General features: G+C 34.4%; 61 protein-coding genes (2 of these 61 running past the window's edge). 15 read left to right on the top strand and 46 right to left on the bottom strand.

The features are described 5' to 3' along the window. The 9 genes from O1A01_RS14270 to O1A01_RS14230 all read right to left on the bottom strand — a co-directional run. Positions 1-982: the 5' portion of a carbon starvation CstA family protein gene (locus O1A01_RS14270; protein WP_270064371.1), read on the bottom strand. Its footprint begins 767 nt before the window's first position; 982 of the gene's 1,749 nt are visible here — the first part of the coding sequence; it begins with the start codon at positions 980-982; its stop codon lies beyond the left edge, outside the window. A 166-nt stretch (positions 983-1,148) separates the two neighbouring features. Next, complete coding sequence (locus tag O1A01_RS14265; RefSeq protein ID WP_066410979.1) at positions 1,149-1,709, bottom strand: PepSY domain-containing protein; 561 nt, start codon at positions 1,707-1,709, stop codon at positions 1,149-1,151. Between the two features lie 106 nt (positions 1,710-1,815). Beyond that, positions 1,816-2,565 (bottom strand): PepSY domain-containing protein, encoded by a 750-nt coding sequence (locus tag O1A01_RS14260; protein ID WP_066410977.1) that lies wholly within the window; start codon positions 2,563-2,565, stop codon positions 1,816-1,818. Then, positions 2,562-3,935: a HAMP domain-containing sensor histidine kinase gene (locus O1A01_RS14255; RefSeq protein WP_066410975.1), complete on the bottom strand. Its 1,374-nt coding sequence runs from the start codon at positions 3,933-3,935 to the stop codon at positions 2,562-2,564. The genes O1A01_RS14260 and O1A01_RS14255 overlap by 4 nt, the downstream gene beginning before the upstream one ends. Beyond that, positions 3,932-4,627, bottom strand: a complete 696-nt coding sequence (locus O1A01_RS14250) for a response regulator transcription factor (RefSeq protein WP_066410972.1) — start codon at positions 4,625-4,627, stop codon at positions 3,932-3,934. The genes O1A01_RS14255 and O1A01_RS14250 overlap by 4 nt, the downstream gene beginning before the upstream one ends. Before the next feature lie 155 nt (positions 4,628-4,782). Then, the gene (locus O1A01_RS14245) at positions 4,783-5,028 is read right to left on the bottom strand and encodes a hypothetical protein (protein ID WP_066410971.1); all 246 of its coding nucleotides are present in this window, start codon (positions 5,026-5,028) and stop codon (positions 4,783-4,785) included. Positions 5,029-5,111: 83 nt separating this feature from the next. Next, entirely contained in the window at positions 5,112-5,390 is a 279-nt protein-coding gene (locus O1A01_RS14240; protein WP_066410969.1) for a late competence development ComFB family protein, read from the bottom strand. 97 nt (positions 5,391-5,487) lie between these two features. Then, a complete protein-coding gene (locus tag O1A01_RS14235) occupies positions 5,488-6,402 on the bottom strand; it encodes a CBASS cGAMP-activated phospholipase (RefSeq protein WP_066410968.1) in 915 nt (304 codons plus the stop codon). A 100-nt stretch (positions 6,403-6,502) separates the two neighbouring features. Continuing rightward, entirely contained in the window at positions 6,503-7,399 is an 897-nt protein-coding gene (locus O1A01_RS14230) for a diacylglycerol/lipid kinase family protein (protein ID WP_066410966.1), read from the bottom strand. 217 nt (positions 7,400-7,616) lie between these two features. Here O1A01_RS14230 and O1A01_RS14225 point away from each other — a divergent pair, with 217 nt between their 5' ends. Continuing rightward, positions 7,617-8,150, top strand: coding sequence for a YceI family protein (locus O1A01_RS14225; RefSeq protein ID WP_270064370.1), 534 nt, complete (start codon positions 7,617-7,619; stop codon positions 8,148-8,150). Positions 8,151-8,221: 71 nt separating this feature from the next. On the opposite strand, the gene O1A01_RS14220 is transcribed toward O1A01_RS14225, so the two are convergent. From O1A01_RS14220 to O1A01_RS14170, 11 genes are all read right to left on the bottom strand, one after another. Then, the gene (locus O1A01_RS14220; RefSeq protein ID WP_270064369.1) at positions 8,222-9,220 is read right to left on the bottom strand and encodes an LLM class flavin-dependent oxidoreductase; all 999 of its coding nucleotides are present in this window, start codon (positions 9,218-9,220) and stop codon (positions 8,222-8,224) included. Positions 9,221-9,313: 93 nt separating this feature from the next. Continuing rightward, the gene (locus tag O1A01_RS14215; RefSeq protein ID WP_270064368.1) at positions 9,314-9,982 is read right to left on the bottom strand and encodes a GNAT family N-acetyltransferase; all 669 of its coding nucleotides are present in this window, start codon (positions 9,980-9,982) and stop codon (positions 9,314-9,316) included. Between the two features lie 13 nt (positions 9,983-9,995). Then, positions 9,996-10,664: a GNAT family N-acetyltransferase gene (locus O1A01_RS14210; protein WP_270064367.1), complete on the bottom strand. Its 669-nt coding sequence runs from the start codon at positions 10,662-10,664 to the stop codon at positions 9,996-9,998. A 14-nt stretch (positions 10,665-10,678) separates the two neighbouring features. Further along, positions 10,679-11,560 carry a carbon-nitrogen hydrolase family protein gene (locus O1A01_RS14205; protein ID WP_270064366.1) on the bottom strand — a complete coding sequence of 294 codons (882 nt, stop codon included), beginning with the start codon at positions 11,558-11,560 and terminating at the stop codon, positions 10,679-10,681. Positions 11,561-11,745: 185 nt separating this feature from the next. Then, on the bottom strand, positions 11,746-12,117 hold the full coding sequence (locus O1A01_RS14200) for a winged helix-turn-helix transcriptional regulator (RefSeq protein WP_270064365.1): 372 nt from the start codon (positions 12,115-12,117) through the stop codon (positions 11,746-11,748). Between the two features lie 158 nt (positions 12,118-12,275). Then, positions 12,276-13,091, bottom strand: coding sequence for an adenosylmethionine decarboxylase (gene speD, locus O1A01_RS14195; protein ID WP_066410949.1), 816 nt, complete (start codon positions 13,089-13,091; stop codon positions 12,276-12,278). Between the two features lie 133 nt (positions 13,092-13,224). Further along, the gene (locus O1A01_RS14190; protein WP_066410947.1) at positions 13,225-14,085 is read right to left on the bottom strand and encodes a polysaccharide deacetylase family protein; all 861 of its coding nucleotides are present in this window, start codon (positions 14,083-14,085) and stop codon (positions 13,225-13,227) included. A 28-nt stretch (positions 14,086-14,113) separates the two neighbouring features. Continuing rightward, positions 14,114-14,356: a hypothetical protein gene (locus O1A01_RS14185; protein ID WP_066410945.1), complete on the bottom strand. Its 243-nt coding sequence runs from the start codon at positions 14,354-14,356 to the stop codon at positions 14,114-14,116. A 20-nt stretch (positions 14,357-14,376) separates the two neighbouring features. Beyond that, entirely contained in the window at positions 14,377-15,231 is an 855-nt protein-coding gene (locus O1A01_RS14180; RefSeq protein ID WP_270064364.1) for a DUF421 domain-containing protein, read from the bottom strand. Positions 15,232-15,245: 14 nt separating this feature from the next. Continuing rightward, positions 15,246-15,452, bottom strand: coding sequence for a DUF1657 domain-containing protein (locus tag O1A01_RS14175; RefSeq protein ID WP_066410941.1), 207 nt, complete (start codon positions 15,450-15,452; stop codon positions 15,246-15,248). Between the two features lie 64 nt (positions 15,453-15,516). Beyond that, positions 15,517-15,720, bottom strand: coding sequence for a DUF1657 domain-containing protein (locus O1A01_RS14170; RefSeq protein ID WP_066410940.1), 204 nt, complete (start codon positions 15,718-15,720; stop codon positions 15,517-15,519). Between the two features lie 210 nt (positions 15,721-15,930). On the opposite strand from O1A01_RS14170, the gene O1A01_RS14165 reads away from it, so the two are divergent. Both O1A01_RS14165 and O1A01_RS14160 read left to right on the top strand, forming a co-directional pair. Continuing rightward, the gene (locus tag O1A01_RS14165) at positions 15,931-18,069 is read left to right on the top strand and encodes an ATP-dependent Clp protease ATP-binding subunit (RefSeq protein ID WP_270064363.1); all 2,139 of its coding nucleotides are present in this window, start codon (positions 15,931-15,933) and stop codon (positions 18,067-18,069) included. A gap of 128 nt (positions 18,070-18,197) precedes the next feature. Further along, positions 18,198-18,680, top strand: a complete 483-nt coding sequence (locus O1A01_RS14160; RefSeq protein WP_066410937.1) for a YqeG family HAD IIIA-type phosphatase — start codon at positions 18,198-18,200, stop codon at positions 18,678-18,680. Between the two features lie 117 nt (positions 18,681-18,797). Here O1A01_RS14160 and O1A01_RS14155 read toward each other — a convergent pair whose 3' ends face one another. The 11 genes from O1A01_RS14155 to O1A01_RS14105 form a co-directional block, all read right to left on the bottom strand. Next, entirely contained in the window at positions 18,798-19,223 is a 426-nt protein-coding gene (locus O1A01_RS14155) for a hypothetical protein (RefSeq protein ID WP_270064362.1), read from the bottom strand. 120 nt (positions 19,224-19,343) lie between these two features. After that, entirely contained in the window at positions 19,344-21,344 is a 2,001-nt protein-coding gene (locus tag O1A01_RS14150) for a penicillin-binding transpeptidase domain-containing protein (RefSeq protein ID WP_066410934.1), read from the bottom strand. A gap of 49 nt (positions 21,345-21,393) precedes the next feature. Further along, positions 21,394-22,449 carry a DmpA family aminopeptidase gene (locus O1A01_RS14145; RefSeq protein ID WP_066410932.1) on the bottom strand — a complete coding sequence of 352 codons (1,056 nt, stop codon included), beginning with the start codon at positions 22,447-22,449 and terminating at the stop codon, positions 21,394-21,396. 2 nt (positions 22,450-22,451) lie between these two features. After that, on the bottom strand, positions 22,452-23,297 hold the full coding sequence (gene dat / locus O1A01_RS14140) for a D-amino-acid transaminase (protein ID WP_066410931.1): 846 nt from the start codon (positions 23,295-23,297) through the stop codon (positions 22,452-22,454). A gap of 243 nt (positions 23,298-23,540) precedes the next feature. Then, positions 23,541-24,308, bottom strand: a complete 768-nt coding sequence (locus O1A01_RS14135) for a threonine/serine exporter family protein (RefSeq protein WP_066410930.1) — start codon at positions 24,306-24,308, stop codon at positions 23,541-23,543. A gap of 35 nt (positions 24,309-24,343) precedes the next feature. After that, positions 24,344-24,802, bottom strand: coding sequence for a threonine/serine exporter family protein (locus O1A01_RS14130; RefSeq protein ID WP_066410928.1), 459 nt, complete (start codon positions 24,800-24,802; stop codon positions 24,344-24,346). A gap of 126 nt (positions 24,803-24,928) precedes the next feature. After that, the gene (locus O1A01_RS14125) at positions 24,929-27,499 is read right to left on the bottom strand and encodes a helicase-related protein (RefSeq protein WP_066410927.1); all 2,571 of its coding nucleotides are present in this window, start codon (positions 27,497-27,499) and stop codon (positions 24,929-24,931) included. Positions 27,500-27,552: 53 nt separating this feature from the next. Then, positions 27,553-28,329: a VOC family protein gene (locus O1A01_RS14120; RefSeq protein WP_066410925.1), complete on the bottom strand. Its 777-nt coding sequence runs from the start codon at positions 28,327-28,329 to the stop codon at positions 27,553-27,555. A gap of 71 nt (positions 28,330-28,400) precedes the next feature. Further along, positions 28,401-29,609: an alanyl-tRNA editing protein gene (locus tag O1A01_RS14115; protein WP_270064361.1), complete on the bottom strand. Its 1,209-nt coding sequence runs from the start codon at positions 29,607-29,609 to the stop codon at positions 28,401-28,403. 111 nt (positions 29,610-29,720) lie between these two features. Then, positions 29,721-30,182 carry an SRPBCC family protein gene (locus O1A01_RS14110; protein WP_066410922.1) on the bottom strand — a complete coding sequence of 154 codons (462 nt, stop codon included), beginning with the start codon at positions 30,180-30,182 and terminating at the stop codon, positions 29,721-29,723. Positions 30,183-30,282: 100 nt separating this feature from the next. Then, the gene (locus O1A01_RS14105) at positions 30,283-31,197 is read right to left on the bottom strand and encodes a phosphatidate cytidylyltransferase (RefSeq protein WP_270064360.1); all 915 of its coding nucleotides are present in this window, start codon (positions 31,195-31,197) and stop codon (positions 30,283-30,285) included. Positions 31,198-31,280: 83 nt separating this feature from the next. Here O1A01_RS14105 and O1A01_RS14100 point away from each other — a divergent pair, with 83 nt between their 5' ends. Beyond that, the gene (locus O1A01_RS14100) at positions 31,281-31,826 is read left to right on the top strand and encodes a hypothetical protein (protein WP_270064359.1); all 546 of its coding nucleotides are present in this window, start codon (positions 31,281-31,283) and stop codon (positions 31,824-31,826) included. Positions 31,827-31,923: 97 nt separating this feature from the next. Here O1A01_RS14100 and O1A01_RS14095 read toward each other — a convergent pair whose 3' ends face one another. The 4 genes from O1A01_RS14095 to O1A01_RS14080 all read right to left on the bottom strand — a co-directional run bounded on the left by O1A01_RS14095 (position 31,924) and on the right by O1A01_RS14080 (position 37,324). Further along, positions 31,924-34,167, bottom strand: coding sequence for an AAA domain-containing protein (locus tag O1A01_RS14095; RefSeq protein WP_270064358.1), 2,244 nt, complete (start codon positions 34,165-34,167; stop codon positions 31,924-31,926). Positions 34,168-34,303: 136 nt separating this feature from the next. Further along, positions 34,304-35,278, bottom strand: a complete 975-nt coding sequence (locus tag O1A01_RS14090) for a CAP domain-containing protein (RefSeq protein ID WP_270064357.1) — start codon at positions 35,276-35,278, stop codon at positions 34,304-34,306. Positions 35,279-35,379: 101 nt separating this feature from the next. Next, complete coding sequence (locus tag O1A01_RS14085; RefSeq protein ID WP_084380083.1) at positions 35,380-36,333, bottom strand: Gfo/Idh/MocA family protein; 954 nt, start codon at positions 36,331-36,333, stop codon at positions 35,380-35,382. A gap of 163 nt (positions 36,334-36,496) precedes the next feature. Then, positions 36,497-37,324: a manganese catalase gene (locus tag O1A01_RS14080; RefSeq protein ID WP_066410916.1), complete on the bottom strand. Its 828-nt coding sequence runs from the start codon at positions 37,322-37,324 to the stop codon at positions 36,497-36,499. Between the two features lie 218 nt (positions 37,325-37,542). On the opposite strand from O1A01_RS14080, the gene O1A01_RS14075 reads away from it, so the two are divergent. The 3 genes from O1A01_RS14075 (at position 37,543) to O1A01_RS14065 (ending at position 39,614) form a co-directional block, all read left to right on the top strand. Further along, positions 37,543-37,758, top strand: a complete 216-nt coding sequence (locus O1A01_RS14075; RefSeq protein ID WP_066410914.1) for a hypothetical protein — start codon at positions 37,543-37,545, stop codon at positions 37,756-37,758. Positions 37,759-37,769: 11 nt separating this feature from the next. Next, on the top strand, positions 37,770-38,276 hold the full coding sequence (locus O1A01_RS14070) for a spore coat protein (RefSeq protein WP_084380081.1): 507 nt from the start codon (positions 37,770-37,772) through the stop codon (positions 38,274-38,276). 309 nt (positions 38,277-38,585) lie between these two features. Further along, positions 38,586-39,614, top strand: coding sequence for a reverse transcriptase domain-containing protein (locus O1A01_RS14065; protein WP_270064356.1), 1,029 nt, complete (start codon positions 38,586-38,588; stop codon positions 39,612-39,614). 130 nt (positions 39,615-39,744) lie between these two features. Here the strand turns inward: O1A01_RS14065 and O1A01_RS14060 are convergent, their stop codons facing one another. Next, positions 39,745-39,909, bottom strand: a complete 165-nt coding sequence (locus tag O1A01_RS14060; RefSeq protein ID WP_084380079.1) for a YozQ family protein — start codon at positions 39,907-39,909, stop codon at positions 39,745-39,747. Positions 39,910-40,205: 296 nt separating this feature from the next. Between O1A01_RS14060 and O1A01_RS14055 the strand changes: the two genes are divergently transcribed. After that, positions 40,206-40,997, top strand: a complete 792-nt coding sequence (locus O1A01_RS14055) for a hypothetical protein (RefSeq protein WP_066410912.1) — start codon at positions 40,206-40,208, stop codon at positions 40,995-40,997. On the opposite strand, the gene O1A01_RS14050 is transcribed toward O1A01_RS14055, so the two are convergent. Together O1A01_RS14050 and ltaE are read right to left on the bottom strand one after the other, a co-directional pair. Then, a complete protein-coding gene (locus tag O1A01_RS14050; RefSeq protein ID WP_270064355.1) occupies positions 40,994-41,824 on the bottom strand; it encodes a deoxyribonuclease IV in 831 nt (276 codons plus the stop codon). The genes O1A01_RS14055 and O1A01_RS14050 overlap by 4 nt on opposite strands. Before the next feature lie 100 nt (positions 41,825-41,924). Next, positions 41,925-42,950, bottom strand: coding sequence for a low-specificity L-threonine aldolase (gene ltaE / locus O1A01_RS14045; RefSeq protein WP_270064354.1), 1,026 nt, complete (start codon positions 42,948-42,950; stop codon positions 41,925-41,927). 149 nt (positions 42,951-43,099) lie between these two features. Here ltaE and O1A01_RS14040 point away from each other — a divergent pair, with 149 nt between their 5' ends. Together O1A01_RS14040 and O1A01_RS14035 are read left to right on the top strand one after the other, a co-directional pair. Continuing rightward, positions 43,100-44,341 (top strand): MFS transporter, encoded by a 1,242-nt coding sequence (locus tag O1A01_RS14040; protein WP_066410909.1) that lies wholly within the window; start codon positions 43,100-43,102, stop codon positions 44,339-44,341. Positions 44,342-44,406: 65 nt separating this feature from the next. Further along, complete coding sequence (locus O1A01_RS14035) at positions 44,407-44,547, top strand: hypothetical protein (protein WP_169714883.1); 141 nt, start codon at positions 44,407-44,409, stop codon at positions 44,545-44,547. A 51-nt stretch (positions 44,548-44,598) separates the two neighbouring features. Here the strand turns inward: O1A01_RS14035 and O1A01_RS14030 are convergent, their stop codons facing one another. The 3 genes from O1A01_RS14030 to msrA all read right to left on the bottom strand — a co-directional run bounded on the left by O1A01_RS14030 (position 44,599) and on the right by msrA (position 47,517). Continuing rightward, entirely contained in the window at positions 44,599-45,405 is an 807-nt protein-coding gene (locus O1A01_RS14030) for an Fpg/Nei family DNA glycosylase (RefSeq protein ID WP_066410908.1), read from the bottom strand. 16 nt (positions 45,406-45,421) lie between these two features. Beyond that, a complete protein-coding gene (locus O1A01_RS14025) occupies positions 45,422-46,603 on the bottom strand; it encodes a DHH family phosphoesterase (RefSeq protein WP_270064353.1) in 1,182 nt (393 codons plus the stop codon). A gap of 368 nt (positions 46,604-46,971) precedes the next feature. Further along, positions 46,972-47,517 (bottom strand): peptide-methionine (S)-S-oxide reductase MsrA, encoded by a 546-nt coding sequence (gene msrA, locus O1A01_RS14020; protein WP_066410900.1) that lies wholly within the window; start codon positions 47,515-47,517, stop codon positions 46,972-46,974. 190 nt (positions 47,518-47,707) lie between these two features. On the opposite strand from msrA, the gene O1A01_RS14015 reads away from it, so the two are divergent. Beyond that, positions 47,708-49,219, top strand: coding sequence for a hypothetical protein (locus O1A01_RS14015; RefSeq protein ID WP_066410897.1), 1,512 nt, complete (start codon positions 47,708-47,710; stop codon positions 49,217-49,219). Positions 49,220-49,312: 93 nt separating this feature from the next. Here O1A01_RS14015 and recQ read toward each other — a convergent pair whose 3' ends face one another. The 3 genes from recQ to O1A01_RS14000 form a co-directional block, all read right to left on the bottom strand. Continuing rightward, positions 49,313-51,439: a DNA helicase RecQ gene (recQ, locus tag O1A01_RS14010; RefSeq protein WP_270064352.1), complete on the bottom strand. Its 2,127-nt coding sequence runs from the start codon at positions 51,437-51,439 to the stop codon at positions 49,313-49,315. Between the two features lie 81 nt (positions 51,440-51,520). Next, positions 51,521-52,060, bottom strand: coding sequence for an HD domain-containing protein (locus O1A01_RS14005; RefSeq protein ID WP_066410893.1), 540 nt, complete (start codon positions 52,058-52,060; stop codon positions 51,521-51,523). Between the two features lie 11 nt (positions 52,061-52,071). After that, on the bottom strand, positions 52,072-52,233 hold the full coding sequence (locus O1A01_RS14000) for a hypothetical protein (RefSeq protein ID WP_169714882.1): 162 nt from the start codon (positions 52,231-52,233) through the stop codon (positions 52,072-52,074). A gap of 156 nt (positions 52,234-52,389) precedes the next feature. Between O1A01_RS14000 and adh the strand changes: the two genes are divergently transcribed. Together adh and O1A01_RS13990 are read left to right on the top strand one after the other, a co-directional pair. Then, positions 52,390-53,910 carry an aldehyde dehydrogenase gene (gene adh, locus O1A01_RS13995; protein ID WP_066410891.1) on the top strand — a complete coding sequence of 507 codons (1,521 nt, stop codon included), beginning with the start codon at positions 52,390-52,392 and terminating at the stop codon, positions 53,908-53,910. A gap of 1 nt (position 53,911) precedes the next feature. After that, positions 53,912-54,241 carry a DUF779 domain-containing protein gene (locus O1A01_RS13990; RefSeq protein WP_066410890.1) on the top strand — a complete coding sequence of 110 codons (330 nt, stop codon included), beginning with the start codon at positions 53,912-53,914 and terminating at the stop codon, positions 54,239-54,241. 63 nt (positions 54,242-54,304) lie between these two features. Here O1A01_RS13990 and O1A01_RS13985 read toward each other — a convergent pair whose 3' ends face one another. Together O1A01_RS13985 and O1A01_RS13980 are read right to left on the bottom strand one after the other, a co-directional pair. Beyond that, the gene (locus O1A01_RS13985; RefSeq protein WP_066410889.1) at positions 54,305-55,699 is read right to left on the bottom strand and encodes an L-cystine transporter; all 1,395 of its coding nucleotides are present in this window, start codon (positions 55,697-55,699) and stop codon (positions 54,305-54,307) included. A gap of 118 nt (positions 55,700-55,817) precedes the next feature. Then, positions 55,818-56,576, bottom strand: a complete 759-nt coding sequence (locus tag O1A01_RS13980; RefSeq protein WP_066410888.1) for a DUF2935 domain-containing protein — start codon at positions 56,574-56,576, stop codon at positions 55,818-55,820. Positions 56,577-56,802: 226 nt separating this feature from the next. Between O1A01_RS13980 and O1A01_RS13975 the strand changes: the two genes are divergently transcribed. Continuing rightward, positions 56,803-57,243: a cupredoxin domain-containing protein gene (locus O1A01_RS13975; protein ID WP_066410887.1), complete on the top strand. Its 441-nt coding sequence runs from the start codon at positions 56,803-56,805 to the stop codon at positions 57,241-57,243. A 330-nt stretch (positions 57,244-57,573) separates the two neighbouring features. After that, a protein-coding gene (locus O1A01_RS13970) for an ABC-F family ATP-binding cassette domain-containing protein (RefSeq protein ID WP_066420681.1) crosses the window boundary here: on the top strand, positions 57,574-57,671 show its 5' portion. The gene runs 1,522 nt beyond the window's last position; the window shows 98 of its 1,620 coding nt (coding positions 1-98); it begins with the start codon at positions 57,574-57,576; its stop codon lies beyond the right edge, outside the window.

Below are 57,671 nucleotides of genomic sequence, written 5' to 3'. Positions count from 1 at the left end.
AAGTCGTACCAGATGAAACGAGTCCATGGAATCCAGAAATTGCTCCACATGCGATGGTTATGAACATTAGTGGTAGCCATGATTTATCTGCAGCGTCAGGGTTTGTCATAGGTGCAGTAATTTCTGGATTTAAGAATAATAGTCCAGCGTACATAATGACTAGGCCTACAACTAATTGATGCGAGTTAATATAGTCACGTGGTTGAAGTAATTTCCATACTGGTAGTGTAGAAGCGATATAACAGTAAACCATTAATATAATAATCCATACAAAGAAGGCCATGGAGACCCCGTCTAAGCCGAATAGAACAGTAGATCCTTCCCCACCGAAATATCGAACTAAATCAATTTGTAAAAATGGTACTTTACTAGTAACAACTGCAGTACCGTACATTACTAGTAGTGCAATAATGGATGGAATAAGCATGCTTTTCTTTCTTTTGAAAACGGCATAACCTATCCAAATTGCTAATGGAATTTCAATTAAAACTGGTAGTACGCTTGCTGGGAATCTAATAAATAGATTTGAAATAACCCAAGCGAAAACAGCGTTAACCATTAGTACTAAAATTAAAATAATAAATAAAAATAATAACTTAGCATTTCGTCCAATTAACTTATTAGCTAACGTTCCGACAGATTGCCCTTTATTTCTAACGGATAGAACAAGTGTTCCGAAGTCGTGAACACCAGCAGCAAAGACGGTTCCTAACACTACCCAAAGAAGGGCTGGTAACCATCCCCAATAAACTGCAATTGCTGGTCCTAAGATCGGAGCTGCCCCGGCAACAGAAGTAAAGTGATGCCCCCAAAGAACAGACCTTTTTGTAGGGACAAAGTCAACATCGTCTCTAAATTCATGTGCTGGAGTTACAAAATTAGGGTCTAGACGATAAATCTTTTCGGCAACAAATTTTGAATAATAGCGATACCCAAGGACAAATACTATCGTCCCAACTACAGCTAACCATATTGCACTCATCTTTTATCCTCCTCTACCTATTTAATAGTAGGTATTAATTACAACTACTATTATAATTTCTATGTAAGCGCTTTACAATATATATTTAGATTCTTCTGAATATTTTATATTTAAGAAGAAACAAATATAAAAAGCCTATGAATCTCTCATAGGCTCCTTCACTATATTAGTCCCAATCGATAGTTAGTATCTCTCCTGTATGAGCAGAAATATCTAGTTCTACCTCTTTACCTGATTGTTTCAGCTCAATTTCATAAACATATATACCATCATCTTCATCTAGCTCAACTTCTTCAACCTTACTATCTTTAATTTCATTTAATGCAATGGTAATTGCTTCTTCCTTCGTAATTAGTTTATTTTTACTTTTCTCAGTTGAACTGCTATTTGACTCATTACTGTTGATCCATTTTGAAATATCATCTTCTACGAAAATTACTTCCCCAGTATATGCGTCGATATAAATTTCTGCGTCATCATCCATCCATTCTACTTCTACTTCATATACGTATGAACCATTTTTTCTTTCTAGTTCAACTTCTTCTACTTCGCCTTTTCCAACATAGTTTAATGCAATGTTTTTAGCTTCCTCAACGGTTATTATTTCAACATTACTGTTGTTAACCTCTTTTGTATTACTTGAAGTATCGTTGTTGTTTGCCGAAACGACAGCTCCAATACCTCCAACACTTAACACTGCAACTAAAATTATTACCCATTTTTTCATCTCATTTTCCTCCTTTTTGTTCTTCAAATACATCTTAACCAATGAATCTTATAAATTCAGAAGAGAAAAATGAGAATTTGATGAGAGAATAAAATAAATTTCTCCATTAATCTTCCCAAATAATATTCAGTAACTCCCCGCTATACGCATCGATATAAACGTATGCTTCCATATCTTCATCTTCAACCTCTATTTCCACTTCAAATACGCTTCGACCGTTTTGTTGTATAAGTTCAACGTCATCAATTTCACCTTCCACGTTAGAAAGTGCTATTGCTATCGCTTCTTCTTCCGTTAGTAAAGTCTGTTCTGTTTCCGGTTCTTTGATGTCTGCTTCCAATTCTTCGGCAACCCGGTAAAGTAACAGTGCTCCATTAAAAGCATCCACTTCCATAAGAAAGGATCCGTCCCTTTGGCGGCCTTCCACACGGTATTTATTACTTTCATCGTTTAGTAATACAGAAACAATGACAGTTACCCCTTCTACGGTTTGATGAATTATTTCATTTAACTCTGTTAAACTTATGACATTCTTTAAAGGAGAGGTTTCCTGTACATGATCTTCCTTTTTATCATTTTGTAAAATGGTAATGATATCTCCAGAGTATGCATCAATTTCAATTGTATATTTACGGTCATTATCATCTAACTGTGCGACATAGATAGTATCTCCACCAGTGTCTAATTTTTCGATATTAATAATAGTTCCAGTATACTGTTCGTGAATAATTGTTTTAATTTCCTCTTCTTCGAGTGCAGCTTCTGTTGGTTTTAAGTACATTGGAAATAAAATTGCTATAGTAAGCGTTAAAATAAACAATAAAATGACTACCTTTTTTCTGTGAAGTAACTTCATTTTATTTCCTCCCGTATATCTTTACATTCTTTTAAAAATAGAGTGAAAGTAGTTCCTTCATTTACTGTACTAGCAACTTCAATTTTACCGTTATGTGCATCTATAATAGATTTTGCGATGGAAAGTCCTAATCCGCTTCCGCCTGTTTGTCGACTTCTTGTTTTATCCACTCTAAAAAAACGATTAAAAATATGGGGTAAATCTTCTGCAGGAATACCGATACCCTTATCAATGAAAAGTAATTTAATATAGTCCTTATCTTTTTCTATATTTATTTGTATGGGTGCTTTACTATATTTTAAGCCATTTTCTATAAGAATAAATAAAACTTGCTTTAGTTGTAAATCGTTTCCTAGCACAAAATATTCGGTATGTGTAGTTACTGAAACATCTCGGTCAAATGCTACGGATAGTTTTTTAGCCGTTTCTGTCGTTATTGCAGTAATATTAATTTTTTCCGAGAGCGTAGTAGCTTTTTCTTGTTCATTTGTTGCTAACAATAATAGTTGTTTCGTTAAGTTTTTCATTCTTATCGATTCATCATGAATTGCATTTATAGCTTCTTCCAGTCGATTTGGATCATGTTTTCCCCATCTTTTTAAAAGTTTAGAATAACTTTCAATAACGGTTAGCGGAGTACGTAATTCGTGTGAAGCGTCAGAAATAAATCGACGTTGTTTTTCGTAGTTGCTTTCTAATATTTCTATCATTTTATTAAATGTTTCCCCCATCTGCTCTAATTCATCTTTCGGTTTTTCCGAAACATTTAGGCGTTGGAAGGTTCCTTCTTTCCGAATTCGTTCCATTGTATTTTGTAATGTTTGAATTGGTTTAATAATAATCGTGCTCAATGACCGACCTGCTAGAAATGCAGGTACTAGTACAATAATAGAAGCAACAACTAATACAACTTTTAACGTATTCATTGTAGATTCATAAGCTACCATTTTCTCACTATACTCTAAAGCAACAACAGTTCCATCTTCCCAAATAACAGGTATGCTAGCTACAGCATAAGGATTATTGTTATGGTGGATAATTTCACTATGTTGAGATAATGAAAATGTAGAGGGAAGTGCTCTTAGGTCTGGATCTTTCGTAATAATGACAGCTTCCTTTCCTGTATCCCGAATTACTCTTATGATGCCATTAGTTGGTACATACCCTGATAAAAGCTCGGATGCCCTTGCGGTTACTGTTCGGTCATGTTTAATAGAGGAAGCAATCGATTTTGCTTGATTGCTTACACGCTCTAACTCAGAGTTTGCTGTTAAATGATTAAAGGATAAATAAATACTACCGTTTACAACTAATAGTAATAAAAAAAGTAAGCCGGTCGAATATAATGTTATTCTTCTAGATATACTCATTTTTTACTTTCCCTCATACTATAACCAACTCCGCGAATTGTGTTTATTAAAGGATTTGGAAATGGTTTGTCTATTTTTTGTCTCAAATATCGAATATATACGTCTACTACATTCGTATCCCCGTAATAATCAAACCCCCAAACATTTTCTAAAATTTGATCTCTATTTAACACTTGTTTCGGATGTTGCATCAAATAAATTAATAAATCAAACTCTCGCGGTGTTAAATCAATTAATGTATTGTCCCGTACAACTTCCCTCGTTTGTAAGTTAACACTTAAATTGTCCATGGAAAGAATTGTGTCTTGTTGAGGGATAATATTTCCCTGCACTCTTAAACATGCACGAATTCTTGCAAGCAATTCTTCAATTTCAAATGGCTTTGTCACGTAATCATTTGCTCCTTGATCTAAGCCCATAACTTTGTCAACAATCGTATCACGTGCCGTCAATAAAATAACTGGAGTTTGATTACCTCCCGTCCTCATTCTTCTTAATACTTCTATTCCACTAAGAATTGGAATCATAACGTCTAGCAATAGTAAAGACCATGTTTCTCTTTCTACACTTTGTAGTGCAGATTCCCCGTCAGACACTATTGAAGTTTCATATCCTTCATGTTCCAGTTCTAACTGCAATACTCTTGCAATGTTGGCTTCGTCCTCAACAATTAAAATTTTCTCTTTGCTCATTTTTTGTACCTCTTTTTTTATATATAGTTATAGTTTAACAATTTTTATAAAGTTAAACTATATATCAACGTGTATGTGATTATTAAAGGAATGATAACACAAATAATCTTCGCCTTTAAAACAAAGCAAAATAAAAAGGCCTAACGTAAGTTGGCCTACCCGATTTGCTGTTCTTCGTCTGTTTCATTTAGTAATGAGCGCTTAGAAGGGATAATCGAAATTTCATTTTTCTTTAATAAATGCTGTATATGCTCTATTGGCATGGCACCGCGACCTTTACCATTTTCAAGTGTGAATTGAACAATATCTCCACTTTTACGAACAATTGTAAATTTTTCAGCACTATTAAAATAACCGTTAATATTAGCTGAGATTTGATATTCAGTACCCTTCTCATACATGTTGGGAAAACTCCCTTTCTACTTCGTTTTTATTTAGTATGAGAATATTTAACATGAATTATTCATTAATGAGTAATATTACTCTATTTATGTCTAGGATATTTTGCCACAACATGTATAGCGCTAGTAATACGTTTATTTATCCATCTTAAGTTTTCTTTATTATTTAACTTATTGTAGGCGTTTTGACGCCCTTCTTCTGTAGTAACATAATGACTAGGTAGAGTATTTAAACTCAATGCGACAATGTCTGTTCTACATTGTTCACACTTGCAAAATGCCTGATAATCGGTACCTAGCATTTGAACTGTTACAAGTGTTTCTACTAGTTCCTCCATTACATTAACTAATTTTTTTGACATGAAAAAATTCCTGCTTCCAATTAATTTATGGTTCTTTCAATGTGACTGACTTAGTTTAATATGAATCTTTTTTATTTTCAAGTACCTTGTCAAATAATTAGTTGCTTTCGATAAAATTTTGGATAATTTGTACCTCTTTACTATACACTTCTTTCCCTAAAGCAATTAGCTGCTCGATAAATTCGATATCGTCAAAAGGCATTTCTTCTCCAAGCTCGGCGTTTAAACGTAAATACTGTGAGCCTAATAATAATTGACAATGGTAAGAAACAGACTCTGAAGATAAATGCAGTGCTAAATCAAGCAGTTTAGGGGTTATTTTTAATGAGGGCAACTGAAAAGGCAACCATTGTTTAATCCCCCAATCAATATTTTCCGATATCGAAAAATCAATCTTTTGTTGCCCTGTCCCTAAAGATAGTATATTGATCTCGTTAATATTTTGTTGGAAATGATGTAGAGCTTCCGTCATACATACTAGTGATGGATTGTTTGCCCATAGACCTCCATCAATCGATAAATATCGATTGTTAATGTTGTTAGGTGGAAAATAAACGGGTGCAGAACATGATGATAAAACAGCATCCCATAATTGCACACTGTTGTCAGTCTCTTCCTGAAAGCCAAAATTTGAACGATGGACAAAAGGTTTACCATGAGTAATATCTACAGCTGGGATGAGAAGTGGTTTTTGAATGTCGGATAAGGAAAGGTCACCGAACGCTTTTTGAAAAAATCTCCTCAAATATCGATCGCTATATATACTTTTAAAAAATCCTACCTTTGCTTGTTTGACAAAAATTTTTTTGCCGTACTTTTTGTAACTTGCCATCAGTTTATCCATACTTATTTTACATGTAATGGAAGCGGCAATGATTGAACCAGTACTTGTGCCGGCAAAGCAATCGAATAGCTCGTAAATTGGCTTTTTATATTTGTTTTCAATTTCTTGTAAAATGGCAATGGCAAAGACTCCTCTTATTCCACCACCGTCGATACTTAACATCTTCATATTTTTTCACCTTTTATACAATTTCCCTTGCTTCAATACAAAGAAAATCACACTCTTTGAATGTCCTCTTAATAGCTTCTCACCTACACGGCGTAATATTCTATATTATGAATAATGCATTCTTCTTTACCGAAATGGTAATGGGTGTTTCCCCTAAAACTTCTCCGTCTCCTTGAATATGTAAACGAACATCACTTGATATGGAAATATTTATTCCTTGAAGTAACATTACTTCCTTTTCAAATATGTGACTGCCCATAAACACTTTATAGAACAGTTTAAGTAATTTTAATTTTGTTTTACTCGAAATGATGCAAATGTCTAATTTCCCATCACTATTTCTGGCACTTGGACAAATTTTTAAACCTCCACCATAAAATTGGCTGTTTGCTACGGCAATTAACCAAACGTCATCAATTATTTTTACGCTTCCATCTATATTTATTTTTACAGTGGAAGGTTTATAGGTTAAAAATAATCGTAATGCGTTAATAATATAGGAGTGTTTTCCAAGCTTCCATTTATTCATGTAATGTTTCAGCCTTGATCTGTTCGTTAATTCAGCTACTTGTGCATCAAATCCAACACCGATAACATTTCCAAAATGTCCAAAATTACTATGTAAAAGGTCGATTGTACCAGTATTCACTTGTAAAATTCTATCAAGTGCTAGTGCGCAATCATTCGGAATATTGTTTGCTCTAGCAAAATCATTACCAGTACCAGCGGGAATAACGCCAATTGGGATGGATGTAGCTTGTAATATATTAATAGTTTCATTGATGGTTCCATCGCCACCAACTACAACAACGGCACTGATGTACATGTCTTCCTTAAGTACAGTATTCCAGAGATGTTTTTCGAGTTTCCCTTTTTGAGGTTCTGTTACATAATAATTGTATGAAACCTGTTCCTTTTCCAACCGCTTGCGTACTTCTTCCCATACGTTTTTTCCTAGTCCATCTCCTGAAGTAGGATTCACGATAAAATAAAACATATAGAAACCCCCTATCCGCGCTTTCTATTCTTTTCTTTAGAATACCTGTTGTATGGAAGGAATAACAATCTTTTTTTATTAGGATTGTTCGCTTAAACACTTTTACTAATGGTAAAAAAATTGTTGACAATAACAGCTCTAGCTCATATAATTACCTTGAAGTTAATTATCTCGAATTTGAAATTTATTAATTAAGGGGAATTAGGGAGGAATTATTATGGCAAAAACAAATTGGGTTTTGGATCCAACTCATAGCTCAGTAGACTTTTCAGTCAAACATATGATGTTTGCGACAGTTAAAGGTGGGTTCGAAGCATTTAATGCTACTATCGTTGCAGATCCACAAGATTTAACTACTGCTACGATTGAATTTACCGTTGAACTAAATAGTGTTAATACACGTAATGACGATCGTGACAATCACCTTCGCTCTGCAGACTTTTTTGATGTTGAAAACCATCCAACTATGACGTTCAAAGCAACTAACATTGAAAAAACAGATGATAACGAATATGATGTTACAGGTGATTTAACTATTCGTGGAGTGACAAAATCTGAAACTTTGCTTGTTACATTTGAAGGGTCTGGAATTGATCCCTGGGGAAATGAAAAAGCTGGATTTGCTGTGGAAGGAAAAATTAAACGTAGTGATTACGGATTAACTTGGAATGCAGCGCTTGAAACAGGTGGAATATTAGTTGGTGACCAAATTAAGGTTTCCTTACAAATTCAAGCAGCAAAAGAAGCATAAAAATTTTCAACAGTGGAGGGTCATATCCCCCACTGTTTTTTACTTTATTTAGAGATTCTTTCCTATTCCAATTAACATAGAAATTGTTGAGCAACTAGTTCATAGGACTTAATCTTATCTTCGCTACGATGGACGTTCGTGATAATCATTACTTCATCTGCATTATATTGATTGATTAGTTCTCCTAGCTGATTCTTCACTTCAAGAGGATTTCCGATAATCATATTATGTTTACTAGCCTCATCTATCTCTTTCTTTCCTATAGACTGTAAGTATTTTTTTGCTTCCACTATTGATGGCAACGCTTCTTGTTTTTCTCCTCTCATCATCTTTATACTCCAAGCTAAATTACTTAATGAGAGTTCGTGTGCTTTGTCAGTGGATTCTGCGCAAATAACAGAAACTGTAACGATACTATAAGGTTCGGATAAAAAATTACTAGACTTAAACTGTTTTTTATAAGAGGAAACGATTTCTGTTCCATTTTTTTCACTCATAAATTGACCAAACGCATAACTTACTCCTTTTTCGGCAGCTAGTTGAGCACTTTTCCCACTTGTACCTAACAACCATGGTTGTGGTGCATTCATAGGTAATGGAGCTGCTGAAATTCCGGAGAAAGGGTGATCTTTCGGAATGTCGTGTTGTAATAAGTGCAGTAATGTTTGAAAAGAATCGGGCATATTTCGTACGTTCTCTAAAAAGTTGCCAGATAATGCGATAGAAACTTCTGCTGAACCGCCTGGAGCTCTACCGATTCCTAAGTCTATTCTATTTGGGAATAATGTAGCTAATAGGTTGAAGTTTTCAGCTACTTTGAACGGTTTATAGTGAGGCAATAAAATTGCACCAGAACCAATTCTTATTGTTTTTGTTTGTTGACCTATGTACGCTAACATAATTTCTGGAGAAGGACACGCCAATCCAGGAAAATCATGATGTTCAGCAATCCAGTACCTTTTATAACCTAAACGTTCACCAACCTTTGCTAATTCGGTAGAATCTAAAAGCGCATCTCTTGCAGATTTACCGGAAGAAATAACAGCTTGGTCAAGGATACTCAATTTCACGGTACCACCTCCATATCGATAATTTTTCCATAGTTTGTTTATTATAACCTTTACTAAAAAAGCCTGCTAAAAATATAGCAGACTTTAAACGAATTATATGGATAGTAAGGATACGGTATCTCTTTGTTCTAAATCATGAACCATCTCTAACCATTCTGTTGGCTTGTTCTCTAAAACAGAATAATATCTCTTTAAAAATTGAACGATTAAATTTGCGGGTAGTTCAGTAGCGTTATTCATCGGTAAGAAACATAAATCTAATCCAGAAACTGCTTCACCATCATTATTCCATGAAGGATGAACATAATTAAATTCTAATTTTCTATAACCTAAATGAGCCAATACTTCACGACGAACGTAAGGATTCATAGACTTTACTCCACCAAAATCATAATGGTCTACTAGGTATGGGTTATATATTTCTGCAAACATTCCGCTTAATTGCTGTCCATTATCTTTTGCTAATGAATGTAAATCAACTAATCTTTTTTCTGCTAGGAATGGTCCTACTCCAACACCGTCTTTTCCAATAATCGTAAAATCAGTCATTGCCACGTTAAAATCTTCGTAATAACGGTATTCTGTTGCACCAACAACCTCGTTATTGACTACAGCAACGAACACACGAATTGTTGGATCTTCTAACGGCTCTTTCCATAGACTAAATTCAAGTACTTCTTCTTTAGGAAAGACAGTTTGCATTAATTGATGCATTTGTTTAAATAAAGGATCTTCTATTGAGGTGATACGACGATATTCCATTTTTTCATCTCTCCTAATCTTCTATCTTAATAAATGGATTTTTCCATTCCATTAGTGCACCATAATTACAAGAATCAGCATCTTCTAAATAATTCTCAACCACTTTAACAGGAGTTCTACCGGCTCTAAGTAAAAAGGTGATAACCGGATCTTTTAGCTCTCCCTTAACAACTGCATCTAAATATTGTGATGGTGTTAAAGATTCAGCCTGTTTATGAAAGCCTGGCATTCTCCCACCACCTAGTAAACGGGTTAATTTCTTTTCAATTACAATCTCATACATGGACTGCATTAGATGTTTACCAAGTCCTAATTTTCGATATTGTGGACTAACACAAATGTCAACTACGTATAACGTATTACCATTATCATTATGATTACGTATATACCCGTTATCAGTGATGTCTTCCCATGTATGATCTTCATTATGGTAATCTACTATTAATCCAGTCATAGAGCCAGCGATCCGGCCATCTACTTCAATGCAAAGCGCCCCTTCTGGGAAAAGTTTAACATGATTTGATAGTTGTTCCTCATTCCACCATAATTCGGATGGAAATGGTGGTGGGAAGCTTTCTTCTTGAACTTTCATGAGACTAGTGAAATCGGACTCCTTATAATTACGAATAATTGCTAGTTTCGGTTGGTCATGATCAAAAACATATAATTTCTTGAAATACAAATTATCTTCCCCCCTTATTGAATAACAAGTTTTGTTGGGGCTTCCCAGTCTGGATAAAGATCTGTTCTACGGTCCCTCCATGTAGTAACAGATCCTTTTTCTCTTACTTCGTATAATAATTGTAAATCTAAGTCAGCTGTAACAATCATATCTTGGTTAATCTCACCCTCTGCCATTATTCCTTTAGGGGGAAATGGAACGTCGTTTGGAGTAATAATCGCTCCTTGACCAAAGTTACCTCGCATAAAGTCAACAGTTGGTAATGAGCCAATTGTTCCAGTTGTCACAACGTAAACTTGATTTTCAATCGTACGAGCATGGCAAGAATAACGAACACGATGGAAACCGTGACGATCGTCCGTACAAGATGGACAGAAAATAACGTCTGCGCCTTTCGCTTTTGCCATACGGACAATCTCTGGGAATTCAATATCATAACAGGTTAACATTGCTATTGTCCCTTTATCCGTATGGAATACTTCTAAACTATCTCCTGCTGACATATTCCACTCATTTACTTCTGTAGGAGTAATATGAAGCTTTGCTTGCTCAGCAACTCTTCCATCAGGATAAAATAAATGCGCAACATTATATAATTTATCATTACGTCGAACAACATGCGTACCACCAATAATATGCATACCAGTCTCAGTAGCTAATTTAGTAAATAACGATAGGTATTGTTCTGTAAAAATAGGTAGATCTTGTATAGATAATGCTTCCCCATTTTCATTCCCTATCGACATTAATTGAGTTGTAAAAAATTCAGGAAATAAAACGAAGTCTACATCAAATTCTTGTGCTGTTTTCACATAATGCTCCACTTGGCGAGCGAACTCTTCGAAGCTATGAATAGTATGGAGATGATATTGAACGGCAGAAACTCGTAGTTTCATTATAATCTCCCCTTTCTAAAAAATAGGTAAGATAAATAGAATTATTTCATTAACATTATTCGATATTCCATACAAAATAACAAGTACGCACTTATTGTGCACATAGTGTCTAAAAGTATACTATGGGCACTTACTAGTATTTCATGTTAAAAAAACGATGTTTCTTATATAACACCGTTGTATTTTTATATATTATTTGATATTTCTTCTTGATGTGCTTCGGAAGAAACGGAATCTTCCATATATTTTTTTCCCCATTCATACATGGAGTCTAAAATTGGAATTAAACTTTCCCCGTATTCTGTTAAAGAATATTCTACTTTTGGAGGGACTACTGGATATACTTCGCGATGAACGATAGAATCGGACTCTAACTCTCTCAACTGATTCACTAGCATTCGTTGGGTAATTCCAGGTATTAATGCTTTCAATTCTCCAAATCGTTTTGTTCCTTGCTTACCTAAATGCCATAGTATTAACATCTTCCACTTTCCACCGATTATGGCAAGTGTTAATTCCTTTTCGCAATTAAACGTTTGGTTCTTTACATTTCTCATTTTCAATGCTCACCTACTTTTACTAATGGTGTAAAATTTACCGAAATTCACTAGTAACATTATACAAATAAATATTTTTTATGTATATAATAACTGCAGTTTATTTAAAGAATGTCTTTAAAAACGAAGAACGATGACGAAAGGCCATCGTTCTTCGTTTACCTGAGCTTATTTATATTTTTTCCATAATATATTTCATCCATTTCATCTTGTAGCTTTTCTGTAATTTCTTCTATTTCCTCTGCTGATAATGAATCTTTGGAATATCCAAATAAATAATTGTTGAGATCAAACTCTTTTAATTTACATTTCGTGTGAAAAATGTTTTCTTGATAAATGTTAACATCAATCATATCGAACATGTCTTTAATCTCATCTGGTATATAATTTTGAATTGAATTTATTTCATGATCGATAAATAATTTCTCTCCATCAATATCACGTGTAAAACCTCTAACCCGATAATCCACAGTCATTACATCTGTCTCAAACGAATGGATTAAATAGTGTAACGCCTTTAACGGTGAAATTTCACCACAAGTTGAAACATCAATATCTGCTCTAAACGTACTTATACCCTCACTTGGATGAAACTCTGGGTATGTATGAACAGTAATATGACTTTTATCTAATCCCATCACTACTGCTTCAGGTAGCGGGCCAGGAGACTCTTCATATGATTCATTAGGTACTTCTACTATTGGACCTTCTGAAACTAAAATCGTAACACTAGCCCCTTGAGGAACATAATCTTGTTTCGCTACATTTAGTACATGTGCTCCGATAAGATCGGCAACGTTTTTTAGTATATTAGTTAGACGATCTGCGTTATACTGTTCATCAATATAATCAATATATGCTTCTCGTTCTTCTTTTGTTCTAGTGTAGCAAATATCGTACATATTGAAACTTAATGACTTCGTTAAATTATTAAAACCATGAAGAGTGACTCTTTGTTCTTGATTCCATTCCATGACAAGTTCCCCTCTTTCATTCTTATTCGATTTACTATATTAGTTAACATACCCAAACTTTAAGCAATATAAATATGAATTAACATTCAAGAGTAAAAAAACGCCTATGCAACAACATAGACGTTGTATATACCTATTTTTGATAAGGAATATTTAATAATTCTGGTACAGTAACAAATTCAATTCCTTGCTCTTGAAGAGAAGGGATAATTTGTTGTACTGCTTGAATTGTTCCAGTTCTATCACTCGTCCAATCGCCGCCATCATGCATTAAAATAATGGAACCAGGTTGTGTATTACTTAATACATTGTAGGCAATAATATTTGGCGGATCTTCTTGCCAATCTAAGGAATCTACGGACCATCCTACTACTGTATAGTCCATCTCCCCTAGTCTTTCTACTAATTCGTTAAACAAAAAGCCATATGGCGCTCTAAACAATTTTGTCCGATACCCTACAATTTCTGCTAGTGTATCTTCTGTTCTTTGAACTTCTGTTTCTAATGTTGCAATATCTCCAACTTCGACAAGATTAGGATGCCAGTATGTGTGATTTCCTATTATATGTCCTTCGTCTACAATCCGTTGAACTAGCTCTGGATAAGCAGCCGCTCTTGCTCCCATTAAGAAAAAAGTAGCCTTCACATCATTTTCTTTTAATACATCTAACAACTGAGGAGTGAATCGTGGATCTGGTCCATCATCGAAAGTTAAAGCTACTCTATTCTCCTCTGTAGACCCTCTTAACACAACAATCTCAGGGTATCTTTGTTGAAGAATAATATTAGATACTGGTCGTTTTATTCTTTCTACTAGTTCAGGACCCCCTTCTGGCTGCGGGATGTCATCGGGCTGTTGACGATTATCACGCTCTTTTTTCCAAAACCAAGTAGGTACTTCCTCTCCTCCCGAGCTATGGGCTGATAGTGTGGAAGGTTGTATTAGTAACAATAGTACGAGTAATGCAAATGCAATGCTATATAGCTTTTTCATTGTTGTTCTACTCCTCTTCAATAAGCATTCAATGTTTCAAACTTGAAGTGACACCATCAGCAGCTTCTGCAAGTGAATGGAAATTTTCATTCATAATACTACTTATTTCATCATTGGTAAGTATTCTATTTTGTGATTCAGTAGATGAAACTGAATTTTCTTCTGTTGGTGATTGTTTATTCCGATTATTATTAATCGCAATTAGAGTGACCCCGAGTCCGATACCTATCGCTGTTGTCCATAAGTTAGAAGTTCTACTAGTTGTAAACATACTTTTTATCCCAGCCTTTCTTATTTTAAATATGATTCGACTTTTTTAATCGCATTATTTAATTTATTTTTGTTTTTTTCAAACATTTCTTTTGCTTCTTTATTATCTGTTGCTAGAGCAAACCCCTCTAGGTCAGCTGCACATTTTTTTAGCATTGCTAACAATAGTGGTCTTTGCTGTGGTGAAGGAACTGTTATTGTATCATCATATAAATCAATCGTTAGTTCACCGTAAGAATCAACTTGTCCAACATATACGTTTTCTAACAAAACACCTAATTTATCAAGTTCTGTTTGTAACCACTGTCTATTTTTTCCGCTTTTTCCTAACGAGTCATCAACTATTTTTCCATCTTGGATGACAGTATAAGGTTCCTTCTCTTCAGCTACTTTTATGTTTAACAATTTAGGTGTTACGGGTAACATCTCTTTTTTCGGAAAAACACTTACATCGCCTGTTGCTTCTAAAATAGCGAATTCTACATCAGCATATTTAAAGATGTTTTTTTGACGTAAGGAACTTAAGAGCTCATCTGTTGTTAGTTTTTCCTTTTTTAAATTATCTTCTAAAATTTTTCCATCTTTTATTAAAACGGTTCCATTACCTTTAGTAAAATCATGAAACTTTTTACTTTTTAGTGCGAATAAATCAATTAAAAATAATACTAGGCCTATAAGAAGAATAGAAATAATCCCGTGAATGAATGGACGATCAGCTATTATAATAAAAGCGGACAAACCAGCTATAGTTATACTTGTTAAAAATTCAAATAAACCTAAATCACCGACTTTCTTTTTACCAACAAGCTTCGTTATTGCAAAAAAGAGAACGATGACTACGAATGTTTTTAATAGAACCTCTACCCATCCAGGCAAATAATACCACCTCTTTAATTACTTTTATATTGTGGTTCCTCTGTTTCAATTTCCACTACCCTCATTTGAAGGTCGTTACTTATTTCTTCAATCGTTATCATTGTTTCGTGAAATACTTTCTTTGCCTTTTCTTCCTCACTATTAATTGCTAAATGAGATAATTGTGCGTCAATATTTTTTAATGTTGCTACTGTTTGTTTTACGTTAGAAATAACAGTCATTAAGTATCACCTTTAATCATTTAGTTTGGAGTTGACAATATTGCCAACTCCTTTTTTATAAACATTATTGATTATATTGTGGCTCTTCTTGTAAGATTTGTTGCAGTCTTGGCTCAATACTGTCAATAATCGTTTGTGTTTGTGTTGCCGCATTTTGATAAAGTTGTTTTGCTTGCTCATTATCAGTTTGTAATGCAAACGTTTCAAAGCTCGCTTGTGCACTCTTTAGACCAGCTACCGTTTGTTTTACCTGTGTCCCTACAGTCATGTTCATCCCTCCTAGTAATAAATTCGTGTATATTTTTCGTTAAAATAGAAAAAAAATGACTACAATTTCATCCCAAAATAACTACTTATTTCCTCTACATACATAATTTTTATTCTCCTTAACTGTTGAAAGTCAAAAAAGGTCAAAGTATAATATAAATACCGGAAGGTCAAATATAGTCAAAGTCAATTTAAATAAGGAGGTATATTTATGCTTTGTCAAAAATGTAAATTTAATCATGCAAATGTTGAATTACGCATTCAAGTAAATGATGAAAACAAAAAAATACATCTTTGCTCAAAATGTTACAAAAACATAAACAATAAAATACCTGTCCCTAACGGCTTGTTCCATAATAACTTTCCTTTTGGCGATTTCGCTAATTGGAATGGAACGGATGAACATTTTGACAATAAAATGAATGAGCCTGTAACAAAAAACTCTAATCGTGGTGGAGGTATACTAGATCAATTAGGGAGAAATATAACAACCGCTGCTAAAGCTGGTTTGATTGACCCAGTAATTGGAAGAGATAAAGAAATACAACGAGTGATAGAAATACTAAATAGAAGAAATAAAAACAATCCTGTCTTAATTGGAGAGCCAGGTGTTGGTAAAACAGCTGTTGTTGAAGGGTTAGCGCTTCATATTGCAGAAGGAAAAGTCCCTGCCAAACTGAAAAATAAGGAAGTCTATTTATTAGATGTGGCCTCATTAGTAGCTAACACAGGTATTCGTGGACAATTTGAAGAACGTATGAAACAAATTATTCAAGAACTACAGGAAAAGAAAAACATTATTTTATTTATTGATGAAATTCACCTTCTTGTTGGTGCAGGATCAGCTGAAGGCTCTATGGACGCTGGTAACATATTAAAACCAACCCTAGCTCGTGGCGAATTACAACTTGTTGGTGCGACTACTCTAAAAGAATATCGTCTAATTGAAAAAGATGCAGCATTAGAACGTCGATTCCAACCGGTTACAGTGACTGAACCGACATTAGATGCTGCATTAACGATACTAAAAGGCATTCGTCATAAGTATGAAGAGTTTCATCAAGTTAAATATTCAGAAGATGCTTTGAAAGCTTGTGTAAACCTTTCTCACCGATATATACAAGATAGACATTTACCCGATAAAGCAATTGATTTATTAGATGAGGCTGGTTCAAAGAAAAATTTAATAGATCCTATGGTAGATTTTGAATCGATGCAGATTCGACTTAAAGAAATTGAGACAGAGAAACAGAAAGCATTGAAAGAAGAAAATTATGAAACTGCTGCAAAACTTCGAGATGAAGAGCTGAAAATAGAAAATGAACTTAAGAAAGAAAACAAGAGTGTACCTACTGTTTCTGTTGAAGATGTAGAAGCAATTATTTCAGAAAAAAGCGGAATCCCTCTAGGTAAAATTCAAAATGATGAACAAAATCAATTGAAAAATTTAGAGGGAAATTTAAATAAGAAGGTTATCGGTCAGCATAAAGCAGTTGAAAAAGTTGCAAAGGCAATTAAAAGAAACCGAATAGGTATAAAACGAAAAAATCGCCCAGTAGGTTCGTTTTTATTCGTAGGTCCAACTGGTGTCGGAAAAACAGAATTAACAAAGTCGTTAGCTGAAGAGCTATTTGGTACAAAAGATTCAATGATTCGATTAGATATGAGTGAGTATATGGAAAAACATTCTGTATCTAAATTAATTGGTTCTCCCCCGGGTTATGTAGGCCATGAAGAAGCTGGGCAATTAACGGAAAAAGTGCGTCGAAACCCTTACAGTATAATTCTATTAGATGAAATCGAAAAAGCACATCCTGACGTACAGCATATATTCCTTCAAGTAATGGAAGATGGTCGATTAACCGACAGTCAAGGACGTAATGTAAACTTTAAAGATGCAATTATTATTATGACAAGTAATGCAGGAGTGACAGATAAAAAAATTACTGTTGGATTTAGTAACACTTCAAAAAATGAATCAAACAACAGTGAGTTTATAGATTCATTATCTGCTTATTTCAAACCAGAATTTTTAAACCGCTTTGATGGTATTATTCAATTTGATTCGTTAAACGAGAAACAATTAGTTGAAATTGTTGATATAATGCTTACTGATTTAATGAATGTTATGAAGGAAGAACATGGTATTACCCTTTCCATTACAGACAAAGCGAAAGTAAAATTAGCCCAATTAGGTTATCACCCAAGTTTCGGGGCTAGACCGTTACGTCGTATTATTGAAGAAAAGGTAGAAGACAAAATTGTCGACCTTATGATGGAAAATACTTGTGAGGAATTATGTATTGATGTAGATCATGAGGAAAGTATCGTTATAATAAAACATAAATAACCGGTAAAAGCTGTTCTTACTACTCAAGTAGTAAGAACATTTTTTAATATTTTTATATAGTAAATTTCAATAAAATGGACAATATAATTTATAAGATTTTATTTAATAAAATGAGGCGGTACATACTTATGAAGTACTTTAAACCTGATTTTGAACTGGATCACTTTTCAAAAATGGATGCTAATTGGTTGGAACACCATCGAGTAAAAACAATATTTTCAGATTTAGATAGTACATTAGCCATACACGATGAACCTGGTGGAGACGACTTACGAACATGGATTCAAATGTTAAAAAACCATCAGGTAAAACTCGTTATAGCGTCAAACAACAGTCAAGGGCGTGTGGATCGATTTTGCCAGCCTTTTGGTATTATTGGTTTTGGCAAATGCGCAAAGCCAGCTCCTTATAAATTACGGAAGCATATGGACGCAATAGGCGCTTCAAAAGATACTAGCGTTTTTCTAGGTGATCAATTATTTACGGATGTTTGGTGTGGAAAACTGTTGAACATTCGGACGGTTCTAGTTAAACCAATCGGAAAAGAACATGAGCCTATACAAATTGTCTTAAAAAGAAAGTTAGAAACAATAGTGAAAAATCGATGGTGAAAAAGAAAAACTGCTAAAACAACAAAAGAACATAGATAATAAAGAAATTGAGGTAAACAAGCTTTTCCCTAATTAACGTTCTTCCTTAGGAGAAAAAATAGAAGGTGATCATTCATATCACCTTCTAAATTCAAAATCGATATAGCTTAACAGATCATCTATTCCATGATTAAAAGTAAAGAAATGAGGAAATTGCTCATCATCTAGTAAAAGTAAGTGTGGGTCATCATTTTCAGGTAAGATAATAATAACTTCCTCTACTATATGATAAAACCATTCGTTTGAAACGGTAACGGGTTTTACTAGTGGGACTTTTATCATGTGTCCAGTTTTAGGTATAGGATCAAGCTTTTTATATACTCCGTTTATATTATTAATTATTTTAAACGTTTCTCTTTGAATGTCACTTGAAGAAGAAAACGTCTTCACAACAGAACTAATGCTATTATCGAAAATTTCTACTTTTTTCTCTTCTTCTGCTCCACACACTATATTTCCGCAGAATGTAACAAGTAAAATTAGTAGGAAAACCTTTTTATACATTTCATCACCTCTTCTCTAGTCATTTCCTAAAATCCGTTAGTAATGATACAGGAGCATTTATTTTATAGTTTCCTACATTTAAAAAAGGTATTACTATAAAAGTAATACCTTTTCTTTACATTAATCATTATTTAATGATCTATAAAAATGATTAGCTTTTTCCACCACATAACCACTTCCACCCTTATCTTCTACTCCTTCGATAAGAATAGCGGTCACGATATTAGGCTGTTGTTGATCGTAGGACACAAAAATACCATTTTCCGTACCAACCGTTCCTTGCTCGCGTTTAATTTCGGCAGTTCCTGTTTTTCCTGCAATAGCTTTTGACTCTAAATTAGCTTTTCTTGCGGTCCCTTCTGTTACAACTTGTCGTAAATATTGTTGTAGCTGCTTCGCATGTTCCTCGCTAGTTAATTCAGTCCATATTTCGCTAGCTTCTTCTTCAAAAAGTAAGGGCTTCATCATATTTCCGTTGTTGACGATACCGCCGTAAATATTAGCTAAATGTAACAGAGGTAATAAAATTTCCCCTTGACCATATGCAGTATCTGCAAGAGCTATCTCACTACTAATGGAGTTAGAATTAGAAATTTGCGGTGGTGTTAAATAATATTTAAATGGTAAAGCTTCACCAAATCCAGCTTTTCTTAATCCATCCACAAAAACATCAGTTCCAATTTTTAAACCTAATTGAGCGAAATAAATATTATCAGACACAACAATTGCATCTTTTAAATCAACAGAATGAATGGAGCTATCTACTCGAGTTACTTTATAATTGCCCCAGGAGTCATCTTTTTGCCATTGTTTTTCAGTAATTTCAACTTTTTCTGCTGGGTCTATTATGTCATTGTTTAAAGCAATCATCGATGTTAATAACTTAATAGTCGACCCAGGAGAGTATGAAGCATGGAACCTATTTAATAACGGTAAATCCTCATCGTTTGAAAGTGATATATCCAACCCAGGAGATAGGTTAAACACATATTCATTTGGATCAAAGGAAGGTAAGCTTATTAAACTACGAACTTTCCCAGTTTCAGGCTCAACTATTACGGCTGTACCTTTTTCTTCCCTTAATGTTTCGTATAGAGATTGTTGTAAATTACCGTTAATGGTTATTTGCACGGTTTCTCCATTTCTAGCTTCTGTCCGTGCAATTTCTACTGTACTACCGTCTTCCTTTTCATAATAAATACTTTTTCCATCAATCGGCCTTAATCTATCTTCTAACAATTGTTCAAGACCCCTTTTTCCTATCCAATCGGAAGCTCCATATTGCTTATCAGCATATTTTTCTAACTCTTCCGCTGTAATCGGGCGTATATAACCTATAAGATGAGCAAGTGACTCTCCATAAGGGTAAATACGGGAGCTTGCCATTCTGACACTAACTCCAGGAATAGTTTCCAATTCCCGAACGACTTGTTCGTCACTTAACGAATACTTCCTAATAGGAACAAAATGGTCTGGTTGTACCCAACTTTGAGAATATTCACTTTCGATATACTCTTCACTTAAACTCGTTAGGGAAGCAACTTCTGATAATGATTCACTACTAAAGTTTCCAGGAACAATACCGATTTCAAAAACTTCTCCGTTCGCAGCAAGTGTGTTACCTTCACTATCAAGTATTTCCCCTCTTACTCCTTTGAAAGTTCCGATTCTAACTCTATCTCCAGTAGACAATTGTGGCAAAATAAAATGTGTATCCCATTCAATAAACCAATCTTCTTGTTCGTCTTCAACCACTTCTTTTTTAAATGGAACATCGACCGAATAATCAATATTTCCTGCCAGTGTGTCAAATTGGATGGATATCGGGATGGATAACTCTTCTAGCTCCTCCCAAACTATGTTTTCATCTTGAATAGTAATCTTTAAATTATCTACTTGAAGATCAGCATAAAGTTTTTCGTACCTCTCCCCAAACTCTTCAAATGTGAAACGTTCTTTACTAGTAGTTGTTAAGTAATTTTCATACATAGAGGTGTAGTCCGAATTACCCCAAAGTTGTATGTAATCATTAAGCTTATTATATGGATTTGCTTCTTCTTCCTTTTGGCAGCCTATTAAGAATAAAAGACATGCTAATGCTATTATTATGTTTTTTTTCAAGTATTTTCTCCCCCCATTTATAAAGAAAACATTGTATATATTATACCATTTATTTGAAATTGTATGGTAATTGTTCGACCTTTCTTCCGTTCCTCCCCTTTGTTGTCGTTGCCTTTGTTAGTGCATTTAGTATGGCCTCTTCTGTAGCTTCTGCGGCCGCTTGAAATAAAAGGTTCATACACTCCGAATCATCTCTTAAAAAAGTTAGTGTTTCCAAAACGTCTGAAGAATTATGTGGTATTGTTTGTGCGTTGGAAAATGCAATGACAATGTCCCCACTTCCATTGTGTATATTGCTGCCTACCCGACTAAGGCCAACTGATGCTCTTTTAGCTATTCTTTTTAACTGTCGAGCATCAAGTGGTGCATCCGTTGCAATAACGATAATAATAGAACCAGGTGGTTGTTTGGAAGCTGTAGAGTTATTCTCTAAATTCTTTAACCCGTAACGTAAATAAGGAAACTCCTCTTTTTTACCGAAATTAGCTTGAACTAAGCAACCAAGTGTATAACACTTTTCATTTGAGCTAACAATCCTCGAAGAACTACCAATTCCACCTTTAAATCCAAAACAAACCATTCCTGTTCCTCCACCAACTGCGCCTTCTTCTACACGATCTTGAGAAGCGTTTCGGATAGCTTGAATAGCATGTTCTTTTGTTACGTTTAATTGACGAATAGAGTTTAAATAGCTATCATTACATTCCCCAACTACAATATTGACAGTTCCGGTAGTGTCCCCAATATCACTATTTTCACGGAGTAAATAATGTAACGTTCCTTCTGCCACTGCTGGGACACTAAACGTATTTGTTAGCATGATTGGAGACTCTAATTGTCCCAATTCTTCTACTTGTACTAGGCCAGTTGTTTTTCCAAAGCCGTTAATGGTGTAACTGTTTGCAATTACTTTTTGTTGAAAAATATTCCCTTCATGTGGCAATATTGCAGTTACGCCTGTGCAAGCATAATCTGTTCCAGCTAACTTTTCTTTTATTGTTGAATGACCTACTAAAACACTTCTTACATCTGTAATACAATTCTTTTCCCCTGTTGGTAACGCTCCGATTTTAACACCAAGTTCACGAATTTTTTGTCGGTTCATCATTATCCCCTAATTTCTTCTTTAACTAGTTCAGTGAAAGCCTGTTGTATCTTCCTCGTAAATGAACCAGGTTTCCCGTCGTTTATCTTAACTTCATCTATCATTGTAATTGGTACAACTTCATTAGTCGTTGATGTTAAAAATACTTCGTCTGCATTCAATAAAAATTGCTTTGAAACAGGCTGTTCTTTTATTTTCCATTCTTTTTGATGGAACAATTGCAATAATTTTATTCGAGTAATTCCGTTCAAAATATAATTATTCGCAGGATGAGTATAAATAGTATCGTCCTTAACGATGAATATGTTAGAAGAAGAACCTTCAGTTACTTGGCCATCTCTAAGTAGAATAGCCTCATATGCACCTTGTTCATGTGCTTCCTGCTTTATCATAATGTTATAAAGGAGATTTAAGCTTTTAATGTCGCATCGAAGCCAGCGTAAATCTTCCGCTGTTATTGCTTTAACCCCTTGTTGCTGTACATCGGATACATCGGAAAATGGTAATGGATACGCAATTAATAAAGGTTTTATTTTGGAATCATACTGATGTTTTCTCGGTGCAACGCCACGTGTTATTTGTAAATAAATACTTCCGTTCTTTACGCTGTTTTCGTTTATTAAGCGTACTATTAATTGTTTTACTTCTTCTCTTTCTATTGGTATGTTAAGACGAATTTCTTCAGCACTTCTATATAAACGATCTACATGTTCCACTAGTGTAAAAGCTATCCCGTTGTATACGTTAACTACTTCATAAACACCATCTCCAAATTGATAGCCCCTATCTTCCATATCTATCGTAACTTCTGACTTTTCCAAAATCTCACTGTTAAATAGTACCTTCATTAATATCCACTCCTAAAAATAGTAGTTTTTCACCTTGAAATGCCATTAGTATTAAGGCGTATAATTTTTTATGATTCTTGTCACTTATATCCTGTTATAGCGCACATTATGTACCTTGTTGCCGACAAGAATAGCACAATTAGTGCTAACCTTCAATCCATTATTTTTAAAAATTTCAAATTATGTTTCTCTTATATAGAAAACACACCGAATACTCTTCGGTGTGTCTATATATCAAAATATTTACATAGTGAACGCGAATACAATAGCGACACCAGCTCCAATTGCAAAGGCAGTGAGAAGCGCTTCTGCTCCTTTAGAAAGACCTGATACAAAATGGCCAACCATTAAGTCTCTTACAGCATTAGTTATTAATAGCCCTGGTACTAGTGGCATAACAGAGCCAATAATTATTTTATCGATTTCATGTCCAATTTCAAATTGAACAATAAAAAATGAAAGAAGACCGATAATAAAGGAGGCCATAAATTCCGCAAAAAACTTTACTTTAGTAAAGTGATCGATGAAATAAAAACTTGTAAACCCAAAACCTCCAATAAAAAAGGCTGGGAAAAAGTCAAGCCAAGTTCCTTTAAACATAATAAGAAAGGATGCGCTCGCTATTGCAGCTGCTAAAATTTGTACAAAAATTGGGAAGGAAAGATTTTCTTTCTCTAATGATTTTAACCTTTGAAATGCATCAGAGATAGTAATATCTCCGCTCGTTAATTGGCGAGATATTTGATTTACTCTAGCAACTTTTTCTAAATCGGTTGAGCGTGTATTAATTCTGACTAGTCTAGTCGGATTCTCTCCTTCTAACGATACAATAATTCCTGTAGGTGTAGAATAACTATGCGTATCAGGATAATCACATGCTAATGCCATTCTACTAATCGTATCTTCCACTCGGTACGTCTCAGCACCACTTTGCATCATTATTTTGCCTGCCAATAAACAAGTTTTCAAGACAAGTTCATTATGTTTTACTTGTTCATTTCCTTTTACCATTTTTTATTACTCCATTTCTATATCCTTCTAATATACTAATTGTTAACACCCTTTAACTTTTTTACGATATTTAAAAATAGCTGCACTAAAACTTCAGCAAATACTAAGCCCATCGCTATTGCTCCTGAAATAGCGAATGCTTTTGCAGCTAGAGGAATAGCTCCTAAATAATCATTTTGCGCTACGTGTCGCATTGAATTATAGGCTAAGCCACCTGGAACTAAAGGGATAATACCAGCTACACTAAAAATAATCATCGGCATTCTATTTACTTTAGCCATAATGTGTCCAACAAGAGCAACAAAAAATGCCCCCACAAAGGATGCCATTACAGTGTCAACATTTAGATCTTCTAATAGTACATAGGAAATCCAACCGATCATGCCTGCAATACCACATTTTATTAGTGACTGTCGGGGTGCGTTAAATATAATGCCAAAGCTTGCTGAAGCTATAAAGCTAAATAATAATTGAGATAGATAATAACTAATCATAATAAATGTGTACCTCTTTCAATTTATCTAATTAGTAATGTTACAACATTCACAAACCCATTTCCATATAGAAATAAAGAAAAACTCGCCCATTTGCGAGTTTCTATATAGATTACATATGTTTTACTAATAATTTTTATGTTTTTTTCTTAGCCTCGAATAATGACAGCCATCACAAACTTCATATTTATAGGAAGGATCCAACGTTTTCTTGCAAATTTTACATCTTTTCTTCATTAATTGAACATCTGAATTCAATCGTTCATGTGCTTGGTCACTGTATGTTTCTCTAATTCGTTCCCAATAGAGTGCTTCTGTCCTTTTATCAAGGCGATAGAGAAATAGTAAATGTAATCCTATAGCCTTATATGTTAACTCGATATTTTCTAAACTGTCATTTTTTAAAACAGGTTCTGGCAATTCTTGTCCTTCTGCAATACATAACATCGTTGAATACCATTGTTCCACTAATACTTGCTCTCTTGTTGCAAAAGGTAAATGTAAGAAATGGTATAATTCTTGCAACGGAATACGAGCTTCAATTATCGTATCTTTCACCGTTTCATAAAGATATTGTTCTTCCTGTAAACTAGCCTTCGTTGTACCAGGGGGGCTTTCGAACTTCTCCCATAGTGTAAAAAAGAGCTCTAATTTTCGAGAGTACTTTTGGAAACGCTCCAAAATAGTAGCTGTTGGTGCTATAGCAAACGTTTGGACATGCTCATCTTCTTTTTCTAAAAGCGTGGCCATTTCCCTTACATATTGAGTAAAAGCAACTTTTCCAACATTGTAAATTCCTTTTCGTCCTGCTCTACCAGCAATTTGTTTTACCTCTTGGGATGTTAACCGTCTACGCCTAATACCATCAAATTTTTCTGTTTCTAGGAAAACGACTCTTCTAATTGGTAAGTTCAATCCCATTCCAATAGCATCAGTAGCTACAATAATGGTCGTCTCTCCTTTTAAAAATCTTTGTATTTGTTTTTTTCTTGTTTCTGGTGGCATACTTCCATAAATCATGCTTACAGAATGACCGTTATTTTGTAGGATAGAGGCCGTTTCCAATACTCGTCTTCTTGAAAAGCAAACAATCGCATCTGCTTTTTTTGCATGTGTTAACTTAAATTCTTTTTCTTCCACTTGAAGTGGAATATCTCGTTTATATTCATTTAATTCCACCTGTGCACCGTCTAATAATTGAAGAAGCATGCTCTTAATATTATTACTTCCAATTATGTGTATTTCTTTTGCCCTTGCCTTCGTAATCGCTTTATACCAGGAATATCCTCTATCTCGATCCGCCAACATTTGAGCTTCATCAATAACAATCACTTCATAAAAATCCTTTTCATGAAACATTTCTACAGTGCAGGACACGTGCATTGCTTCGGCTATTACTCTTTCTTCTTCTCCGGTTTTAAGAGAACAAGGAATGCCTCTATTATTTAGCGTGTCGAATACTTCAAGGGCTAATAAACGTAGTGGTGCTAAATAGAGACCTGATTCCGCTTGTTCCATTCGTTGCAAAGCATGATACGTTTTTCCTGTATTCGTTTCCCCAATATGTAGAACATATTTCATTCCTTTATTGATAGACGCCTCATATTCTCTACCGAAAATGTCATGAAGCATTCTCTCTTCTTCTTCTTTTTTTCTTCTCTCTTCTGCTAACTCTTCTTCCTTTCTTATTGCTCGTTCCTTTACTTGTTGGTGATAAAGTTTTTTATGCTCACTTAAATCAAACGTCATTTCATTTAATAAAAGGAGATGATCGATATACTCTGTAACGATTTCTTCCATATACTCGTGAATTAGCAACTCTAAATAATGATTAACATTTTTCTGAATTTCTCTCGATGATAAATTTTTCTGAAAAAGGTCTTTATATTGTACTTTTGTCTCCGTATCTATTTCTTCCACTAACTGTGTTGAAATAAATTTTTGTAAAAACTTATATAGCCTTCTTTCGTATAAAAAATAATAGGTTTCATATTCAAAAGCTACGTCGCTCCAATGCTCCGTATAATGAACATTTCCTGTTAGTTCTGCAAAAAATTCTCCAACTGTTCGATAATCTTTAAATTCAAAAACTCCATCTTCAATTAAAATTTCTTCTAGACGATACGTTTCTACTGATTTATATTTCACTTTCGAATTAAAATCATTACTTATTTCACTGGCTAAAAAATTTCTAACATATATATAGTAATTATCTTTTTCATGTTCAATGATTTTTAAAGTTTGTTGTTGTAGTTGATTCCAGACCTCATCTTTTTTCACTTGTAATTTTTTCTCATTTTCCTTTTGTAAAAAAGTTGTTCTTGCATTTTCGTATAATTGTTTCCAATGCTCTTCGTCTTTCCCAAATTCAGCCTCTATCCATTCTAAAACTCGGAATGGTTCGTAATCTCTAACTTCATTTCGAAACAATCTGTTTATTATTTTTCGATCAACTTCTTCCACTTCATAATCTCTGTCTTTTAAAAACAGTTTCTTTTCTTTCCTCGGAATATCATTCGTAACCTTATTGAGCCATACATTAACCCATATTTGATCAATATAATGGTGTCGATCTTTAACATATTGTTCATATGTAGGAAGCTCTTCTTTTTGTTCAAAATACTTTATTAAATCTTCTATAATTTTAGCTTTTGTTTGTTCAACTGATTGTTCATATACATATTGAAATTTGCTCATTGGTTCTCCTTTTTTGCACCATTTACTTCTATTGTTTAACGATTATTTTAAAATTATGAAAGTGAGATACTTTTTTTTATAAATGAATAATGACCATTTTCAAGTATTAACGAACGACCAATAGTCGCTAGTCCGTTATTAACGTTAATTCCACATTCATGAATTTGCGTGTGTGCATTTGTAGCAGGGAAAAAATTGATTGTGCAGTTTTTGAACGATAGATGGTAGCTTACAGAATTTCCTTTGTTCGAGCTTTTTCGTAGTGGTTCTTGAAGGCCAAACAATTTTGCCCAAGTAGTTGCAAGCTCGTATACGTCGGGACCATTTATATTTATGTAGCTAATTTCCCCTTCATTTATTATATTTTTCAACGTTTCTTTCCTCTGGAGAAAAGATTCTTCCCACTGTATAAAAAAAGGGTATGGTAAAGAATTGTGATGATCGTCTACTATAAATAACATAGACCATTTTAATTCCGAACCATCATTTTTCTTTCTACTCCCTGGAAGTGGGCCTAACAGTTGATATCCTTTTTCTTTTAAGTTTTTAGCTAAAAGATTCATATTCTCTGTTCTAAAAGCTAATTGTACGAAACCTTCTTGCTTTAACTGTTTTATTAGTGGGTTTTCGGTTTCCTTTGATTGTTGAACATCATTAATACCAATCCATTCAATATATGACAAGTTGTTAAAAAAACATAAACAGTTATAAGTTCCCCAGTTAGCGTGTACGCCACCTTCTACTGCTTTTAATCCATTATCTATAAATTGGTCCATTACACGTTCTGGTGAAGAACAGTAATGAACAATGTGGTCAAATTGTATTTCCATCTAAAATCCTCCATTCTATATTAATAAGCACATAACCATGTGTTATGTGCCTTTTAGTATTAAAGTGTAGTTCACTTAGTGCCTATCGATATATTCAGTTCATTTAGTAGTTTGGTCATAATTTCATCAGGTGAATAACTTAAATCTCCACCACCTTGAGCAAACGCTTCACTTCCTCCCCCTTTACCAGATATTAAAGGAAGAACGGTTGAAAGCAGTTGATTCATTTTATGTTGCGGTTCTTCGGTGCGACCGCAAACAATTTGTAACTTATCCTCTATTGATGAAACAAGTATAACGATAGTATTTGTGCTTTTCTGTAACAAAATTTTCGCAAGTTTTTGTAACTCCTTCATACTAAGGTTAGGGAGAACTGAACTAATAGTATGAAATGGACCTACATATGCACGAATGTCTATTAAACGCTCCACTTCATATGCAATTATTTCTTCCTTTAATCTTTCTATTTCTTTCTCTGACTCTTTTAATTTTGTTAATAGCTGAGATGCACTATCGATAATTCGAGTTTCTGGAGCATTTAACAGTTGACTTAAAGAAGAAATCGTTTCATGTTTAAGGTGAAACTGTTTTCTGACTCTTTCACCACAAATACACGTAATTCTAACATTCTTTTTTTGTTTCTCAGTATGTAATATTTTAATCATGCCAACTTCACTAGTAGTCGCTGGATGTGTACCTCCGCAAGCGTTGTAGTCAAAATCGGGTATAATAACTAAACGAATGTTTTCCTGAACAGAAGGTTTTTTGCGTAGCGGATATAACTCAACTTCACTAGCTGTAATCCATTTGGTTGAAATAGGTTTATTAGCTAAAATTATTTCGTTTGCTAAAGTTTCCGCTTGGAAAAGCTCTTCATTGGTGACACTTTCTGTTTGAATATCAATCGTGCAAGTTTCCTGGCCTAAGTGAAAGCTAACCGTTTCGTATTGAAAAAGTTGAGCGAATGCAGCAGAAAGGATATGTTGTCCACTATGCTGTTGCATATGGTCCCATCTTCTCTCCCAATCAATTTGTGCCTGAACGATCTCATCTTTTAAAGGCTCTTTCAAATAATGACGTATTTCATTGTCTATTATCTCAACATTGATAATAGGAACATTTTGTATATACCCAATGTCGTTAGGTTGTCCACCACCAGTAGGATAAAAGGCGGTTTCTTCTAATACGACATATGTTTCCTTGTCGTTTTCACTGACCTGCTTTATAACTCTAGTAGAAAATGATTGTTTATATTGGTCGATATAATACAGCTTATTCAATATACCCTTCCCCTTTAAACTTATAAATTCATATTTAAATAAATATTATCATTATTTAACGTAAAGAAAAAGAAAACCCACCAACTGGCGAGTTTTCTCTTAATCGAAACGTTATTTATTAGTAGTTACTTCATTTATTTCTAATATTTTATTAGCTACAGCATTTGTTAATTCTAATGTTAAATCAGGTAAACTGTTTTTTAAAATAGAATTAACCATTTTGCCCATTGTACCTTCAGCCTCTATCGTTAAACAGCCAATCATTTCGGTTTCATTATTGGAAATGCGTTTTGCTTCAAAGTACCCATCTCCAAAAAACTTTTCATTTATCCCTGTTAAATTAAAAGTAACTTTTGTTGGTTCTTTCCATTCTAGTATATCTACTTTTAAATGAATTTTCTTTTTTAACAAACCGACGTCTGTTTTAAACTTCCAAGTGCTTTCTCTGTCATTTAAAATTTCATGTTCCATATATCCTGGAACTAGTGGTGCCCAATTGTTCATTTTACTTACAAATTCCCATAAATGTTCGTTCGACAATGGTAAGTTTACTTTATGTACACTAGACGGCAAAATAAATACCTCCAATTCTCTTTTGAAGAGAGGATTTTTTCTAATTGTATTCAACCAATTTATTAATCATGCCTACTAGTTTCAATAATCTATAGAGCTTTTACATAAAATCAAAATAATATCGAATTACGTGGAAAAAAATAGGTGCAGAATAAGCTAAACTATCGACTCGGTTTAAATAGCTTTTCTTTAAAGCGGCTTTTTTCACTTCATCTCCAATTAATAAGTCTCGCTTTAGGAAAGAAATCGTTAAACTGCCACCGAAACATGCAATACTAATTAATAAGCCAGAGATTATACCGAATAATGGTGTCAGTGGAGTTAAGTATTCAAAAATATTATAAGAAATGCCCGTCGTGACAAATGTTGCAACAGTAAATCCTTCCCACGTAATATTCGGATTCGCACTAGGAGCGACTTTTTTCTTTCCTATGTAAATAGAAACAACATACTGTATTAGATCATGTAGCTGTGTTAAAACCACTAGGAATAACACTAAGTTTGCGCCATATTCGGGTGTGGCAATTTGGAAATAAGCTAGATGACTTAATCCAAATACCATGAGCATTAACCCCCATTGTGTAGAACTAACGGAGCGAAGAAAACCAACTGTCCCATTTCCGATAATCCGAGCTAATGGTAAAAATAAAAATACATAAACAGGAATGAAAACAATAAACATTCCATACCAACCGATATATATCCAATAAAATTGTAAAGGGATCGATAAATATGCCCATAGGAAAAGTTGCCTATCCACTTTCCGCGTTTTCATCATAGAAAAATAATCTTTTAAAGAAAAAAAACAAAGAATAAATAGTGCTACTAATGAAATGTTTGGACTGAAAAGTGTTGCAACTGTAAATACAGCAACCATTCCCCACCAAGTTTTTATACGTACAGATAAATCAGAAAAGTCTTTATCCTTCTGTACTCTTTTTAATATAATATAAGAAAGATGAAAGATTGCTAAGCATATAGTAATAATTAATAACGTGACAAATGTATTGTTCATTGTCAAATCCCCCCTGCTATTACCATTATGTCTTTTTCCTAGAATAATGGTCAATAAGAATTATAGATTTTGAGGTATAAGCCATGAGTGAAAAAGTGTATATATTACTAACTGATACAGGAACATTGTTTACGAAATCGATAAAAACTTATACGAAGGCCCCGTATAATCACGCATCCATTTCTTTTGATGTGGGGCTTGAAGAACTATATAGTTTTGGCCGAAAAAAAGCGTCAAATCCCTTTTATGGGGGTTTCGTAAAAGAAGATATAAATCAAGGCACGTATAGCAAGTATCCTGAAACGACTTGTGCTATTTATGAATTGAAAGTTACGGACCGAGAATATAATAAAATGAAAAGAATACTAGAAGTGTTTAAAAAGAACGAAAAACGACTATTTTATAATCTTTTAGGCGTTATTGGGGTGTCTATAAAGGAGCCAGTGGAGCTTAATGCCTCCTACTTTTGCTCGCAGTTCGTTTCTGATTTATTAAGTAGGTCTGGCATACGGCTTTGGGATAAGCTCCCTTCTTTAGTAACTCCTGATGACTTTCGTCAAAGTGAGAAGCTAACTTTAATTTACGAAGGGAAGTTATTTGAATACGACCCAATTAGAACTAAAAAATAGTACGATTGTCCTTTCAAAACGTAAAAACGAGAGGCTTAGGCAAAACTAATTAACCATGATAAAAATAGTTGTGTCCTAACCTCTTCAATATAACCATTTAACTATTAGGTAAGTATGCTTTCCATTTATAAGCAAACTTTGTTGAATCAAGACGAACAGCAACATAAGGAGGAAGGCTATTTTTTGTTACTTCAAATGGCACACCTAACCAAAAGTAGCGGTTGTCAATTAAAATAAAAGGAAACGGAAAGGAATAGCTAGTGTAATGAGCATGTTTAAGCAGGCTATTTCTAGCAGGCGATAAAATAGTTAATTCCGTATTTTTCGCTCTACTGTTTAATGCATTTATCCATTCTGTAGGTAAATTCTCTATGTCTGGAATCGCCATTATTATATTTTTAGCATGTTCGATATCAAAAAAGACTTGTTCTGTTTTCTTTGCATGCATCCATTTTATATTTTTATGATGATGTTTAATCCAAGTACCAATTTTATCATGAGAAATATGTGTGTTACGTTGTAATTGATGATCAAGTAATTTTCTAATTAATTTCGATTGGGAAGTACGTTTTTTCATAAAGTCTGTGTCGCTAACATGAATAAACTTCCCCTTCGTTCTAGTTATCGCAACATTTAAGAGTCGTTCACTTCCTTGGCCAGTAAGTAACCTCCCAACATAATTTTCTGGTGCACTGTCCACTGTATCGAAAATCATTACATCTCTTTCACTACCTTGAAAGCGATGAACGGTTGCAGCAATAATATCTGCTTTATCTTTTTCTTCACTATAAAGATCGTTTATAAGTTCTTCCATTAATTGAGCTTGAGCACGATAAGGTGTTGTATAGCCGATGGAACGGTTTCCATTCATGTATGCTTCGTGAATTAATTGAAAAGAAAGCAACAATTGCCACGGATTTGCTCTTGAATGGGAATTAGGTTCCTTAATACAATGAGCACCTGTATAGGATGTATCAAGTAAAACAGAAGCTTTATTTGGGAAAGGTGCTTTCCTAGTAATGTCTTGACGTAGGATACTTACTTTATCGTAATCCTCTACTAAAGAATGATAAACATTTTTGTTCGTAAAAGCCGAGATTTCCGCATGCATTCGGCGTTGTTCTTTTAGTAGGAATAAATGAGGATGGAGCTTCCCTTCCTCTAATGGTTGTATAACTCCAGTACTATTGAAAATATCATTTTTAAGCCATTTATCTACTAGCTCATGTCTTCCTTGAGCGATAGGAGCTAATTGCTTGAAATCCCCACAAATGATTAATTTCTTTCCTAATGTCGCTGCAAATCCTATTTGTGGTATGTATGCCATACTAGCCTCATCAATAATGATATAATCAAATTCATATTCAAAAATAACTGGGTCAGTTGCAGCTTTTGCTAAAGTAGTTCCAATTACCCCGCACTTTTTTATTACTTTTAATTCTTTTTGGCGTATTTTTTCAATAACGGATGAGAGCCTTTTTTCAATTCGTATTAATTCTTCTGAGTCACGTTTACTAAACGACTTATTAATATCTTCTTTTAATAACCTTCTTTCGAGTAGTAATTGTGTTTTTTCTTCTATTATTGTTGGATCTTCTTTCATTATTAATTGTTCTGTAGTTAAATCTTCATAAAGTACTTTAAATTCACTACTAGGGGAGCCGTACCGAATTAATAATCCTTCTCGAAACATGTTCTTCTTTTTTAAAAAAGAAGATGTTTCTCCGAGCAATACATCAACAGCTTGATTACTATGAGAAAGGATAAGGACGCTTTTATTCTTTAATAATAAATTCGCAGCAACTCTAGCTAACGTATATGTCTTACCAGTTCCAGGTGGTCCCCACACGAAAGTGATTGGATTAAATTTAGATCGTAAAAATACTTCTTCTACGTTCGACTTAGCCTTTACTGGAGAAGGAACAAAAGAATTTGTAGGATTCATTAATCTTTTTATTCTACTGCGCTTCTTTTTGCTATCTTTACTTTCCTCCAAACGATCTATTAATTGGACTAGTAGCTCCCACGGGTCATACGATAGAAAAGCATCCTGAATTAAGTCACCTATAAACTTTTCTACTGTTATAATGACGCTATTCTGTTCGGAAGAAATGATTCTACCCTCTACTTCTAGTTTCCCCCATTGAAACTTAACGATGGAACCATTGGGGATTTTAAGTGACTGAATCGTTTCGAAGTAATAGTGATACCTATTATTTTCCTCAAACATATAATGCCCATTTATTATTTGATACTTTGTACTTCCCCACTTTTTTAAATGCTGTACTTCTATTTGTAAAGCTTTTTGCCATTGTTTAATGTAAGAGTGTGTACTTGTCATTTAGCTCTTCCTTTAATACTAATCATTAATTGCAATATCAACTATAGCATGTGTTTTTTTTATTGAAAAAAGAAAAAATTTTTCAACAAGTGTAAATAAGAGAAACCTTCTAATTTTAGAAGGTTTCTAACGCGATTTATCTTCCGACAAACATTTGTGTCCAATAATGTCCATTTTCTGTATAACCTACACCGATATGTGTGAAATTAGGACTTAAGATATTCTTTCTATGCCCTTCACTATTCATCCAAGCATTTACTACTTCTTCAGGTGTACGTTGTCCCATGGCGATGTTTTCACCAGCAGTATTATAACTAATTCCGAAATCTCTCATCATGTCAAACGGAGATCCATAAGTAGGACTTGTATGTGAGAAGTAATTATTTTGTTGCATATCAACTGATTTTTGACGTGCAACATTACTTATTGATGCATCTGCTTTTAAATCTGATAATCCATTTTTTCGTCTCTCTGCATTTGTTAATTCAATTACTCGTTGTTCTACGTCGCTAATTCCTTGATTTGCTTGTTCTGTCGGTTGTTGTTGCCCTTGCTGTTCTTGTTGTTCTCTGTCACTTGTTGGAGGAACTGGAGTAGCTTGTTCAGGTGCTTGCTGTTGGCCAGGTGTTTGTTGAGCTTGTCCTTGTCCCTGATTTGGTGCAGCAGCTTGTCCGCCACCTTGCCCACCTTGTTTTCCAAAACGATATACTTTAAATTCACCACGTCTAATTTGTTCACTATGAGGGAATTTACTACTAGGTGTTGTAGTCATATATGCGTTTGGATCAATTGTAATATAACCCTGTTTTACTCTTAAAACTTCATCACCAGTTGGTTCATTATTTCGAGTCTGATTTCGATGCGTTACGTTTGTAATATCCCCTAAATTATCGTTCGTTCCAGTTAATCGGTTCGTTAAGTTAGTATTGTTTCGGTCCGCACCATGTCGTAAAGTTCCCATTTGATTGGCGTTTTGCCCTAATGGTCCACCATCATATGTTACACCAGTAGTACCGTTTCCATATCCTTGGGCACCATCTTGAGCACCCATATTACATCCTGTTAGTGCCAATAATAATGCACTACCAATAAAAATATTTTTAATATTCACTTAAGTCTCCTCCTTTTTTATTAGGATATTACCTTTATATCGTTTCTTTTTTCATTTGAAACTATAGTTGGTAATTTCCGCGAAAAATGGGAGGAGTACCGTTATTTTTGGTTAAAATGTAAAATCCCTTCTAGTAGCTTTTGTACATAATAGCCTTCTTCAAAGTTGATAATAAATCCATTTTCTCCGTTTAACTCTTTATTTAGTTCACTTATTAATGATAATGGAGCACCTTCGTTCACTTTTTGGAAAGCACCACCTTTATTAGCCTTTTTAAACTCTCTCCAATTTTCAAGAGATACAGATGCTTCCGTTCCATGTATTACAAATTGTAAGTGTTCCTCTTCAGCGCTTCCTACATAACCGTCTACCACTAATTTAAATCCATTTTTCCATTGAAGCGTAGCAACAACACTCGTTTCACTACTGACTTCATCATTTGGATAATCTATTTCAGCGTAAGTTACTTTTGCATCGTTACCAAATAAATGAATTAACATTTGTAAATAATGTGGCATTATTTCTCTAATAAAGCCACCTTGAAATTTTTTACCAATCCAATTTGTTTTTTGCCAAGGTCTTGGCCATTCATGAAAATGCATTTTTAAGGTAGCTCTTTTCACTTCCCCTAACATCCCGTCGTTTAACATTTTTTTCAGCTCCCAAAACGGAAAACTATAGGCAAGGGGGAAATGAATAGCATGGATGATACCGGATTGTTTAGCTTTCTCTTTCATTTCTTCCGCTTCTTCTAATGAATTAGCAAGTGGTTTTTCGCATAAAATATGCTTACTGTGTTGTATTGCATAGATTGAAATTTCATTATGTAGCGAAGGTGGAACTGCAATATATATTAAATCTATTTCTGGAAGTTGTATTAATAATTTATAATCAGTGTAGCTATGTACATTTGCTAATTGTTTTGCCGTTTCTAAAACTAACTGTTCGTTTGTATCACATATTGCGTAAATTTCGATTTCATTACTTTCTTGAAATTGCTTAATAAGTCTTTGGCCGATTACTCCAAGTCCAATAATGCCAATCTTCTTCATCATACTATCCCCTTTTTTTGAAATATTTTATAAATAAAAAATAGTATAACATAATCATTTTAAAAAAATTATCTTTCCATAAAAAAAGGGAGTAAACAAAATGCCTCCCTCTCTTATACCTCGTAATATTATGTTATTGACTATGGTCCACATCTTATGTGAGAGTTTATTTCAACATTGGTGGTGTATTATGCAGGCTTGGTGGCGCAGGTGGAATAGTTGGTTTTTTCGCAAATGGCACCGGGTGTTGAACATATTGGAATACACCCATACTGTCCATACTTTTTCCAGATGCCCATCTACCAGTACTACTTTCCTCTCCAGCTGAAAGGTTCATAAACGCATAGGCCACTTCTTGTTTTTGAAGTTCTCGTGGGAAAGTGTTAGGCACTACTCTTCCTTCTTGTGCTTCTAATTCGGCAATGGCAGCCATCCACTGGTTTTGATGGGCTGTATCACGTGCGATTAACCACGATAACATATCTTTCACACCACGGTCTTCTGTCATTTCATAAAGTCGAACCGCTTGTAGCCTACCTTGAGATTCCGCATTTAAATTTGCACGAAAGTCAGCTAAAAGATTTCCACTTGCAACAATATACCCTGCATTCCAAGGCACGCCAACGCTATTTACCGGCATAGCTCCTAATCCAGACACAATGGCATGTTGAGGGTTCATTCCTCCCATGATTGCTTCAATTACTGGATTTTTAGCTGCGTGTTCTTGATCTTTTACAGGTGCTTTATCCAATAGTCTAGCAATCATCGTACTTAACATTTCAATATGTGCTAACTCTTCAGTGCCAGTGTCCATTAATAAGTCACGGTATTTTTCTAAACCTCTTGAAGTATTCCAACCTTGAAACAAATATTGCATTGCAACTGAAATTTCTCCAAATTGTCCACCTAATATTTCTTGTAACTTTTTGGCGTAGACTGGATCGGGTCTTTCTGGTTTCGCTCGATATTGTAGTTCTTTTACATGATAAAACATAGTCATCCCTCCAAACGTACTTCATGCCCAATATATGTGAAGGGTTAGGTAAGGGTTACTTAAATAAGAATATTTTTTACGCTACTATCTCTAGTACATATATCTCCATTTTTCATTAATTATAAAAAAATAGATAGATTCATCAGTAAATTAGTCCAAGCAGTTGGGAGAAATACACATAGAATACTATTGAAACTAGTTAATGGAGGTGAATAGGTTTGAGTAAAAGAGACTTCCAAAATGAAATGAACAAAGTTGCAGAATCTAGCGCTAACTTATTAGTTGACAATATTCTTCGCAAGCACAATGTAAAACTAGATAAAAACAGTCTCAGCGCTAGTCAAAAACAACACCTAAGAAAATTAGTGAAAGATTTACAAGCAACAGCAGAAAGACTCCAGCGCGAGTATAAAAAAGAGGAAAAAAATAAATAGGAGGAATTTAAATGGGTAGTCCATGGTTATTTGATTCAGGGTGTGACCGTCGTCATCAAGCAAGTATATTTGATACAGGATGTGACCGACGTCATCACACTAAAAGATGGAGTGCTTTAGATGATAGAGCACGTCATCCATTATGTAAAGATGATGTTCAACAATCTGTTCAAGAAAATAAAGTAATTCAAGAGTCCTATGAGCAAATTATTATTGAGGATTCTTGCGACATTGATGTTATTACAATTGATACGAAAGCAGCAGTATCCCTTCAAGCAGCAATTCAAGCAGCAATTGATTTAGTGTTAAACCTTTCTATTGCAGATAGCACGGAAGCACAAAGAATCTCGCAGGAATTAGTACAAAAATCTAAAACGGTTCAAGTGAATAAACAACAAACTCTTATTAGAAATTCTAAAAATGTAAGTGTACGAACTGCAGATACTGATTTAGTCATTAACATTCAACTATTGTTACAGATTTTAGTAGCATTAATTATTAGAGTTGGCGTTTTATAATCCCTCCCTCCATTAACTAAAAACTCCATGCAAGCACCCCCTTTTACAATATAAAGAGGAAGCGAAAGTGCTTCCTCTTATTCATTGTGTGCCCGGCATGGGTGTAGGCTCTAGGGTGCAAGTCCCGAACGGCGAAGGCAGTAGTAGCCGTAGCTCAAGACAAGGATATGCGGGGTGACCTTCATATCTGAAGGAAGTCGGCGGCAAACTTCTGCTCCGAGGAACACGAATCTCATATAAGGCTAGGTGATACTGGATGAGTCTGCAATACAAGACAAAGTCCATACTGCCGAAGGTGTCACAGAGTAAATGAGGCGGAGACATGGAAGGAAAGTCTACACTCTTACCCGGGGAGAACCTGTCGATACGCCGTACTCATACGGTAAGCTTATCTGTGAGGATAGGTTGAACGACAGGCGAACGCATCAAGCAGTCAAGCTGGCTCAAAGCTACATAGAAGAAGGATATAGATGGGTAGTGGACATCGACCTCGAGAAGTTCTTTGACAAGGTCAATCATGATAGATTAATGAGTAAGTTAGCTACGAGGATTAAAGACAGAACTTTACAAAGAATAATTAGACGCTTTCTAACCTCAGGCGTTATGGAAGGCGGACTTGTCAGTCCAAACCTTGAAGGCACACCGCAAGGCGGACCACTAAGCCCATTACTTTCAAATATTGTTTTGGATGAGCTAGATAAAGAGTTGGAACGCAGAGGGCACCGTTTTGTCCGATACGCCGATGATTGTAATATCTACGTGAAATCTAAAAGAGCCGGTGAAAGGGTTATGAAAGCTATGACTCAATTTATCGAAGGGAAACTTAAGTTAAAGGTTAACAGAGAGAAAAGTGCTGTAGACCGACCTTGGAAAAGAAAATTCCTCGGATTCAGCTTTACAAATAACCGAAAACCGAAGGTGAGAATATCACCTCAATCAATAAAACGGTTTAAAGATAAAATAAGGAAACTTACAAGCAGACGTAGATCAATAGCTATGGAAGATAGACTTTTTAAACTTAACGAATATCTCGTTGGATGGGTTAACTACTACCATTTAGCTGACACTCGTTCTGTAATCGTTAAACTTGAAGGATGGCTTAACCGAAGATTAAGAATGATTCGCTGGAAGGAATGGAAACTCCCGCGTACAAAGGTCAAGAGACTCATCGAACTGGGTATACCGAAATGGAAAGCACACGAATGGGGCAATACGAGGAAGGCTTATTGGAGAATATCCAAAAGTCCTATACTACACAAAACACTAGGGAAAGCATATTGGCTTTCCCTTGGATTGAAAAGTATTACTGCGAGATATGATTTACAACGTTCGACATAACTGGAACCGCCGTATACGGAACCGTACGTACGGTGGTGTGAGAGGGATAAATGGAGGTTAGTCGCCTCCCCCTATCTCAATTCATCATTTATTCTCAATCTTTATAATTGAAACATAAGTATAGGTTTATTTATTTTTTATTTTTAGGCTCTTGAAATGTTTCACCAGCCATATAACTATCGCTAACTTGCTCGTGAGTCTCTGCTAAGCCAGAAGAAAGTTCATCACTGCGATTATAGTCTTTAACATCATATGTTCTACCAGCTATATCAGTGCTTTTATCTTTATTTTCCATCGGTCATCACCTCCAATGTTAGTATGCCCTTTTTTCTTTTTGTTACATAACTTTCTCTCTTTATAGTTATACGACATTGCTAACAAGCGCCCGAAAATTATTGTAGATGGAGTGGTATGGGACATTCATGTAAATTAATATGTATCATTAAGTACTTTAACAAAAACGAATGCGAATCATATAATAATTTATCCCTGTATAAGGCTTTACTAACAATCAGCAGCTATTGCTCCTGATTCATGCATTTCCTTATCCTGTCTCTTTCCTTCTTATCGTGTAAAAGGAGTGTATATTAAATGCAGTCTTCGAGACAATCAACTAATAGAAAGCCTAAGTTGTATGTAGATAGTATAAAACAACATCAGCAAGAACAATACCGGATGAATTATTTACAGCAATTGTTAAATGAGCAAAAAGAAATGAACGGCAACTTTTTAAAAAATGTACAATCAATGACAATTGATCTCCAAAATCATAAAGTTGAACAATTTAAATCGTTAAATGAATTAACAACGAAACTATCTGAACAAGAACATACTACGAATGAAATTGTTAAAGAAGTAAAACGAAACGATATCAATCACAACGAGATAATGAATCGGTTACAACATTTAGAATCATTAAGTACTAAAATAGAAAAAATGATAGATGATGAGCAACTATTAAACGAGGCTTCTGTTGAACAGCTTGCTTTTCTAGAACAACTAACGCAAAAGCTAGTAAAAAGAATTGACGAATATCATTCCACCCAACAAACATTGCAAAATCAATTAGAGAATCAAGATGAATTATTGGAAAAAATGAATGATAAATTAGAAATTCAAGAAATGTTTCATAAGTCAATAATAGAACGTTTTGATAAACAAGAAGTTACAAATCGAAAAATATTAAATCAATTAGATGGAATCAAAACATCTATTGTAGAAAAAATAGAAACAGTTTTAGATTCTTTAATGTTTCAGTATAAGCATACCATTCAATATATTAAAGAAATTGTCGTTACAAAACCAAATGTAGTACATCGTTTGCAAGTAAAACAAGGAAAAGGAAAAGGAAAAGAAGATAAACAAAAGAAAAATTCAATCTAGTTAAACTGTTGTATTAAATAATTTATTTCTTCTTTATGCGTTATACCTTCCGATGATGGTGTTTCTAAGATCATTGGAAGGTCTTTTAATGAATGAGATAAAATAAAACGTTTCATTTGCTCAATCGTTATTTGTCCATTACTGATATTTGCATGACGATCCTTCATTGAACCTGTTTTGTATTTTGAGTTATTCAAATGAACTGCTTTTACATGTTGAAAATAGCCTAATTCCTTTCCTTTTATCTCTACCTCTTCCCAATTATCACCCGACCACATTCCGCTAGAAAAAGCGTGACAACTATCCAAACAAAAGCCGATTTTTTCAGGGTAGTCTATAAGATTTCGGATTTGAACGAGCTCTTCTATTGTTGTTCCCATACCTCCACCTTTTCCTGCGTTATTTTCTATTAACAACAAACTTTTTCCATTCCACCTCGATAAAACTTCATTTAATGTATGTATCATTTTTTCATAACCGTGTAGTACATTATTTCCTTTATAAACACCAAAGTGAACGACAAGTCCAATAGAACCACATTCCTCGATAATTTCTAGGTCATTTATAATGGAATCCACATTTGCTTTTAACATAACTTCATTTTCCGGTATGAGGTTTGTCGGGTATGGGCTGTGGGCGATGGAGAGAATCCCATTTTCTATACAAAAGTCTTTACACAATTTTGTATCATTTCGGTCCCATTTTTTTATTTTTAAACTTCGTGGATTTTTCGGGAAAAATTGAAAAGCACTAGCGTTATATTGTTTCGCTGTTTTTGCAGCGGCATAGTATCCATTTCGGATACTAACGTGGCAACCAAATATCAAAGTGATCCCTCTCCTTATGTTAGTCTTTTTAGGATTCCCGCCTGGTGCTTCCTTGATTCGGCTAAGTGTAAGCGTAAAAAAAGCACTAAGAGTTATACTCTTAGTGCTTAATAATGGAATGAATAATATGAATTGCTCTGTCAATATCGTTAGTAGAGACGTCGTAATGGGTTGTAAATCGAACTGTCGTAGGGCCGAAAGTCACTGCACGAACACCGTTTTTTTCTAATAAATGAACAAACTGTTCGGATGAGTATCCAGTATTTTTTACATCCACAACTATAATATTAGTATCAACGTCATTTACGACTTCAATGGAATTAATTTCCTGAAGACTGCTAGCCAATCTTGTTGCGTTTTCATGATCTTCTGCTAGTCTTTCTGTCATTTTCGTTAATGCAATGATACCAGGTGCTGCGAGAATACCTGCTTGGCGTAGTCCACCACCTAATCTTTTTCTCCATTTCCTCGCCTTTTCGATATAACTTTTTGAACCTGCAAGAATAGAGCCGACTGGCGCACCTAATCCTTTAGAGAGACAAATTTGAACAGTATCACTATATTGTGTAAATTGCTGAACGGAACAGTTACTACTTACAGCTGCGTTGAAAAGTCTAGCGCCATCAACGTGTACAGGAACATTATATTTTCTTGAAAGTTCATAGACATCTTTCATGTTTTCATAAGGGACAACTGCTCCTCCAGCACGATTATGAGTGTTTTCAAGACATATCAATCCGGTTTCTGGAAAATGTTGATCCTCCCCTCTAATGCAAGACTCTATTTGTAAAGGATCCATTCGACCTTTTACTCCATTTATAGTTCTTGTTTGAACTCCTGCAAAAGCAGCGACAGCACCAGATTCGTAGTAAAAAATATGAGATTCAGATTCTAATAATATCTCATTCCCAGGTCGACAATGTGTTAAAACAGCAATCTGATTACCTTGTGTACCGCTCGTTACAAATAATGCTGATTCTTTTCCTAAAATTTCTGCGGCTTTTTCTTCTAGTACGTTTACTGTAGGGTCTTCACGATAAACATCGTCACCTACCTCCGCTTCATATGCGGCACGTCTCATTTCTTCAGTAGGTTTTGTTACTGTATCACTTCTTAAATCAATCAATGGGATTACTCCTTTTACTTATATTTCTTTTATTATAAAACAATATGAAAAAGAACAGTATAAAATATTTAGCAAATCGAAATTTTTTTATTCATTTCTAAATATTGTCATGATATCATATCTCTAGATACATAAAGGAGCGGATATTTATGCAAGAAGCGAAAAAGTTATCAATGCCTTTAACGAATGAGGAAAAAACAACAGTTTATCCTATTCTTTTCGTAATTGGTTTTGTTCATTTGTTAAATGACGCTTTACAATCTGTTGTTCCCGCTATGTTTCCTATACTACAAGGAAGTATGGGACTAACATTTACGCAAATTGGGCTAATTGGTTTTGCGCTTAATTTTACATCATCCCTTATGCAACCATTAGTAGGTATGTATACGGATAAGCGACCATCCCCTTACGCTTTGCCGATTGGCCTTTGTTTTTCATTCATTGGTATTGTAGGTATTGCCCTAGCAAACTCTTATTGGTTAATTATTGTTTCGGTCTTACTAATAGGAATTGGCTCCGCTACTTTTCATCCTGAAGGATCCCGTGTTGCGTACATGGCGGCAGGGAATAAAAGAGGATTAGCTCAATCTATATACCAAGTTGGAGGAAACTCAGGTCAAGCACTTGCTCCACTAATAGCCGCAATTATTTTAATCCCTTTCGGTCAAAGAGGAGCTCTTTCCTTTACAGTAGTTGCAGGTTTGGCTATTATTCTCTTACTTTATATTGCTAAGTGGTATAGTAATGAAATTAAAAATGTTAGAACAGTATCTATAAAGAAGAAATCTCATAGTAATAATACCGAAACAAATAAGAAGCATAAGAAAATAATCGTATTTTCTATCTGTTTATTAATTTTTCTTGTATTTGCACGTTCATGGTTCCATGCAGGTATTACGAGCTTTTATGCGTTTTATATTATAAACGAATATGGTTTAACGATAACAGAGGCACAAATTTATATTTTTATCTTTTTAGCGACTGGAGCAGTAGGTACTTTTTTCGGAGGTCCCCTCGCGGATCGATATGGGAAAAGGAATATTATATTACTATCAATGTTAGGTTCTGCACCACTAGCATTACTATTACCGTTTGTTGGTCCGTTTACAGCTTATATATTAATTGGAATTATCGGGTTCATCATTTTATCAAGTTTCTCTGTAACTGTAGTATATGCTCAAGAGTTAGTCCCAGGAAAAATAGGTACAGTATCTGGTCTAATTGTAGGTTTAGCTTTTGGGATGGGGGCTGTTGGTTCTGTCGCACTTGGTTGGCTTGCTGATTTAATAGGTTTAACAAACACTATAATATTTGCTGCCTGTTTACCATTTATCGGGCTATTGACATTCTTTCTACCTTCCGATGAGAAAGTGAAGGAAATTCATCATTAATATGTATATATTACTTTAATAAGTGGCAAAAATGTTCCTAACAGGTTGTTAGGAGAGTGGTAAAAGTGGATATAATGTCTATTATTCGTTACGCGTGCTCCTTATTAGGTATTCTTTTCCTAGGCTTTACATACAAAAATATATTTACTAATGCAAAGAGAAAATACTTTACGAAAGATAATAAAGATCAGAAAAAAGAAATGTAAAATAAACAAGAGCTAGCGATATTGCTAGCTCTTATTGCATGTTATTTACTTTTAAGCACTAACAATTTGGCAATGTGGACATATGTACGATTTACGACTAGATATCTTTATTTTTTGTATAATACTATTACATCTTTTACACTTTTCTCCTTCACGATCATATACTTTCCTTCTCTCATAAAATGATCCTACTAGATTGTCCTCCTTATATAAAGGATTATCCATATATCCACCGTAATGAATTGCTTCTTTCATTACATTTACCATTGCGTGATAAAGATTACTTAATTGTTCTACAGTTAATGAAGTTTGTTCAGGGTGTACTTTTGCCTCGTAACAAATTTCATCTGAATACAAATTACCAATTCCTGCAACTACTTCCTGATTGATTAACGTTGTTTTTATTTTACCTCTTCTTTTTTGAAGTAGAGATACCCATTTTTCTAAACTTAATTCGTTTAATTCCGGTCCTAGATTTTCTAATTTTTTATTTAAAGCTTCTTTTTTAAGTAGATGTAAAAAGCCTAAACGTAATCCTATGAACTGTAGCTGCTTCGAGTTAAAAGTTATTATTATTTGTTTCGTTCGATCAGGTGTATCGTCTTCCCCACCTATGTACATCCATCCACCTAGCATTAAATGTAATAATAAGGAGTCTCCGGAATCAAGATCGAATAATAAATACTTCGCTCTCCTTCTAATATTTATAATTTTTCTCCCTATTAACTCGTTACGAAAGGTGACAACAGGTACATTAATAGACTTTTCGCGGTTAATGACGACATCTGTAATTGGTAAGTTATTTACACTCGTAGATAACAGTCGCCTGTACGTTTCCATTTCTGGCATTTCTGGCATGATAATTCTCCTTTTGTTATTTTTTCAAGGGGTTTGCATGCTCCATTAAATAATCTACATACTCTCGATCCCGAACAAGCCATGCTCCAAATGTTCGTTTTAAATGGCGTTCTGCTTCTATATAGGTTGAAAATTTCTCTTCCAACGGTTTCCCTTCGTGTACTAACTTCCAATTTCCATTGGCATTTATTATAAAAAACAACCCATTTTCTTTCGTACGATAAAGGGAACCATTGCGTGATTCTTTCACATTATATACATTATTAAACGCATCCATCTTTATTGGTTCCAGTTTAAACGTATTTGAAACAAATAAAGTATACGCCTTATCTGTTAAAAGACAGCCAGCTGCTTTAGAATGTCCTCCTCCATCAAATTGAGAGGCTATTAAGGAAACGTCTATTTCATCATGAACGGTACGCAAACTAATGCGTCTACTTCCCATGTTAACGATAGCAATATAATCTAAATGGGTATTATGTTTTCCAAATTCATTTCCTAATTCTGAAATATATGATTCGGCAAAAACGACACCTACTATTTTTCCATCAATATTTGTTTGAATAAGTTCTCTTTGCTTTCTTCGCAAATAACGTTCCATTTTATTTTCTTCTAAATCTAGTATTTGTGATTCAAAGTCATCAAATTGAAAAGGTTCATTTCTTTCTAATCTAGGAAGCATTCTGTCAACGAATTCATCAATGGATAGCATATAAAAAAGGTCATTTAGTCTTTTTGCTTCCGTATTTCCATTTGCATCCCATTCCCAAGTATCATATTGTCTAACTAATTCTACAAAGTCTTCTATTGCTTTATTTGTAGTGATTTCACCCTCTTCTTTTAGATAATCAAATAATAAGGATGTGGCACTTGTTAACCGCCCATCTTCGTATTCCACTGTTACATTTCCCCATGAATGTTCATTTAAATGAAGAGCTGATTTATGATGGTCAATTAATATTGCGTTGCCGCCATTTTCGATAAAAGTTGTAATAAGTGCTTCGTTTCGCTCATTTACTGATAAATCTGTGATCATAAGTTTGTGTTCGATGTTGCCAGCCTCTATGAACTTTTCTACTTGAATATTCAAGCTTCCTACCGAATTGTAATGAACTTCTACCTTTTTTTGGAAAGTTAGTTTTGCTAAAATGGCACATCCTATTCCGTCTAGGTCGTTATGTGTGAATAAATGAATCATTTCTAACACTCCTTTTCTTATGATGTTGCATGGGGGTATACCTTAAAAATTGATTAAGGTGGTGTGATTGATAACAAATAATAACGTTTGATAAAACGGTTTTTACTAGCTTTTTGTTCAAGTTTATTTGCTAGAGGTCTACTCTCTATTATTTCTACAATCTAAAGAAATAATATCTTTTTATTTTCTTTTTTGAGCTTATAAGAAAGTATAAAGTGTTTAAACTATATAAAGCGTTAGATTCAACGATAGAAAATAGTTTACTTGTTATATTCGCAAAATAAATACTTACGCAACTATCTTTGTCCAAGGACCTTGCATGTTTGTGAGTTTTTCTAAATAAACAAAAAAACAGCCATTAAAGGCTGTTATTTCGCATATTCTTCTCCCCAAACTTCTTTAATATAAGCATCACGTCCAGATTCGATTCGCTCTTGCTTATATTTTTCAGGGTTCTTTTTATAAAAATGTTGATGATAGTCTTCCGCTTCATAAAAATATGTAGCTTTTTTTATTTCTGTTACAATAGGCTTTTTATATCTTCCGCTTTCTTCAATTGCTTTCTTAGATGCTTCCGCTAGTTTTTGTTGCTCTGAAGTGTGATAAAAAATAGCAGTACGATATTGTGGTCCTCTATCAAAAAATTGACCATCCGGATCTGTTGGGTCAATTTGTGGCCAATATAGTTCCAATAATTTTTCATAGGAAAATAACGATGGATCGTACGTTATTTGAACAACTTCATAATGACCTGAAGTTCCTGTTTTAACTTGTTCATATGTAGGGTTTTCAATTGTTCCACCAGTATATCCTGATACAACTTTTTCAATCCCTGGCATTTCATCAAAAGGCTTTACCATACACCAAAAACATCCACCAGCAAAAGTAGCAAGCTCCAATGTTTTATTAGACATTTTAATTCCCCCTATTCCTTCTATTATAAGATTTTATCATTATTGAAAGGAATGGTACAAATAATTATTATTGTATTTCTTAATAATAGTAAAAAATACTATAAAGAACACGATTTCAATCGTTTACTATAAAGATTATTGTAGTATAGCAATTTGTGAGAACTATGAATGATAGGAGATTAGAAAATTCATGACAAACGTAGAACTCTTTAGCCAATTCTGGATTATCATTTTATTTTTAATCCCGATGGTATTAATTTCTAGGACTGTAGTTGCTGGTACTAGGTATTCCCCAATATTAATTATCGTAATTTTCGGCCTCGCTATGGGGTATTTACTAGTATTTAGTGGGGTATCTACACCAGGCTTGCCCGAATTCCCATTTGTTGACTTAATTGCGAAAACGACGATTGTAGCTCTAACCGTCTCTTTCTTTGTTGGTGGACAAGAGCTACGAAAAATCTTGAGTAATAAAAACTTGGACGATGTAGATGTCGTTATCCCTGCAACAGACGAAATTATATTAGGGACGTCAAGAACTCAATTTTTCTATATTATAAGAGCTTTCTTTTTATTGTTTGGAATAGAGGGTCTATTCCGATTAATAGTAACAACTAACAATAGTTTTTCATTTTATCCTTTAATGGCTTATATCGGATTAGTTTTAGCGGTTATTTTAATTGATAACAAGGCAAAAATAGATAATAAGCATTTATACTTACGAAAAGGCATTTATGAAATTATCGCCATTGTTTTAGTATTAGTTTCTTCCTATTCCATTGCTGAGTGGATCTCCGGCTTAATTGCTCTACCACAAATATTTTTTGCAATGATGATTTCTGCTGGCTTAGGTGCCATTCTATACAACTGGACATTTGGACCAACTATTAGGTCTTTATTATTTGCAGGTATCCCGGTCGTTTTAGCTGCTAACTTTATGGTTGGTGGATCTAGAATGGGCGATGCATTTGAAATTTCAGGTATGAACGCTGTATTAACATATGGATTTTTCGGCCAATTATTTTGGATGTTCGGTGGAATAGCACTTATTATGCTATTTGCTAAATCAGCTAACGCACGTAATTTAGCACCTGGTATGGCAGGGGCATTATCGCATTCAGGTTTAACTGGAGCATGTACAGCAGGTGATTTTGGTAGTGTGGCTGCTCAACGTGCGCCAATCATGATTAACATTCCATTTTTTGGCCATGTTTTCGTGTTTTCCATTCTTGCCGTAAGTGCTGAACGTGGAGAGCTATGGATTGTCCCAGCTATGATTATTGTAGCTATCGGTGTTGGATTAACCATTCTTTCACTAGTAAATTTAAGAAAAGCTAACGGCATAGATCAACGAGAAATAAAAGCGTTAATGCAATTTTCTTTTGGGTGGCAGCTTACTGCTGTATTTGGAGGATTAGCAATTTTAAGTTTAAGTGCAATGTCTATGGAGTATGCTGCAATGGCTCAAACGTCCGCTATATCGCATTTTGGCTTATTTGCAGCGGTTCAAGAAGGTATGTTTGGTACTGATGCGGCAGCTTTAATTCCATTTATTTTTTCCATGCCGTTTCTAGTTCACCCTCTCGTATTTTACATGTTTGGGAAGGCGATGGAAAATGATGGAGAAATGCCAATTATTCCAGTTTATCTATTAGCTGCAGTCGGGTTTGTAGGAATTGTAATATCATTATTCGTTTTTTGATTAAGAACAAATGCGCCCTCCGGAACTAGACGTATCAACGCAAGTTTAGTTGTTAGTTGAACGATAAAAAAAACATCCAAAAGGATGTTTTTTTTATACTACTTCCAAGCGATGCTTCGCAATGGTTGCTTTAATGGCCATATAGTCAACTTCTTCAGGTAGAGCTTCTTTAATAGGCTTTAATTTTTCTGTACCAATCTCTTTAATAGTTGTAACGATAAGTTCTTCGTACTCCTCCGGAATAAAGTAATTCCAATTTACTTCTATCCCTTCTTTATCGCATTTTAATAAATGATTTTGAATGGTAAAGATACTCATGTTCCGTTGTTTCGCAATCTCCGAAAGAGTGGAACCATTATTAAACATATAAATGGTAACGAGATGACTAGGTTCGGTTGATACATTCTCATTTATTACAGTTGCATTACCTGTAGGAACTTTCCTAGCCCCACCGTTATTCTCTATATATTCTTGTATCGCTTTAATAAATTGTTCACCAAATTGTTCCCATTTATGTTCACCAACGCCTTTAATTGCTAACATGCGCTCCTTACTCGTAGGTAGCTCTCTACTTATATCTAATAGTGTGGAATCAGAAAATACAACATATGGTGGGACGTTTCTTTCTTGTGCAATTAATCTTCTTAACTGACGAAGTTTTTCAAAGAGAGCGTCATCTGTAGCAACACTAGTCGTTTGTTTTTTAATCTTTAACAACACTTTCTCTCCATTCGTTAATACCCCTGTAGAGCGTCTCCCTAATTTTACAACTGGAAACTGCCCTTCTGTTAAAAATAAATATCCTTCGGCACTTAATATATTCATTAATTCTACTATTTGTTTTTCTGTATAGTTACTCATAATTCCATAAGTTTTTAATGTATGAAAGTTAAATTGTTGTAACTTTTTTTCCTTTGAACCTTTTAAGACTTTTGCGACCATCGTCATCCCAAAACGCTCATTCATCCTTTTGATACAAGAAAATATTTTTTGGGCCTCGATCGTAATATCACGCTCTTCATAATCCCCAGAACAATTACTGCATCTTCCACAGTCATTAGTATTACTTTCACCGAAATATTCTGTTATATATGTTTGATGACAGCGGGTAGTGAAACAATAATCTACCATAGCTTGTAGTTTTTGATATTCCACAGATTTCCGCTCGCTGTTTAGTAAGCTTTGTTCAATCAAAAATTTTTGTAATTGAATGTCTCGTGCATTAAAAAAAATGGTACACTCACTCTTTAAACCGTCCCTACCAGCTCTACCAGCCTCTTGGTAGTAGGATTCTATCGTTCTTGGCATATTATAATGAATCACGTACCGAACGTTGGACTTATCGATCCCCATTCCAAATGCATTTGTAGCCACCATGACATCAACTTCATCAAAAAGAAACTTATCCTGTGATACCTTTCGTTCTTCTTCTCCCATCCCGCCATGGTATTTTGAAACAGAATATCCCCATGTTGCAATTTTTTCTGTTAAGCTGTCTACTTCTTTTCTTGTTGCAGCATAAATAATCCCGGAAACTTCTTTATTTGCCTGCAAGTATTTTGATATATATTTTTCTTTATCAGTGCCTCGTTCAACATTAAAAAATAAGTTTTCTCTACTGAATCCAGTTATAAAAGTATCTTTCTCTTCTATACGTAATACTTCCCTAATGTCTTCAGACACTTCTTCTGTTGCAGTGGCAGTAAATGCTGCGATTAAAGGCTTATTTTGTAATTGCTGAATAAAACTACCTATTTTTCGATAGCTTGGACGAAAATCATGGCCCCATTGAGAAAGACAGTGAGCCTCATCCACTGCTATAAAAGAAACATTTACTTTATTAAAATAACTAGCAATCTGGGAAGTATGTAATCTCTCAGGAGCAATATAAATAATTTTAAATTCTTCCTTTAAGACTTTATAAAGTCTTTCTTCTATTTCTTCATTTGAAATAGAACTATTAATATAGGTTGCAGCTATTCCTATGCTAGTTAGCGAATCAACTTGGTCTTTCATTAAAGATATTAATGGTGATATGACAATTGTTACACCATCCATTAGTAATGCTGGTATTTGATAGCAGATAGACTTTCCTCCACCAGTAGGCATAATACCTAAAGTTGGATGACCACTTAATATATTTTCAATAATACTTTTTTGCCCTTCTCTAAAATCAGAATAACCGTAATATTTTTGTAGTATATTTTTCGCTTCAATCAACTAAAAGCACCTCATTATATTATGTGTTGGAATATTTTTAAAAGATGGAGAGTAATGGGGATCGTAAAATAAAAAGTAGCATTATACAAACACGTCATAAATAGCCGTTTTTAACTGTTTAAAAATATTTTCATCACCTATTTGTTGTTCTAAATTGTCCATTACACTTTCATAGTACCATTTTTGCTTTTCTCTTCCTCGATTAAATCGACTCCATACTTCGGCACCATTCTTTTTTAAGTCTTCTTGAATACTTAATAAGTTATGAAGTTTATCAGCACATATAATGAAGCAAGTTTCTTTATCGGCTGTTTTTACTTTTTGTATTGCATCGCTTTTGCGTTCTTCCCAACTCAATTTCTTATTCTTCTCTGTACATTTATCAACAAGTGTAGATACCTTTTCTCCAAATATAAGAGAAAGCTCTTTTAAAGTAATCTCGGTGTCTTCGACAATGTCATGGAGTATGCCGGCGATGACGACTTCTTCTTCGCAGTTTTCTTTTTGTAACATCATCCCAACTGCAAATGGATGAGAAATGTAAGGAATGTTTGTACCTTTTCTGAACTGGTTCCTATGAGCGATGGAAGCAAATTCAATTGCCAAATTAATGTTAGACATAATATATCCCCCTATTTAAATAACTTCCGGAGCATTCTTCCTGTACCTTTTCCAGCAACCCTCCTACCTGCACGTTTTGCCATTTTCTTTGGGTTTCCAGATGTAATCGCTTGGATATCGCCTAAAATCTTTGCTGTTTTATAAAGTTTTGAACGAATTTTACTAATCTTCACGTCTATCACCTCCTACACCTTATTTTATCATGTAAGCTTAAAAAAATTAATGAATAAATCTAAATTAGACAATTGTTGTTCTAAATTAAATTAAAAGTGAATACGCTTACAATGGACTAGTTAAACTAGATCACTATTTAGTTAGGGGGAGTATAGATGATATACAAAAATCCAGGGGAAAATGGTTCCAAAGTGACCTTTAAAAAACGTTATGATAATTTTATTGGTGGTGAATGGGTTTCACCTATAAATGGGGAGTACTTTGAGAACGTTACTCCTGTTACTGGACAAGCCTTTTGTGAAGTTGCTAGGTCCCAAAATGAAGATATTCAACTTGCGTTAGATGCAGCCCATAGAGCAAAAGAAACTTGGGGAAAAACATCTGTTACAGAGCGATCAAATTTATTAAATAAAATAGCAAATCGTATGGAAGAAAATATCGAAATGTTAGCTGTAGCGGAAACATGGGAAAACGGTAAACCTGTAAGAGAAACGTTAGCAGCTGATTTACCTTTAGCTATTGATCATTTCCGTTATTTTGCCTCTGCTATTAGAGCGCAAGAAGGAACAGTTGGAGAAATTGACCAAGATACGGTTGCCTATCATTTTCATGAACCACTTGGTGTTGTAGGACAAATTATTCCATGGAACTTTCCGTTATTAATGGCTGTGTGGAAATTAGCTCCTGCTCTTGCAGCTGGAAACTGTGTTGTTTTAAAGCCGGCTGAACAAACACCATCGTCTATTATGGTACTAATGGAGCTAATTCAAGATTTACTACCACCTGGTGTTGTAAATGTGGTAAACGGTTTTGGTTTAGAAGCCGGTAAACCATTAGCATCTAGTGACAGAATTGCCAAAATTGCTTTTACTGGTGAAACAACTACAGGTAGACTAATTATGCAATATGCTTCCCAAAACATTATACCAGTAACGTTAGAGCTCGGAGGTAAGTCGCCAAATATATTCTTTGAAGATGTTTTCGCGCAAGACGATGAATTTTTAGACAAAGCGATCGAAGGTTTTGTCATGTTTGCATTAAACCAAGGTGAAGTTTGTACTTGCCCTTCTCGTGCTTTAATTCACGAATCCATTTACGACAAGTTTATGGACCGTGCCTTAGAGAGGGTGAAACAAATAAAACAAGGAAATCCTTTAGATACTGAAACAATGATTGGAGCACAAGCATCTTCAGAGCAATTAGAAAAAATACTTTCCTATATTGATATTGGACAACAAGAAGGTGCAGAAGTTTTAACGGGAGGTGCGAGAAATTACTTAGAAGGAGAGTTACAGGGTGGATATTATGTAAAACCGACTGTATTTAAAGGAACTAACGATATGAGAATTTTCCAAGAGGAAATTTTCGGTCCAGTTGTATCTGTAACAACTTTTAAAGATGCTGAAGAAGCACTAAGTATTGCAAACGATACTTTATACGGTTTAGGTGCTGGTGTGTGGACTCGAGATATGAATACAGCATACCGCTTTGGTAGAAAGATTGAAGCCGGTCGAGTTTGGACAAATTGCTACCATGCATACCCTGCTCATGCAGCTTTTGGAGGATATAAAATGAGCGGAGTTGGTAGAGAAAATCATAAAATGATGTTAAGTCATTACCAACAAACGAAAAATTTACTAGTTAGCTATAGCCCTAAAAAATTAGGCTTCTTTTAAAATGAATAAAGTTTTAGCAACAAAGGATGCTCTTGAATTAATTGCAAAATTACGAACAAGACACGGCCCACTACTTTTTCATCAATCAGGTGGATGTTGTGACGGTAGTTCTCCTATGTGTTATCCAAGAAATGAATTTATCATTGGTGACTCTGATGTATTACTTGGAGAAATTGGCAATACTCCATTTTATATGAATAAAAAACAGTATGAGTATTGGAAACATACGCAATTAATTATTGATGTGGTACCTGGTAGAGGTGGCATGTTCTCTTTAGAAGGTCCGGAAGGTGTTCGGTTTTTAACAAGATCTAAAGTGTTTCCTAAATAAAATTAAACCTGTAAAAAGAATAAAAAAAGAAGTCCTACTCGTTAAGTAGGACTTCTTAAACTATTAAACTTCTAATTCAAAATCTGTAGAAGGTTCACTGTTATAAACATCTTTATCTAAGTCATTCGTTGCTTTACTAGTTAAAACTCCAGCTGTCATACTTCCACTTACATTAAGTGCCGTACGTCCCATATCAATTAAAGGCTCAACAGAAATTAATAACCCAGCAAGTGCGATTGGTAAGTCTAGTGCAGATAATACGAGAATGGCCGCAAATGTTGCTCCCCCTCCTACTCCTGCTACTCCGAATGAACTAATAGCTACTATTACAATAACCATGAATAAAAATGATGGATCTAATGGATTAATTCCAACAGTTGGTGCTATCATTACAGCTAACATCGCTGGATAAATTCCGGCACAACCATTTTGACCAATTGATAAACCGAAAGAACCGGCAAAGTTTGCAACGCCGTCTGACACTCCTAGTTCTTTCGTTTGCGCTTTAATGTTTAACGGTAACGTTGCAGCACTTGATCTAGACGTAAAAGCAAATGTTAATACAGGAATAACTTTTTTCACGTACGTGATTGGATTTAACCCTGATAACGAGATTAATATTAAATGAATGATAAACATTATTATTAATGCAACGTACGATGCAAGTACGAATTTCCCTAATTTTGCAATTGCTGCGTAATCACTTGTTGCAGTAACTCTCGTCATTAAAGCTAAAACACCAAATGGCGTTAAACGAAGGATGAGTGTTACAACACGCATAATAATGGTATAGAATGTATCAACAATTTTTGCAAAGAAATCAGCTTGCTCTTCATTCTTTCTTCTCACACCTAAGTAAGCCATCCCTACAATCGCTGCAAAAATAACAACGGCAATAGTTGAAGTTGACCTTGCACCAGTAAAGTCTAAGAAAATATTAGATGGAATTAGATCTAACATTTGTTGTGGGAATGATTTCGTTGCGACTTCCGTTGCACGAGATTCTAACGCTTCTCCTCTCGCTACTTCAGCATCACCTTGCTCAATTTGGATTGCTTCAAGATTAAATGCCATTGTCGTTCCAATTCCAATTGCGGCTGCAATTGCTGTTGTTCCTATTAGAATACCAATAATAAGACCACTAATCTTACCAATATTGCTCTTTAGCGTTAATTTAGTAAACGCTGTAAGAATACTAATAAATACTAGTGGCATTACAATCATTTGTAATAACCTTACGTACCCTACACCAACTATGTTAAACCATTCCATAGATGATGAAATAATCTCAGATCCACTACCATAAGTAAACTGTAAACCTAGGCCAAAAATAATCCCTACTATTAATGCTGAAAATACACGCTTAGAAAAAGATACATGTTTTCTCTGCATCATATAAAGACCATATAGTAGGCCAAGTAAAATAATAATATTAATGATGACAAATAAAGTATTCATAAATTTTCCTCCTTTTCGCATTATTACTTTAATCCATTAAACCTTATTGGTCAAGTAGGAATATTTAATAAAATATTAGTATGTATGTTTTTCTTTCGGGAAAAACATACATACTATTCTATTCTTGTACTCGCGGTTTTGTTGGATCACAATCTGGCATTGCAGTAGCTGTTGAACTAGCTAACTTAATTAAGTAATAACATTCCTCTCGAGCCATATGATCAGCCATAATGGCCGAAAACGTACCTAACAGTTGATCTGATAATTCCATTTCTTTTATTTCATGTAAAAAAGTTTTAAACAGTTCTATCTCCAATTTTACTTCAACATTCATTTTAGAAAGTGCAGGAAACGATTGAACGTTCGTTCTTAAATACCCTGCAAGCTCTACTGCTTTTATATAAAAATCTTTAAATCTTTCAATAAATTCGTGCGATCTAACTTTCACATCCTGTTCTACCATATCAACACTATCATTAATTCCTTGCGCATGGCCTGCTGCATCAAGTAACCATACTAAATGGTGATGCAATTCATGAAAAATTGGTGGGCTTTCCCCTTTTTCTAAATAACTTACTACATTTAAATATTCCTCTAATTCATTTACCATATGGTTAATAAATGTTGGCGGTAAGTTTACGGTAATTTCTCCGTGCAATTGTCTACGAATAATAGATAATTTGAATTCACGTAATTGTTGTGTCAAAGCTTTCGCCGTTTTAATGTGTTGATGCACATTTTCGTTCGTTAAACTATTTGCTTCATTGTACAAACGATCGTATCTGTCTTTAAACTGTTGTGCTTTTTGAATATCTTCTTTTTCTTTTGGACCTAACGTATCTAGGAAAAAAATGTTGTGATCTCCAAACACTTGCATCCAAAACCGTTGTTCAAATGTTGCATCTTCTAAAAAACTAATGGAACTCCTCCTCCTTTCTTTCTCATAAACAATATATTCCTACATTTTATAAACATAACTTCTACCTTGAAAATAGGTCTCTTTAGGAAAAAGGCAATTTGTACGATTATTTATTGAAATGAGACAAACTAACGAAAGTACAAGCATATAGATAAAATAGATTGTTATTTTAAGGGGGATGGAAATGAGATTGTTAGTAATAAAAAGAAGTTGGTTTTTGTTCCTAGCGTTTTGTTGTGTTGTTGCTTTTGGAGGATGGTATGTAGTGAACAAAGGAATTATCCCAACAACTGGACAAGTAAAACAAAGTGAAGAAACAGTTATTCATTTAATTACTACAGAATTTGAGACGAAAACGGCAGATGGAAAAGAAATTGAAGTATATCGCTGGGATCCAGGTACAGTTGTTGCTCCAAAAGGAAAAGAAGTTACATTTAAGCTTTTCGGATTAAATGGTCATGAACATCATTTTACAATTGAAGGAACATCGGTACACGGTGTTGTCAACAAAGGAAAAGAAACGGTTGTGAAAGTGCAATTTGATGAGCCTGGTGTGTACAAACTAATTTGTACTTCTCATGCGAATGATGTAGTACCTATGATTGCTTATATACATGTGTATTAATGTGTTGCTGACTAGAGATACCCTAGTCAGCTTTTTTAATCGTTTATGAAACTATAAACGTGTGTAAATTTTGTGGATAACTTCTCTCTTTACTTTTCTGACGTCTAGCTCCGGCGGCTTGGCCCTCGAGACATAAGCCAGTCACTTCCGGTGGACAAAGACCGTCCACCTGCAGCGCCGCACCTTTCTTGTCGGGTCAGAGCGAGCCGCGTCCGCTTTTGTTCTTTGTAAAATGTTTATCTTTCCCCTTTTCTTCTTCTTTACTATCTATTTTTATTTGGAAATGGTATAATTTCAACGGATTATATATATATGGAGGAAATAAAATAAATGATTACAGTGACAAATGTTAGTTTACGTTTTGGAGATCGAAAGTTATTTGAAGATGTTAATATAAAGTTTACACCAGGAAATTGTTATGGATTAAT

The organism is Sutcliffiella sp. NC1 (assembly GCF_027594365.1).
In the GTDB taxonomy this organism is placed as follows: domain Bacteria; phylum Bacillota; class Bacilli; order Bacillales; family Bacillaceae_I; genus Sutcliffiella; species Sutcliffiella cohnii.
Note: the sequence above shows the minus strand (reverse complement) of the source record. Positions and strands in the feature narration are given on the sequence as shown.

Excerpts from the sequence above, each read along its gene's own strand:
- O1A01_RS14265 (WP_066410979.1), bottom strand. The coding sequence starts at position 1,709 with ATGAAAAAATGGGTAATAATTTTAGTTGCAGTGTTAAGTGTTGGAGGT.
- O1A01_RS14260 (WP_066410977.1), bottom strand. The coding sequence starts at position 2,565 with ATGAAGTTACTTCACAGAAAAAAGGTAGTCATTTTATTGTTTATTTTA.
- O1A01_RS14255 (WP_066410975.1), bottom strand. The coding sequence starts at position 3,935 with ATGAGTATATCTAGAAGAATAACATTATATTCGACCGGCTTACTTTTT.
- O1A01_RS14250 (WP_066410972.1), bottom strand. The coding sequence starts at position 4,627 with ATGAGCAAAGAGAAAATTTTAATTGTTGAGGACGAAGCCAACATTGCA.
- O1A01_RS14245 (WP_066410971.1), bottom strand. The coding sequence starts at position 5,028 with ATGTATGAGAAGGGTACTGAATATCAAATCTCAGCTAATATTAACGGT.
- O1A01_RS14240 (WP_066410969.1), bottom strand. The coding sequence starts at position 5,390 with ATGTCAAAAAAATTAGTTAATGTAATGGAGGAACTAGTAGAAACACTT.
- O1A01_RS14235 (WP_066410968.1), bottom strand. The coding sequence starts at position 6,402 with ATGAAGATGTTAAGTATCGACGGTGGTGGAATAAGAGGAGTCTTTGCC.
- O1A01_RS14230 (WP_066410966.1), bottom strand. The coding sequence starts at position 7,399 with ATGTTTTATTTTATCGTGAATCCTACTTCAGGAGATGGACTAGGAAAA.
- O1A01_RS14225 (WP_270064370.1), top strand. The coding sequence starts at position 7,617 with ATGGCAAAAACAAATTGGGTTTTGGATCCAACTCATAGCTCAGTAGAC.
- O1A01_RS14215 (WP_270064368.1), bottom strand. The coding sequence starts at position 9,982 with ATGGAATATCGTCGTATCACCTCAATAGAAGATCCTTTATTTAAACAA.
- O1A01_RS14205 (WP_270064366.1), bottom strand. The coding sequence starts at position 11,560 with ATGAAACTACGAGTTTCTGCCGTTCAATATCATCTCCATACTATTCAT.
- O1A01_RS14200 (WP_270064365.1), bottom strand. The coding sequence starts at position 12,117 with ATGAGAAATGTAAAGAACCAAACGTTTAATTGCGAAAAGGAATTAACA.
- speD (WP_066410949.1), bottom strand. The coding sequence starts at position 13,091 with ATGGAATGGAATCAAGAACAAAGAGTCACTCTTCATGGTTTTAATAAT.
- O1A01_RS14190 (WP_066410947.1), bottom strand. The coding sequence starts at position 14,085 with ATGAAAAAGCTATATAGCATTGCATTTGCATTACTCGTACTATTGTTA.
- O1A01_RS14185 (WP_066410945.1), bottom strand. The coding sequence starts at position 14,356 with ATGTTTACAACTAGTAGAACTTCTAACTTATGGACAACAGCGATAGGT.
- O1A01_RS14175 (WP_066410941.1), bottom strand. The coding sequence starts at position 15,452 with ATGACTGTTATTTCTAACGTAAAACAAACAGTAGCAACATTAAAAAAT.
- O1A01_RS14170 (WP_066410940.1), bottom strand. The coding sequence starts at position 15,720 with ATGACTGTAGGGACACAGGTAAAACAAACGGTAGCTGGTCTAAAGAGT.
- O1A01_RS14165 (WP_270064363.1), top strand. The coding sequence starts at position 15,931 with ATGCTTTGTCAAAAATGTAAATTTAATCATGCAAATGTTGAATTACGC.
- O1A01_RS14160 (WP_066410937.1), top strand. The coding sequence starts at position 18,198 with ATGAAGTACTTTAAACCTGATTTTGAACTGGATCACTTTTCAAAAATG.
- O1A01_RS14155 (WP_270064362.1), bottom strand. The coding sequence starts at position 19,223 with ATGTATAAAAAGGTTTTCCTACTAATTTTACTTGTTACATTCTGCGGA.
- O1A01_RS14145 (WP_066410932.1), bottom strand. The coding sequence starts at position 22,449 with ATGAACCGACAAAAAATTCGTGAACTTGGTGTTAAAATCGGAGCGTTA.
- dat (WP_066410931.1), bottom strand. The coding sequence starts at position 23,297 with ATGAAGGTACTATTTAACAGTGAGATTTTGGAAAAGTCAGAAGTTACG.
- O1A01_RS14135 (WP_066410930.1), bottom strand. The coding sequence starts at position 24,308 with ATGGTAAAAGGAAATGAACAAGTAAAACATAATGAACTTGTCTTGAAA.
- O1A01_RS14130 (WP_066410928.1), bottom strand. The coding sequence starts at position 24,802 with ATGATTAGTTATTATCTATCTCAATTATTATTTAGCTTTATAGCTTCA.
- O1A01_RS14125 (WP_066410927.1), bottom strand. The coding sequence starts at position 27,499 with ATGAGCAAATTTCAATATGTATATGAACAATCAGTTGAACAAACAAAA.
- O1A01_RS14120 (WP_066410925.1), bottom strand. The coding sequence starts at position 28,329 with ATGGAAATACAATTTGACCACATTGTTCATTACTGTTCTTCACCAGAA.
- O1A01_RS14105 (WP_270064360.1), bottom strand. The coding sequence starts at position 31,197 with ATGAACAATACATTTGTCACGTTATTAATTATTACTATATGCTTAGCA.
- O1A01_RS14100 (WP_270064359.1), top strand. The coding sequence starts at position 31,281 with ATGAGTGAAAAAGTGTATATATTACTAACTGATACAGGAACATTGTTT.
- O1A01_RS14095 (WP_270064358.1), bottom strand. The coding sequence starts at position 34,167 with ATGACAAGTACACACTCTTACATTAAACAATGGCAAAAAGCTTTACAA.
- O1A01_RS14085 (WP_084380083.1), bottom strand. The coding sequence starts at position 36,333 with ATGATGAAGAAGATTGGCATTATTGGACTTGGAGTAATCGGCCAAAGA.
- O1A01_RS14080 (WP_066410916.1), bottom strand. The coding sequence starts at position 37,324 with ATGTTTTATCATGTAAAAGAACTACAATATCGAGCGAAACCAGAAAGA.
- O1A01_RS14070 (WP_084380081.1), top strand. The coding sequence starts at position 37,770 with ATGGGTAGTCCATGGTTATTTGATTCAGGGTGTGACCGTCGTCATCAA.
- O1A01_RS14065 (WP_270064356.1), top strand. The coding sequence starts at position 38,586 with ATGAGGCGGAGACATGGAAGGAAAGTCTACACTCTTACCCGGGGAGAA.
- O1A01_RS14060 (WP_084380079.1), bottom strand. The coding sequence starts at position 39,909 with ATGGAAAATAAAGATAAAAGCACTGATATAGCTGGTAGAACATATGAT.
- O1A01_RS14055 (WP_066410912.1), top strand. The coding sequence starts at position 40,206 with ATGCAGTCTTCGAGACAATCAACTAATAGAAAGCCTAAGTTGTATGTA.
- O1A01_RS14040 (WP_066410909.1), top strand. The coding sequence starts at position 43,100 with ATGCAAGAAGCGAAAAAGTTATCAATGCCTTTAACGAATGAGGAAAAA.
- O1A01_RS14030 (WP_066410908.1), bottom strand. The coding sequence starts at position 45,405 with ATGCCAGAAATGCCAGAAATGGAAACGTACAGGCGACTGTTATCTACG.
- O1A01_RS14025 (WP_270064353.1), bottom strand. The coding sequence starts at position 46,603 with ATGATTCATTTATTCACACATAACGACCTAGACGGAATAGGATGTGCC.
- msrA (WP_066410900.1), bottom strand. The coding sequence starts at position 47,517 with ATGTCTAATAAAACATTGGAGCTTGCTACTTTTGCTGGTGGATGTTTT.
- O1A01_RS14015 (WP_066410897.1), top strand. The coding sequence starts at position 47,708 with ATGACAAACGTAGAACTCTTTAGCCAATTCTGGATTATCATTTTATTT.
- O1A01_RS14005 (WP_066410893.1), bottom strand. The coding sequence starts at position 52,060 with ATGTCTAACATTAATTTGGCAATTGAATTTGCTTCCATCGCTCATAGG.
- adh (WP_066410891.1), top strand. The coding sequence starts at position 52,390 with ATGATATACAAAAATCCAGGGGAAAATGGTTCCAAAGTGACCTTTAAA.
- O1A01_RS13990 (WP_066410890.1), top strand. The coding sequence starts at position 53,912 with ATGAATAAAGTTTTAGCAACAAAGGATGCTCTTGAATTAATTGCAAAA.
- O1A01_RS13985 (WP_066410889.1), bottom strand. The coding sequence starts at position 55,699 with ATGAATACTTTATTTGTCATCATTAATATTATTATTTTACTTGGCCTA.
- O1A01_RS13980 (WP_066410888.1), bottom strand. The coding sequence starts at position 56,576 with ATGCAAGTGTTTGGAGATCACAACATTTTTTTCCTAGATACGTTAGGT.
- O1A01_RS13975 (WP_066410887.1), top strand. The coding sequence starts at position 56,803 with ATGAGATTGTTAGTAATAAAAAGAAGTTGGTTTTTGTTCCTAGCGTTT.